Source organism: Flavobacterium sp. WC2409 (genome assembly GCF_041200085.1).
GTDB lineage: Bacteria > Bacteroidota > Bacteroidia > Flavobacteriales > Flavobacteriaceae > Flavobacterium.
The window spans coordinates 2,184,799-2,242,469 of record NZ_CP165625.1 but is presented as its reverse complement, the minus strand read 5'-3'; the positions used below and the strand labels follow the sequence as shown (position 1 = coordinate 2,242,469).

Annotated in this window: 52 protein-coding genes (2 of these 52 only partly in view); 15 read left to right on the top strand and 37 right to left on the bottom strand. The window is 32.3% G+C overall.

Going from position 1 to position 57,671, the window contains the following annotated elements; genetic code table 11:
* Window positions 1-19, bottom strand: partial view of a TonB-dependent receptor gene (locus tag AB3G34_RS09650; RefSeq protein ID WP_367754412.1) — the beginning only. Its footprint begins 1,442 nt before the window's first position; only the first 19 of its 1,461 coding nucleotides appear in the window; its start codon is at window positions 17-19; its stop codon lies beyond the left edge, outside the window.
* A 96-nt stretch (window positions 20-115) separates the two neighbouring features.
* Here AB3G34_RS09650 and AB3G34_RS09645 point away from each other — a divergent pair, with 96 nt between their 5' ends.
* On the top strand, window positions 116-880 hold the full coding sequence (locus tag AB3G34_RS09645; RefSeq protein ID WP_367771255.1) for an MBL fold metallo-hydrolase: 765 nt from the start codon (window positions 116-118) through the stop codon (window positions 878-880).
* 11 nt (window positions 881-891) lie between these two features.
* Window positions 892-1,395 carry a hypothetical protein gene (locus tag AB3G34_RS09640; protein ID WP_367771252.1) on the top strand — a complete coding sequence of 168 codons (504 nt, stop codon included), beginning with the start codon at window positions 892-894 and terminating at the stop codon, window positions 1,393-1,395.
* A 29-nt stretch (window positions 1,396-1,424) separates the two neighbouring features.
* On the opposite strand, the gene AB3G34_RS09635 is transcribed toward AB3G34_RS09640, so the two are convergent.
* From AB3G34_RS09635 to AB3G34_RS09620, 4 genes are read right to left on the bottom strand one after another with little or no spacing between them, the layout of a single operon-like run.
* Window positions 1,425-2,069 (bottom strand): alpha/beta hydrolase, encoded by a 645-nt coding sequence (locus tag AB3G34_RS09635; protein ID WP_367754406.1) that lies wholly within the window; start codon window positions 2,067-2,069, stop codon window positions 1,425-1,427.
* 4 nt (window positions 2,070-2,073) lie between these two features.
* The gene (locus AB3G34_RS09630) at window positions 2,074-2,403 is read right to left on the bottom strand and encodes a hypothetical protein (protein WP_367754404.1); all 330 of its coding nucleotides are present in this window, start codon (window positions 2,401-2,403) and stop codon (window positions 2,074-2,076) included.
* Window positions 2,404-2,407: 4 nt separating this feature from the next.
* Window positions 2,408-3,661 (bottom strand): dihydroorotase family protein, encoded by a 1,254-nt coding sequence (locus AB3G34_RS09625; protein WP_367771246.1) that lies wholly within the window; start codon window positions 3,659-3,661, stop codon window positions 2,408-2,410.
* Between the two features lie 45 nt (window positions 3,662-3,706).
* A complete protein-coding gene (locus AB3G34_RS09620) occupies window positions 3,707-5,635 on the bottom strand; it encodes a BatA domain-containing protein (RefSeq protein ID WP_367771243.1) in 1,929 nt (642 codons plus the stop codon).
* Between the two features lie 170 nt (window positions 5,636-5,805).
* Here AB3G34_RS09620 and AB3G34_RS09615 point away from each other — a divergent pair, with 170 nt between their 5' ends.
* On the top strand, window positions 5,806-6,918 hold the full coding sequence (locus AB3G34_RS09615; protein WP_369752300.1) for a lactonase family protein: 1,113 nt from the start codon (window positions 5,806-5,808) through the stop codon (window positions 6,916-6,918).
* A gap of 59 nt (window positions 6,919-6,977) precedes the next feature.
* Here AB3G34_RS09615 and AB3G34_RS09610 read toward each other — a convergent pair whose 3' ends face one another.
* The 8 genes from AB3G34_RS09610 to AB3G34_RS09575 all read right to left on the bottom strand — a co-directional run bounded on the left by AB3G34_RS09610 (window position 6,978) and on the right by AB3G34_RS09575 (window position 16,835).
* Window positions 6,978-8,330 (bottom strand): DEAD/DEAH box helicase, encoded by a 1,353-nt coding sequence (locus AB3G34_RS09610; RefSeq protein ID WP_369752298.1) that lies wholly within the window; start codon window positions 8,328-8,330, stop codon window positions 6,978-6,980.
* 69 nt (window positions 8,331-8,399) lie between these two features.
* Window positions 8,400-9,665: a YaiO family outer membrane beta-barrel protein gene (locus tag AB3G34_RS09605; protein ID WP_367771235.1), complete on the bottom strand. Its 1,266-nt coding sequence runs from the start codon at window positions 9,663-9,665 to the stop codon at window positions 8,400-8,402.
* Window positions 9,662-12,091: a sulfatase-like hydrolase/transferase gene (locus tag AB3G34_RS09600; protein WP_369752297.1), complete on the bottom strand. Its 2,430-nt coding sequence runs from the start codon at window positions 12,089-12,091 to the stop codon at window positions 9,662-9,664. Before AB3G34_RS09600 ends, AB3G34_RS09605 begins: the two co-directional genes overlap by 4 nt.
* Before the next feature lie 29 nt (window positions 12,092-12,120).
* On the bottom strand, window positions 12,121-13,530 hold the full coding sequence (locus AB3G34_RS09595; RefSeq protein WP_367754390.1) for a glycosyltransferase: 1,410 nt from the start codon (window positions 13,528-13,530) through the stop codon (window positions 12,121-12,123).
* Window positions 13,531-13,551: 21 nt separating this feature from the next.
* Window positions 13,552-14,661 carry a HEAT repeat domain-containing protein gene (locus AB3G34_RS09590; protein ID WP_369752296.1) on the bottom strand — a complete coding sequence of 370 codons (1,110 nt, stop codon included), beginning with the start codon at window positions 14,659-14,661 and terminating at the stop codon, window positions 13,552-13,554.
* Between the two features lie 21 nt (window positions 14,662-14,682).
* Entirely contained in the window at window positions 14,683-15,051 is a 369-nt protein-coding gene (locus tag AB3G34_RS09585; RefSeq protein WP_367771223.1) for a response regulator transcription factor, read from the bottom strand.
* Between the two features lie 297 nt (window positions 15,052-15,348).
* Window positions 15,349-16,113, bottom strand: a complete 765-nt coding sequence (locus AB3G34_RS09580; protein WP_367771220.1) for a TIGR02757 family protein — start codon at window positions 16,111-16,113, stop codon at window positions 15,349-15,351.
* A gap of 59 nt (window positions 16,114-16,172) precedes the next feature.
* Window positions 16,173-16,835 carry an ABC transporter ATP-binding protein gene (locus AB3G34_RS09575; protein ID WP_367754382.1) on the bottom strand — a complete coding sequence of 221 codons (663 nt, stop codon included), beginning with the start codon at window positions 16,833-16,835 and terminating at the stop codon, window positions 16,173-16,175.
* 157 nt (window positions 16,836-16,992) lie between these two features.
* Between AB3G34_RS09575 and msrA the strand changes: the two genes are divergently transcribed.
* Both msrA and AB3G34_RS09565 read left to right on the top strand, forming a co-directional pair.
* The gene (gene msrA, locus AB3G34_RS09570; protein WP_369752295.1) at window positions 16,993-17,538 is read left to right on the top strand and encodes a peptide-methionine (S)-S-oxide reductase MsrA; all 546 of its coding nucleotides are present in this window, start codon (window positions 16,993-16,995) and stop codon (window positions 17,536-17,538) included.
* Window positions 17,539-17,586: 48 nt separating this feature from the next.
* Window positions 17,587-17,874, top strand: coding sequence for a hypothetical protein (locus tag AB3G34_RS09565; RefSeq protein ID WP_369752294.1), 288 nt, complete (start codon window positions 17,587-17,589; stop codon window positions 17,872-17,874).
* Between the two features lies 1 nt (window position 17,875).
* Here the strand turns inward: AB3G34_RS09565 and AB3G34_RS09560 are convergent, their stop codons facing one another.
* The 6 genes from AB3G34_RS09560 to AB3G34_RS09535 form a co-directional block, all read right to left on the bottom strand.
* Complete coding sequence (locus tag AB3G34_RS09560; RefSeq protein ID WP_367754376.1) at window positions 17,876-18,178, bottom strand: DUF6787 family protein; 303 nt, start codon at window positions 18,176-18,178, stop codon at window positions 17,876-17,878.
* Window positions 18,179-18,210: 32 nt separating this feature from the next.
* Window positions 18,211-18,645: a DUF6146 family protein gene (locus AB3G34_RS09555; RefSeq protein WP_369752293.1), complete on the bottom strand. Its 435-nt coding sequence runs from the start codon at window positions 18,643-18,645 to the stop codon at window positions 18,211-18,213.
* Window positions 18,646-18,758: 113 nt separating this feature from the next.
* Entirely contained in the window at window positions 18,759-19,322 is a 564-nt protein-coding gene (locus AB3G34_RS09550) for a hypothetical protein (RefSeq protein WP_369752292.1), read from the bottom strand.
* Between the two features lie 101 nt (window positions 19,323-19,423).
* A complete protein-coding gene (locus tag AB3G34_RS09545) occupies window positions 19,424-20,374 on the bottom strand; it encodes a D-2-hydroxyacid dehydrogenase (RefSeq protein ID WP_367754370.1) in 951 nt (316 codons plus the stop codon).
* A 109-nt stretch (window positions 20,375-20,483) separates the two neighbouring features.
* Window positions 20,484-21,554: a 3-phosphoserine/phosphohydroxythreonine transaminase gene (serC, locus tag AB3G34_RS09540; RefSeq protein WP_367771205.1), complete on the bottom strand. Its 1,071-nt coding sequence runs from the start codon at window positions 21,552-21,554 to the stop codon at window positions 20,484-20,486.
* A gap of 93 nt (window positions 21,555-21,647) precedes the next feature.
* Entirely contained in the window at window positions 21,648-22,706 is a 1,059-nt protein-coding gene (locus tag AB3G34_RS09535) for an acyl-CoA reductase (RefSeq protein WP_369752290.1), read from the bottom strand.
* Window positions 22,707-22,857: 151 nt separating this feature from the next.
* On the opposite strand from AB3G34_RS09535, the gene AB3G34_RS09530 reads away from it, so the two are divergent.
* Window positions 22,858-23,208 carry a 4Fe-4S dicluster domain-containing protein gene (locus AB3G34_RS09530; protein ID WP_269222303.1) on the top strand — a complete coding sequence of 117 codons (351 nt, stop codon included), beginning with the start codon at window positions 22,858-22,860 and terminating at the stop codon, window positions 23,206-23,208.
* 71 nt (window positions 23,209-23,279) lie between these two features.
* On the opposite strand, the gene AB3G34_RS09525 is transcribed toward AB3G34_RS09530, so the two are convergent.
* The 3 genes from AB3G34_RS09525 to AB3G34_RS09515 form a co-directional block, all read right to left on the bottom strand.
* Entirely contained in the window at window positions 23,280-23,813 is a 534-nt protein-coding gene (locus tag AB3G34_RS09525) for a hypothetical protein (RefSeq protein ID WP_369752288.1), read from the bottom strand.
* 116 nt (window positions 23,814-23,929) lie between these two features.
* Window positions 23,930-24,682 carry a class I SAM-dependent methyltransferase gene (locus AB3G34_RS09520; RefSeq protein WP_369752287.1) on the bottom strand — a complete coding sequence of 251 codons (753 nt, stop codon included), beginning with the start codon at window positions 24,680-24,682 and terminating at the stop codon, window positions 23,930-23,932.
* 157 nt (window positions 24,683-24,839) lie between these two features.
* A complete protein-coding gene (locus AB3G34_RS09515; protein ID WP_369752286.1) occupies window positions 24,840-27,488 on the bottom strand; it encodes a TonB-dependent receptor domain-containing protein in 2,649 nt (882 codons plus the stop codon).
* 307 nt (window positions 27,489-27,795) lie between these two features.
* Between AB3G34_RS09515 and ychF the strand changes: the two genes are divergently transcribed.
* From ychF to AB3G34_RS09500, 3 genes are all read left to right on the top strand, one after another.
* Entirely contained in the window at window positions 27,796-28,890 is a 1,095-nt protein-coding gene (gene ychF / locus AB3G34_RS09510; RefSeq protein WP_367754358.1) for a redox-regulated ATPase YchF, read from the top strand.
* 152 nt (window positions 28,891-29,042) lie between these two features.
* The gene (locus tag AB3G34_RS09505) at window positions 29,043-30,077 is read left to right on the top strand and encodes an MBL fold metallo-hydrolase (RefSeq protein ID WP_369752284.1); all 1,035 of its coding nucleotides are present in this window, start codon (window positions 29,043-29,045) and stop codon (window positions 30,075-30,077) included.
* Between the two features lie 101 nt (window positions 30,078-30,178).
* On the top strand, window positions 30,179-30,700 hold the full coding sequence (locus AB3G34_RS09500) for an NADPH-dependent FMN reductase (protein ID WP_367771189.1): 522 nt from the start codon (window positions 30,179-30,181) through the stop codon (window positions 30,698-30,700).
* An 85-nt stretch (window positions 30,701-30,785) separates the two neighbouring features.
* Here the strand turns inward: AB3G34_RS09500 and AB3G34_RS09495 are convergent, their stop codons facing one another.
* The 4 genes from AB3G34_RS09495 to AB3G34_RS09480 form a co-directional block, all read right to left on the bottom strand.
* Window positions 30,786-31,742, bottom strand: coding sequence for a hypothetical protein (locus AB3G34_RS09495; protein ID WP_369752283.1), 957 nt, complete (start codon window positions 31,740-31,742; stop codon window positions 30,786-30,788).
* A 10-nt stretch (window positions 31,743-31,752) separates the two neighbouring features.
* On the bottom strand, window positions 31,753-32,712 hold the full coding sequence (locus AB3G34_RS09490; protein WP_369752282.1) for a hypothetical protein: 960 nt from the start codon (window positions 32,710-32,712) through the stop codon (window positions 31,753-31,755).
* A 66-nt stretch (window positions 32,713-32,778) separates the two neighbouring features.
* Complete coding sequence (locus AB3G34_RS09485) at window positions 32,779-34,179, bottom strand: hypothetical protein (RefSeq protein WP_367771180.1); 1,401 nt, start codon at window positions 34,177-34,179, stop codon at window positions 32,779-32,781.
* A gap of 33 nt (window positions 34,180-34,212) precedes the next feature.
* Window positions 34,213-36,999, bottom strand: coding sequence for a TonB-dependent receptor domain-containing protein (locus AB3G34_RS09480; protein ID WP_369752281.1), 2,787 nt, complete (start codon window positions 36,997-36,999; stop codon window positions 34,213-34,215).
* A gap of 349 nt (window positions 37,000-37,348) precedes the next feature.
* On the opposite strand from AB3G34_RS09480, the gene AB3G34_RS09475 reads away from it, so the two are divergent.
* Together AB3G34_RS09475 and AB3G34_RS09470 are read left to right on the top strand one after the other, a co-directional pair.
* Window positions 37,349-39,211: a DNA topoisomerase IV subunit B gene (locus tag AB3G34_RS09475; protein ID WP_367754344.1), complete on the top strand. Its 1,863-nt coding sequence runs from the start codon at window positions 37,349-37,351 to the stop codon at window positions 39,209-39,211.
* 35 nt (window positions 39,212-39,246) lie between these two features.
* Window positions 39,247-41,961: a DNA gyrase/topoisomerase IV subunit A gene (locus AB3G34_RS09470; RefSeq protein ID WP_369752280.1), complete on the top strand. Its 2,715-nt coding sequence runs from the start codon at window positions 39,247-39,249 to the stop codon at window positions 41,959-41,961.
* Between the two features lie 60 nt (window positions 41,962-42,021).
* Here AB3G34_RS09470 and AB3G34_RS09465 read toward each other — a convergent pair whose 3' ends face one another.
* The 8 genes from AB3G34_RS09465 to murQ all read right to left on the bottom strand — a co-directional run bounded on the left by AB3G34_RS09465 (window position 42,022) and on the right by murQ (window position 48,287).
* Complete coding sequence (locus tag AB3G34_RS09465; protein ID WP_369752279.1) at window positions 42,022-42,684, bottom strand: PolC-type DNA polymerase III; 663 nt, start codon at window positions 42,682-42,684, stop codon at window positions 42,022-42,024.
* A complete protein-coding gene (locus AB3G34_RS09460; RefSeq protein ID WP_369752278.1) occupies window positions 42,684-44,603 on the bottom strand; it encodes a DUF294 nucleotidyltransferase-like domain-containing protein in 1,920 nt (639 codons plus the stop codon). The genes AB3G34_RS09465 and AB3G34_RS09460 overlap by 1 nt, the downstream gene beginning before the upstream one ends.
* A gap of 142 nt (window positions 44,604-44,745) precedes the next feature.
* Window positions 44,746-45,516, bottom strand: a complete 771-nt coding sequence (locus AB3G34_RS09455; protein WP_367754336.1) for a TerC family protein — start codon at window positions 45,514-45,516, stop codon at window positions 44,746-44,748.
* A 49-nt stretch (window positions 45,517-45,565) separates the two neighbouring features.
* Complete coding sequence (locus tag AB3G34_RS09450; RefSeq protein ID WP_369752276.1) at window positions 45,566-45,940, bottom strand: DNA topoisomerase IV; 375 nt, start codon at window positions 45,938-45,940, stop codon at window positions 45,566-45,568.
* Between the two features lie 108 nt (window positions 45,941-46,048).
* Complete coding sequence (locus tag AB3G34_RS09445; protein ID WP_367771163.1) at window positions 46,049-46,627, bottom strand: DUF1572 family protein; 579 nt, start codon at window positions 46,625-46,627, stop codon at window positions 46,049-46,051.
* Window position 46,628: 1 nt separating this feature from the next.
* Window positions 46,629-47,201, bottom strand: a complete 573-nt coding sequence (locus AB3G34_RS09440) for a pentapeptide repeat-containing protein (RefSeq protein WP_367754330.1) — start codon at window positions 47,199-47,201, stop codon at window positions 46,629-46,631.
* Window positions 47,201-47,422: a DUF6095 family protein gene (locus AB3G34_RS09435; protein WP_367754328.1), complete on the bottom strand. Its 222-nt coding sequence runs from the start codon at window positions 47,420-47,422 to the stop codon at window positions 47,201-47,203. The genes AB3G34_RS09440 and AB3G34_RS09435 overlap by 1 nt, the downstream gene beginning before the upstream one ends.
* A gap of 49 nt (window positions 47,423-47,471) precedes the next feature.
* A complete protein-coding gene (gene murQ, locus AB3G34_RS09430) occupies window positions 47,472-48,287 on the bottom strand; it encodes an N-acetylmuramic acid 6-phosphate etherase (RefSeq protein ID WP_367771160.1) in 816 nt (271 codons plus the stop codon).
* A gap of 166 nt (window positions 48,288-48,453) precedes the next feature.
* Here murQ and AB3G34_RS09425 point away from each other — a divergent pair, with 166 nt between their 5' ends.
* Together AB3G34_RS09425 and AB3G34_RS09420 are read left to right on the top strand one after the other, a co-directional pair.
* Window positions 48,454-49,581 carry a helix-turn-helix domain-containing protein gene (locus tag AB3G34_RS09425; protein ID WP_369752274.1) on the top strand — a complete coding sequence of 376 codons (1,128 nt, stop codon included), beginning with the start codon at window positions 48,454-48,456 and terminating at the stop codon, window positions 49,579-49,581.
* 169 nt (window positions 49,582-49,750) lie between these two features.
* Window positions 49,751-52,138: a TonB-dependent receptor domain-containing protein gene (locus AB3G34_RS09420; protein ID WP_369752272.1), complete on the top strand. Its 2,388-nt coding sequence runs from the start codon at window positions 49,751-49,753 to the stop codon at window positions 52,136-52,138.
* Between the two features lie 1,756 nt (window positions 52,139-53,894).
* On the opposite strand, the gene AB3G34_RS09415 is transcribed toward AB3G34_RS09420, so the two are convergent.
* The 3 genes from AB3G34_RS09415 to AB3G34_RS09405 all read right to left on the bottom strand — a co-directional run bounded on the left by AB3G34_RS09415 (window position 53,895) and on the right by AB3G34_RS09405 (window position 56,099).
* Window positions 53,895-54,287 carry a hypothetical protein gene (locus AB3G34_RS09415; RefSeq protein WP_369752271.1) on the bottom strand — a complete coding sequence of 131 codons (393 nt, stop codon included), beginning with the start codon at window positions 54,285-54,287 and terminating at the stop codon, window positions 53,895-53,897.
* Window positions 54,288-54,621: 334 nt separating this feature from the next.
* Complete coding sequence (locus AB3G34_RS09410; RefSeq protein WP_367771154.1) at window positions 54,622-55,293, bottom strand: ZIP family metal transporter; 672 nt, start codon at window positions 55,291-55,293, stop codon at window positions 54,622-54,624.
* A gap of 41 nt (window positions 55,294-55,334) precedes the next feature.
* Window positions 55,335-56,099 (bottom strand): class I SAM-dependent methyltransferase, encoded by a 765-nt coding sequence (locus tag AB3G34_RS09405; protein WP_369752269.1) that lies wholly within the window; start codon window positions 56,097-56,099, stop codon window positions 55,335-55,337.
* 161 nt (window positions 56,100-56,260) lie between these two features.
* Between AB3G34_RS09405 and AB3G34_RS09400 the strand changes: the two genes are divergently transcribed.
* Together AB3G34_RS09400 and AB3G34_RS09395 are read left to right on the top strand one after the other, a co-directional pair.
* On the top strand, window positions 56,261-57,430 hold the full coding sequence (locus AB3G34_RS09400) for a class I SAM-dependent RNA methyltransferase (RefSeq protein WP_367754315.1): 1,170 nt from the start codon (window positions 56,261-56,263) through the stop codon (window positions 57,428-57,430).
* 127 nt (window positions 57,431-57,557) lie between these two features.
* Window positions 57,558-57,671, top strand: the beginning of a protein-coding gene (locus AB3G34_RS09395; RefSeq protein WP_367754313.1) for a hypothetical protein. It continues 123 nt past the right edge of the window; 114 of the gene's 237 nt are visible here — the first part of the coding sequence; the start codon lies at window positions 57,558-57,560; its stop codon lies off the right edge, out of view.

The following is a 57,671-nucleotide window of genomic DNA, read 5'->3' as shown; positions in this document are numbered from 1 at the left end:
GTTTTATTGCAGTATCCATTTTTATTTTAAATATGGCTAATAATGTACAAAGTTAATGAAATAGGTTTCTTATGAAAGATAATTAATCCTATTTTTGTAAAAAAATAAAATAGATTTGAAGGTATATTTTTTAGGCACTGGTACTTCTCAAGGAATTCCTATAATTGGGAGTAGCCATCCAGTATGTAAAAGTACTGATTATAAGGATAAAAGGTTACGTGTTTCTGTTTGGGTTTCGTGGGATTCTTATTCCTACGTTATCGATTGCGGACCCGATTTTAGACAGCAAATGCTTACTTCAAATTGTCAAAAAGTAGATGGAATCCTATTTACTCATGAACATTCGGATCATACTGCTGGTATAGACGATATTCGACCTTTTAATTTTAAACAAGGAGAAATTCCTATTTATGCACATCAAAGGGTAATTGAGAATCTAAAAAGACGATTTGATTATGTTTTTGAAACCATAAATCGGTATCCTGGCGCACCCTCTGTAAAGACAATTGAAATAATCAACGACCAACCATTTCCTATTGGTGATAAAATAGCAATTCCTATAAATGTCATGCACGGGAATCTTCAAGTTTTTGGTTTTAGAATAGACGATTTTGCTTATTTGACAGATGTTAAAACTATTGAAGATGTCGAGACTGAAAAATTAAAAGGCATAAAAGTATTAGTTATAAATGCCTTGCGAGAAGAACATCATTTTTCTCATTTCAACTTACAAGAAGCTTTAGATTTTATTGCTTTGGTTAATCCAGAAAAAGCCTATTTAACGCACATTAGTCATTTACTAGGGTTTCATGAGGATGTGCAAAAAAAATTACCTAAAAACGTCTATCTTGCTTTTGACAATTTAGAAATTACAATTTAATTAAATATAAAATGAAAAAATCATTATTGCTGTATGCCTTTATTCTTATTGCATTATTAAACGTCTATACCTACATGTTTTTAAGTAAAGAAGTAGAATATGAGCAACATAGATACGAAAAAACGACCAAAAAACTAAAAGACAGTTTGAATTCGGTAACGGCAAAATTGACTGATGCGAACTATTTTTCATTGGAAAAAAATGAAAATGCACAAAACTATTTTGATACTTCAGGTTCCGAAAAAACAATCCAGTATGAAAAGTTAATTCCTTATGTGAAAGAGAAATTGATGGATTTAAATTCAAATCCAAAAGGGAATCCTTACGTAGGACAAGATCAAATAGGGGCTAATAAATTTATAATCAACAAAGTGAAAGTGTTAAATCACAGATGGATTATCGCTGATTATAGCGATGGTGAAATTTGGGGAGAAGTTTTACTGAAGTATTTTGTAAATCAAGATGAAACGATTTCATTTGAGGTGATTCAGTCTTTATTATATCAAAAACGCTAAAAAAAAGGTTCCAATTTTGGAACCTTTTTTTATTCTAACAACCAATTTTTAAAATCATAGAAATTCTGAGGTGAAACCCCATGTCCTATTGGATATTCTTTATAAGTTGATTTTATATTTAAATTATCTAGAAATGGTTTAGTTTTTCTAGCCCAATCTACTGGTATTACTTGGTCTACAGTCCCATGAGAAGCAAATATTTTTAAATTGGAGAAATCGTTATTTTTATAATTTTCTTCAAAAATAGGTTCGCTTATATAACCGCTCAATGCAACCACTTTTTGAATCTTTTCTGGATGTGAAAGTGCCACGGCATAACTCAATATCGCCCCTTGACTAAATCCTGTCAAGATAATATTATCCGTATCAATAGGGTAGGTCGCTATTAATTCATCAATAAAAGTAGTAATTAAATCTCGGGATACTTTTGCTTGTTCGTTATCTGAAAATTTATTTTGATTTTCATCAAAATTTATTGCGTACCATGCATAGCTGCCATACTGCAAAGTATGAGGTGCTCGTGCTGAAATCACGTAATAGTCATCAGGAAGTTCAGTTGCAAAGGAGAATAAATCTTCCTCATTGCTTCCGTAACCGTGGAGTAAAAGTAATAAAGGATTTTTGTCTAATTTTATTTTGGGTTCTCTTACGAGGTATTCTAAAGATAATTTCATTTGATTAAGATATGTTTGTAAACCATTTTTGAAAAAGTTTTCCAATTAAAGGAACTGGTTTTGTTTCTCCTTTTATCGCACTGAAAATACCATAAGTCCATAAAATAGAAACAAAAATCCACATTGGAGCTGATATCATTAAACTATCAAAGTTACTTACAATAAGCCCTAATGAAATAAATGTAATTGTTAATCCTAATCCTTGACGAATATGAAAGGAGGCAAAAGTGTTTTTATCTTCAGCATTCATAGACATGGCAATAAAGACTCCAATTCCTAGAATATAACTGGTTATGGCTGTAGTTTTACCTTTTTCAACGGTGTTGTTATTCATGTTTTTATGCTAAAATTAATTGATCTTGATTTACGATACCGTACACGGTTCCTTGCATTTCTACTCCTAGAAAAGCAGAATTTTTGGATTTTGACAAAATAGATGCTTTTGTAAATGTGCTGTTTTCTTCAGGTGAAAACAAGCTTAGGTTGGCTTTGGCTCCTTCGGTAACGATAGAATTTTCGATGCCAAAAGTAGTTTTTCCGGCAGTTAATTTATCTATTATTATTTCTAAAGGCAATACGGTCATTAAAGAACCAAAGGCACTTTCTAGTCCAATAGTTCCGTTTTTGGCGGCATCAAACTCCATTTTTTTATGCTCAATATCGATGGGGTTGTGGTCGGATGTAATCATGTCAATTGTACCATCTAGTATCCCTTCGATTAGTGCTTTTCGATCCTGCTCTGTTCTTAATGGTGGTGTAACTTTATGTCGTGTGTCAAAATCTTCTAGTTTTTCATCTGTTAAAACCAAATGATGCACTGCTGCACTGCAGCTAACGCTTAGTCCTTTTGCTTTTGCATCTTTAATTAGTTCCACAGATTTTGCAGTTGAAATTGTGGGGATATGTAATTTTCCTCCAGTATATTCTAACAAAAATAGATTGCGGGCAATTTGTAATTCTTCCGCTAGATTTGGGATGCCTTTTAAGCCTAATCTTGTGGATACGATACCTTCATTAGCCACTCCATTTCCTTTTATTTTTTCATCTTGTGGAAAAGCAATCACTAATCCATCAAAATCTTGAACGTATTGTAAGGCTATTTTTAGTAGATTGGCATTGTCTTGGCTTTTATTGTAATCCCCAAAAGCGACTGCCCCCACTTTTTTCATATCATACAATTCAGCCATATCTTTTCCTTCGCTTCCTTTTGTTAAAGCACCAATGGGAAACAGTTGAGTTGCACTTCCAAAAGCTTTACTTTGTACAAAGTTTATTTGGGATTGATTGTCTATAATAGGGAAGGAGTTGGGTTGTAACGCAATTGCAGTAAAACCACTTTTTGCCGCTACATGTAATCCATTTGCTATTGTTTCTCTATCTTCAAAACCAGGTTCTCCTAGCGATACGCTACTGTCAAACCAGCCTTGGGAAACATGTAAATTAGCACGTTTTATTTCCTCGATATTTTCTTCATTTGGGATTGAAGTTGCTATTTTTTTTATAAAACCATCTACAATTAAAATATCTGCTTTTTTGTTATGAAAAGGACTTTGTGGGTCGATAATTTTCGCTTCTCGGATGATAAGTTTCATATGTGGATTTTATTTTTTTAATTCTTAATACATGAAATATGCTTTTTATTTCATGAATCGTATGATTGCCATTTCGCCAGCCATAAATAACAGTGCAAAGATAGCAAACCATTTCCAAATTTGATTGTCTGTTCGCTCTGTTTGTAAAGTGTCAAAAACAGTTGCAATTGAATCGAGTGTTTTATAGTCTGTTACTGCATTTTCATTGCTATTTTCTAAGTTGCTTTCGCTTCTATTGTAGTTAAAACTAATGTTTTCTAGCGCTTCTTTTTGGTTGTAAATTTCAAAATTCCCTGCTTGTGTGGGATAATCATTAAAAATTAATTTCACTTTATTATTTAGTATTTGTTGAATGGGAATGAATTGTTCCGTTTTATTTTTCACAGTTAAAACAGCGTCTTTAGATAATAATACATCTACTAAAAAAGGATTTTCATTCCCAATAGTTAATGCAATAATTCCGTTGTTATGATTACTTACTGCCATTTTATAAAAGGTAGGGACAATTAACGGCGATTGTTGGAAATTTGAATTTTCGGTATTTATTGGGGCCGAAAAAATATAAACAGTCGAATTAGTATTGGGTAATGAAGTCAAAAATGAAGTCTGGTCTTCATAATATAGCGCTCCAGAGTTTACTCCTGAAATTTCAAATGAACTATTCGTTTTTGGATATTGAAAATTGGTAATTTTATTTTCAAAAACACCATTGAATAAAGGGTGTTCAAAATTAATTTTGGTGATTCGTTTTTCAAAATTTTCTAAAGAGTTGAATTGTAGTTTTCCAAAAATATTCAGGAAAGGATTGATGTTACTCAAAGATGATTTTCCTGACGGAATCACGATTAAATTAGCTCCTTTTTCTACCACTGATTTTAATGTGGTTTGTAATGCTTGAGGAATTTCATCTAGTTCATTTAAAATGATAACATCTTGTTTCTCTATTTCATTGTAATCCAATGAAGAAATTGTAGTTGCATTGAAATCAAACTCCTCATTTGTGAAAATCCGACTTAGAAAAGTGTTTTTTTGAAGGTCTCCAATACTAAGTGCTTTTACTTTTTTAGTTTTTGAAATACTAAAATATAAAACATTGTCATACCCCAAACCATTATCAGTAATACTTACATAACCGTGAAAAATTTGTTTTGGAATAGTAAAATGAACTATTTTCTGTTTCGTTTCAAAATTGACTAGCGTTTTTGCAACCAATTTGTTTTGGTTGTAAATAGCTATTGGAACTTCTTTTTCGCTTTGTCCGTAGCTCGATAGTTTTACTTCAATTTCATAGAAATTTTCTAATGTTTCACTGATATAAACACTGTCGATTGCTACGTTATTTTTTTGTTCTGCTTTTGGAATTATAAAATACGGATTTTCATTTTCATTAATGCCTTTTAATTGTTTTTTATCAATACCTACGGCATCAGTAATGATGATAATGTCTTTTTTGAAAATGGACTTATGTGATTTTACTTTTGCAATTAAATTGTCTAATTGAAACGGAATAGCGCTATATTCAAGATTTTGTAATGTATTTTGAATTTCTTTAATATCAGTATTCCAATAACTTTCGGAATTGGTGAGCAAAGAAAAACGGGTATTTTCGGGTGTGTTTTCAAGTAATTCCTGTACAGAGCGTTTCAAGAGTTCTCCTTTTTTTCCTTTGGCTTGCATGCTAAAGGAATTATCCAGAATGATATACAATTCATTTGAAGCATTCTTATTGTCTTTGGCTAAAAAAAAGGGCTGAGCAAATGCAATAATAATAGAAGCTAATAGAAGTAAACGACAGCAAAGGAGCAACCATTTTTTTATTTTAGAACTTTTCCTAGTTTGTATAGATAAAGCTTTTAAGAACTGAACATTAGTAAAGTATTCTTTTTTGAACCGTCTTAATTGAAATAAATGAACCAAAATTGGTACAATCAGTAAGAAAAGAAAGTATAAAATTTCGGGATGTTTGTACTGCATTCGGTTTTTAGTTTACTTCATTGGATTCTATTTCTTTTGAAGTGAAATGGATATTAGTAGTCAAAAATACAAATTTGTAGACAGTTTTTATAGATGTTGTTATAATTTTTAAAAGCATTAAACAATTAAGGTTAATTATGTATTTTAGCTTTCTTAAAAAACACACAATTATGAAAAATAAGGTTTTAATTCTTTTTTTATTTTCAATATTAACGGCATTTCAAGCTCAAAGTCAAAAGCTTAATTTACTTATAGGTACGTATACTACCAGTTGTGAAAGCAAGGGGATATATGTTTATAATTTTGATACCACTACAGCTGATTTTAGTTTTAAAAACGTTGCTGAAAACAGTATAAACCCAAGTTATTTGACCGTTTCAAAGGATAATAATTATGTTTATTCAGTAAATGAAAATGGGCCAGAAAGTACGGTTAGTTCTTATAGTTACATTCCATCTAGTGGTAAATTAGATTTAATTAATAGACTAAGTTCAAAAGGAGCTGATCCTTGTTATATTATCAATGACGATAAAAATGTTATTGTTGCTAATTATTCTGGTGGGAACATTTCGGTTTTTCAAAAAAATAGTGATGGAAGTCTTGCCGAAGCTAAACAAGTAATTCAACATTATGGTCAAGGACCAAATGCAAAAAGACAAGAAGGGCCTCATGTTCATATGGTACATTTTTCACCTGATCACAAGTTTGTTTTGTCAAATGATTTAGGTCTTGATAAAGTTTATTCTTATGCATATGATTCCAATTCAAATGGGGGAGCCTTGAAAGTATGCGATAGTGTAGCTGTTAAAGCGGGAAGCGGGCCAAGACATCTAACCTTTAGTAATGACGGTAAATTTGTATATTTAGTACAAGAGTTGGACGGAAGCCTAACAACTTTTAAATATTCAAACGGAAAATTAAAAAAAGTGGCAGAAACTACTATTTTACCTAAAGGTTTTAAAGGAACTTTTGGTTCTGCAGATATTCATATTTCACCTGACGGGAAATTTTTATATGCTTCAAATAGAGGGGAAGCAAATGATATTTCGATATTTGAAATTAGTAAAAACGGGAAATTACAATCAAAAGGACAAACGAGTACTTTGGGTAAAGGGCCAAGAAATTTTGTTATTGATCCTACAGGAAATTATCTTTTGGTAGGCCACCAATACACGAACAATGTTGTTATTTTTAAAAGAGATCAACTAACTGGTGCATTAACAGATACAGGAAAAAGAATTGAATTATGTTCTCCAGTTTGTTTAGTGTTTACTGAAAATTAGAGAGGGTTTTAAATTAAAAAGGCTTAAAAATGAAATTCATTTTTAAGCCTTTTTTTATGCTATTTGTTTTTGTCTTTTCGTTTTTTATCTCTTGTTTTAAGCATATTTCGATTGACAGATCCATGTGTTTTTTTCTTGGTTACCCCCGGTCCACCTAAATTGACTTTCTTGTTCTTTTTACTTTTCTCTTGAAATGCACCATCACCTTCTAGTTTTTTCTTTTTCATCAAAAACTTAATCGGCTGTCTGTCTTTTTCAGGTTCAATTAATTTAGATGAAACTTCAACTGTTTCAGGAAATTCCTCAGCATTTAATTCCATATTCATTAACACCTCAACCTCCACTTTAAATTCTTCTTCACGAGGTGCAACAAAACTAATTGCAATACCTGTTTTATCAGCACGACCTGTTCTACCAATTCTATGCATGTATAATTCTGGCATCTCTGGCATCTCGAAGTTAATTACGTGTGTAATATTCGAAATGTCCAATCCTCTCGCCATAATGTCTGTCGTAATAAGACCACGAAGATTTCCTTCTTGGAAAGAAGCCATGGTACTCAAACGGTAATTTTGAGATTTATTAGAGTGGATTACTCCAAATTGCCCTTCAAAATCTTCTTCGATACGTTCATGGACCATATCGGATATTTTCTTGTTGTTCACGAAAACTAGCACACGACTCATGTCTTCATTTTCTTGTAACAAGTGTTTTAATAGATTTATTTTGGTGTTAAAGTTAGGTGCATTATACGTTATTTGTGTAATGTTTTCTAATGGAGTTCCTGATGCAGAAAGCGTAACTTCTTCAGGATAATCAAAATAATCATTCAAAATAGCATCTACTTCATCCGTCATAGTCGCTGAAAAGAGAATGTTTTGGCGTTTTTTTGGCATCATAGCCAAAATAGCTGTCAATTGAGTACGGAAACCTAAATTCAGCATTTCATCGAACTCATCAATAACCAGCTTTTGCATTTCTTCAAAACGAATTACATTATCTAGCGTTAAATCCATGATTCTTCCTGGAGTTCCTACTAGAATGTCGCAACCTTGATAAATAGCTGTTTTTTGGGTATTGATATTTACACCACCAAAAATACCAATAGTACGAACTGACATGTATTTGGTCAATTTTTCTACTTCTTCTGCCACTTGAACTACAAGTTCACGAGTAGGGACAAGGATTACTATTTTTGGAGTATGTCCTGGAATAAATTTATATAATTTTAATAAGGGTAATAAATAGGCAAAAGTCTTACCAGTTCCTGTTTGGGCAATTCCCATCATATCACGACCTGACATTATCACAGAAAAAGTTTTTTCCTGAATAGGAGTTGGGGATGTAAAACCTAAATCGTCTATTGCTTTTTGGACTGATTTGGGTAGATTTAATTGCTCGAAAGTGGTCATAAAACGTATATTTTGTGCAAAGATACGTTTTTTGAGTGTAAAGATGCTAATTGTGCAAAATCGGCTGTTTTATCTAAACCTTAAATCCCATGAAACTGCTAGTGAATAGATCCAGAAATAATTTCCTTGATCAAAACTAATTTCTTGATGTGCGACACCAAACTGAGTTCCCCAAGCATTTTGTTTGTTTTTAGAAGTAAAATTATAGCTTAAATTTAATTTTTGAGATTTAAGATCTACAATAGCTGTTTCATTTCCACTAAAATTAAATTGATTTATTTCTGGGGAAAATCCCATTCCAAAAGAGAAGCCGAGGTAATTGTCAGCATCAGAACGGTATTTTCGATACGTAAAAGTCCCTGATGTACTGGTTCCATTATCACCCGGAGTAAAATACGGGCGAAAAGACAAATAACTATTCCCAGTATACCAACCTACGGAGCCCGTATAAATGTTAGTGGTAGTTGTATATTTTAAAGAGCGGAATCCAAGAGAAACTTCAAGACTTTTTGGCAATGATTTATACAATTCGGCTCCATATCGTAAATCAGGAAAAAGAAACGTATTTGCAAAACCTATATTTAAATAAGCATATAATCCTTTGGTAATTTTTGGATATAGATCAAATTCAATTTGAGTTCCGTTTTCATTGAATCTTCTATTGAAATTTAGTTTTCCTATAATACTACCGTACTTAGTTTGGCGACTGTAATTTAAAGTATAATACTGCATCGGATCAAAAACTTCCGAATAGATATCGACTTCAGCTTTGATTCCAATTGTATTTTTTCTTAGGGTTGTGCTTAAACTGGCTTTGTACTCTTTTGCTTTTGGATCTTCAGGATTCTTGTTTAATAGTGATTCTAAAGTATTTAATGCTTCTAATGGTTTATTTGTTTTTTCTTCGGCACTCGCTTTTAGGTATAATATTTCGGCATCATCAGGGAAGTTTTTCAATGCTTCGGTTGTCATTTCTAAAGCAGTATAGGGTTTGTCTCCCCATATTTCATTTTTAATTGCAGCAATCCATGTACTTTTATTTTGTGGATCTTTCTCTAAAACATAGGCAAATTCCTTTCTCGCTTTTTTATAATCACCATCCCAAGAATAGGTTGTGGCTAAGAAAGAACGAATATCATGATAATCTGGATATTTAGTTAAAATATGGGACAAAGTATCTTGTGCCTGCTTGCGTTGCTTATTGAAAGCCATATTACGAGCAGTTTCAAAAGAAGTATCTGGATTGCCATTGTATTTCTCTTCTTGCCCATACATTTGAAAAATCATTGTAAAACAAAGTACAAATGTTAGTTTGGCTATTTTTTTTGTAATCATTTTACAAAGGATTTTTTAATTTTAAATAATTCTGTTTCTTTTGGGTGCTTTTTTATAACACTGTCAATAATTTTATTTGCTATTAGCGAGTTATTTGTTCGGAAATAGGCTTGCGCTAATTTCACACCTAGTTCTGGTGTTTCCACTTTGTTTTTTAGTCCTTTTTTTCCAGTAACGATTCCTTTTTCGTTTTGATTTGACCACCAATACATATCCATTAAAGCAAGGTAGCTGTCATTGTAATAGGGAGTTCTTTTTATTACTTCAAGAAATTCGGTTTCTGCTTTTGCATAATTTTTATCCCATGCTAAAGTTCTACCTTTTAATGTTCGTACGTCTGCATAATTTGGAAACTCATTTAATATGTAATTACAAAGTAATCTGGCTTTATCGCGCTCTTTGTTAAATGCAAAGTCGCGTGCAAGGAAGAATATTTCGTCATAGGTCAATCCTTTAGTTAATTTTTTGATTGTAGCAAGATCTGTTTTCGAAAATTCAAAAGCAGGTTTTGTATATATATTAATTGAGTTAGGTATTATTTTGTTTTTTTGAGTTAGATATGCATTAAGTTTTTTTGCGGCATTCAAAGTGTCAGTTATTGCTTTCAGCATTGTGGCGTCGTTTACTTTTGCAATGTCAAAATTTTCATTGATTTTGAATAAGTCACCATTTGAAAGTAAATAGTCTTTATAAATCATTTCATTTATACTTCCTTTATTTTGCATTATAGGAATAGTGTGAATGTTTCTGAATTTTCTTACCGTATCTAAGCCTGTACTCATCCAAGCTGTTTTCTCCATTTTATTCATTTTGTAATTATTCATTAAAAATGAAACTAAACTGGGTGTTATATCCCAGTGTGATGAAACAGATTTAAATGTTTGTGGTTTTTTCAATAACGGACTATAGATATACAATGGCACGTGAAAGCGACATAGTTTGTCTTTTTGAGCTATTGGGATTAATCGGTGATCACCTGTAATTACAAAAATGGTATTCTTAAACTCAGGTCTTTTGGAATAAGATTCAATGAAATTTTTAATAGAATTATCAGTATATAATAAACATGCAAATATATCTTTATAGGTGTTAACCTCCGATTTTGTTAATTCAAGTGTTTTATTTGTATTGATTATATCATCTACTTTTTTTAAATATTCTTTTTTAGCTGGAAAATCAAACGGTTCATGATTGGTTAGTGTCATGATCACATCCAGCCTTGGGAGTTTTTTAGAATCTAATTCAGATAATGTTTTTTTGAATATTTCGCCATCAGGATACCCCCATGAAAAACCACCAGAATTTTCTTTGGTTTTAACATAACCTGGACCAAATTTATTTATATCAATGACATTCTCGATTCCGTTGTATTCTAAAAAATTTATTTTTCTGTCAAAACTGGATTCATCACCACAATAAAATGAGGTAGTGTATTCATTTGCTTTTAAAATACTGACGAGAGAAATATTAGAAGGCAACGGGTTCATTTCTAAAAATCCTTTTTCGCCATACGGCAGAGACCCTAATATTGAAGGTAAGGCGCCAAAAGTTCTTCCTGCATTACTGACGAAATTTTCCCAATAAAGCGATTTTGGAATTAAGGAATCTAAATAAGGAGTAAAACCTCGATAAGCATTTTTACCAATAAATTCATCACCTAGTCCTTCAACTATGATCATTACAATATTTGGTTTTTCCTCGTGAATCTCAAAAAAAGGAGCTAAAACATCTGGAGACGATTCAAACGGTTGAACTAAGGGGTATTCTTTTTTATAAAATAAGTTATCAGCATTAAATGCATTTTTATCTGTTTGAAAACGATAGATATCACTTACAAAAAAAGAAAGTTTATTTTGATAAGTAGAATCAGAAGCTTCAGAAACCCCCAATTTTAAACCTCCTAAGATAAGTATTGAAATTCCTGAAATGATATAAATAATTTTTGGATTACCATAGCTTACCAATAGGTTATTAATACCTAAATAAAGAAGTGGAAAAATAATAAAAGGAATAAAGTATAAATAAGATAATGATTCGGATGCAGTTACAGTAGTGTACATGTCACTATAGGAATATCCTAAAATATCTGCACCTAAATTTACTAGCGTGGTAAGGTTGTATTTAACCAATGCAAATTGACCAATAATCAGTAAAGAAAAAATGATTTTGATTACAATAACACTCCATGGTTTTCTAACATAATAAAAGAGCATATATACTGGAAAAAAGAATACTCCAATCAACAATGCTATTCCAAAATCATTGAGTAATTTATAGAACAACGTTGTTGTTGTGTTTGTAATGTTTATTCCGTTAGTTGCCTTATTATATATTTCAAATGCAGTAATAAACCAAAAAGCGATTACCAATGAAATTGTTAAATAAATATAAGGGAAACAATTATTTAAAAACGACTTAATCTTCATATTTTACTATCTCTATTTATTTAGGTAATTTAATCATTTGTCATTCCTTTTCTAGTCATTTCTCCCCATTTTATTTTTTTGTTAAAATAGTAATCAAAATTACCTTTAATTGCTGCATATAGAATAAAGGGATGATTTGTGAAAGGCTCTAAAAAGGCTGTGCTGATTAATTGTAAACCAATTCCTTTTTTCTTATACTGGTGATAAGTAAGCTCTTCAGAAATGATAGTAATAATCGAAAAGAATACAGTAAATAAATAAGATAGTACAATGAATGCTATTGCATAATCCCATTTTACATTATGATTTAGTAAAAGAAATAAAAAATAGAATAAACCCATAATTTCAATTACTGGAGCTAGTCTTTCATAAATTAACCAATAAGGATAGCTAATGGTTCCTAATGCATTGTATTTACGGTTAAAACCAATTTTACGATGTTTTTTTAATGTTTCAATGGTTCCTCGGGTCCATCTATTTCTTTGTGAAATAAAGATTTTATAATTATCCGGCGCTTCAGTCCAACAAAGTGGATCTGGAATATAGGCTACTTTATATTTTATTTTTTGCTCTTCCATATGTCTTCTCATTCTCACAATGATTTCCATATCTTCTCCAACAGTTTTGGTGTCGTAACCTCCCACCTCAATAGCTATTTTTTTATCAAATAAACCAAAGGCGCCCGAAATAACTAATAAACCATTCAATTTACTCCATGCCATTCTACCTAATAAAAAAGCTCTTAGATATTCTAAAATTTGCCCTCTTACTATTAAATTTTTAGGCAAGTTCACATCTAGTAATTTACCGTCTTTTATGATGCATGAATTTGCAATTCGGATAACTCCTCCCGCAGCAATTACCTTTTCATCCGTAGATTCTAGAAAGGGTTTAATCATTTTTTGTAAGGATTCCTCTAGTAATAAACAATCGACATCAATACATGCTACATATTTATTGGGGCTAATGTTTAATCCAGTATTCAATGCATCTGCTTTTCCGCCATTTTCTTTATCAACTACAATCAATTTTTCAAAAGCAGGGTTAGTGGATTTAAAGACTCCTTTTCTAAGCGGTTTTGTTGGGATTTGGTTATTGATAAGGTAGTCTACTTTAACTAAGTCATACGCTTTAATAAGTTTTTCAAGACTATCATCTTTACTTCCGTCATTTACTATGATTACATCGTAATTTACATAATGGTTTGATAATAAAGAGCGTACGTTTTCTACAATGTTTAAAGTTTCATTATAGGCAGGTGCAATAATTGAAATGGAAGGAGAAATTGAGGATGATAATATTTCTTTATAATTAACAAAGCTATTTTTTTTCATATATTCTATTGTCTCAATTGCTGAAATTGCGGCTAATATGATATAGGATAGAATTGCAGTAAGTGCAAAACCAAAAAATAGGTATTGAATTAAATCTATTATCATTTGGGTAGTTTTTTAGTATAATTAACTGGCTTTAATTAAATTGATACTTTCTGAAAATTCTTTATCTGTAGTAATTATTTTAAATGTATTGGATTCATTATCAACATTAATTACTTTCAATATTTTCATTACAGATACTTTTATATAAAAGTTTTCATGATTAATAAATTGTGAAATGAAAGAAATATCGCTAGTGTCATACATGCTTTCCAACATTTTAAAGAAGGCAATCTGTTCCTCTATATCACGTTGATCAAAATCATTTTTTAATATTGCGACCGCTTCAATAACTCCCATGTTGGAAAGTACATCAATTGCTTCTATTCTAACCTGCATTTCTGAATGATTCAGAAGTTTTATAATTACATCTTTGGCTTCAAACTGATTGTAAATTTTGGCTAGTTTTAAAGCAAAAAGAACAACGGTACTATTACTTGATTCTAACCATTCATTTATATCTGGTATTTTTTGGTCTTCAAAATTTTGAAGAATTTCTAATAATTGAATTTGGTCCCACTCTGATAATGGAGTTTTTAATACATTTAGAAAATCAAGTCCTTCAAAATGGAATAATTTTACTAAATACATTTGGATTTCTTTACGCACTTCTTTTTTTGGATGATTTATTAAAAGAATTACGTCGTCATGCACATCTTTAATTCCAAATTGGGTAAGCTCTTTAATTGCTTTTGCAATTATATTCCATTTTTTATGTTTCAGTTTTGATGAGGAATAATTAATAAGTCCTGTTTGGTAATATAGTTTCTGGATGTCATTAGCTGTTTCACCTGAAATTTCGCTTCTCAATTTCAACAAGGTCGAGATGATTAGTTTTCTTTTTAAACTATCTTCTGAACTTTTTTTCAAATAATTAATAATTTTTTGTTGTTCAGGACTCACTTCCTCTTCTTCATTACCCGAATATAAATATTCTATTAAATCAGCTTCATATTTTTTTTCATATACTTTTTGGATTCTTTCTTTAGTCCTTAGACGACTTCTTAAGTGTTTTAAATAGAATGTTAAACTAATTATTGTAAATGTAAATACAGCACTCAAAGCCCAAGACAATTGAATAATTGTAGGGGCATATTTTAGATAGTCGACAATATATTGAAATATATTTACCATATTTTGTTTACCAATTTTTTTCTATCGTAATAATCTTTTTATTCTTATACTTAATTCATTTGGGCTGAATGGCTTACTCATAAAATCAGTTGCACCTAAATTAAATGCTTTGAGAACCATTTCTTCCTGACCTGCTGATGAAAACACAATGATTGGCGTTATGTATTCTAATTTGTTTCTTACGTGACTTATTACTTCTAATCCGCTTACAAATGGCATCATTATATCAGTAAGAATTAGATCAGGGCTGTGTTCTTCTATTATTTCAATTGCTTGTTTTCCATTAATGGCCATGAAAAGTTTATACCCTTCTTTCTCTAATTTGAATTTGAGTAATAATGAGAGGATTGAGTTATCTTCTGCCAAAAGAATTTTTTTTGATTCACTCATTGTTTGACTTTTTTTAATTTTTTTATAATTGAAATTCAGTTGTGTTATTTTGTTTAATCTAGATTTTCTTCTTTTAAAGTCTTTTCTTATTTAATTAAACCAAATTTAATATAAATCTTCGTTCCGCACATCGATTAAAGGCTAAAAACATCGATTAAAGGCATTAATTTATGAATATGAAAGTGAAAGACTACTTTTTTTAATGTTAAATCTTATTTAAAAATTTAGAAAATAGCTCTTTGAGGGATATATTTAAATTCTTTTTGTTTAGTTATTTTAAATATACTAGTGTATAAATTAAAAACCTTCAAAAACCCCTAGACCAAACAGGGCAAAATCATATTTTACAGGGTCATTAGAATCTAATCTTCGAAGTTGTAGATCTAGTTCGGCAAGTGCCTTTCCATCATTTTGTTTTCTGGATAATAAACCTAGCTTTCGAGCTACATTTCCAGAATGAACATCAAGTGGACAGGATAGGGAAGCGGTTGAAATATTTTTCCATATTCCTAAGTCAACTCCTTTGTTGTCTTGGCGTACCATCCATCTTAAATACATGTTGATGCGTTTTGCAGCTGAATTGTTCATTGGATCCGAAACATGTTTTTGTGTTCGGTATTGATGTGGAATTTCAAAAAATATTTTTTTGAATTCTGAAATGGATAGTTGCATAGTTTCTAAATCTTGGTTATTAGTAAATACGCATTCTAATCCATTATGGTTTTGATAAATGTTTTTTAAACTTTTAATGAAGAATGTAAAATCTTGTCCGTTGAAGGTTCTGTGTACAAATGATTCCAGTTGTTCTAGATTAGTTTCAGTATGGGACATTATAAAATCGTAGGGGGCATTCCCCATTAAATCCATCATCTTGTGGGAGTTTTTGATGATCATTTTACGATTTCCCCAAGCAATTGTGGCACTTAAAAAGCCTGCAATTTCAATATCTTCTTTTTGGGTAAAAAGATGTGGGATCTGAACGGGATCACTATCGATAAAGTCGAGTGTATTGTATTGTATCACTTTCTCATCAAGAAATGATTTGAGTTCAGATGGATTCATTTTTGTTTAAAGTTTAATGTTTAAAATGTTTCGTCATTTTTAATGAACTTTAAACTGTTTTAGTTACTAATCATACCGTCAATCATAATTAATTTTCTGTCGGCCATATTGGCTAAATCTTCATTATGTGTGACTATTACAAATGTTTGTCCAAATTCATCACGCAATTTAAAAAATAACTGATGTAAGTTCTCTGCTGATGCTGTATCAAGATTCCCCGAAGGTTCATCTGCAAAAATGACCGCTGGTTTATTTATTAACGCTCTTGCTACTGCTACTCGTTGTTGTTCTCCACCCGAAAGCTCATTGGGTTTGTGATTCATTCTATGAGAAAGACCTAGATAAGTTAATAATTTTTCGGCCTCAATCTCAGTTTCTTTTTTCGGTTTATTAGCTATAAAGGCAGGAATACATACATTTTCTAAGGCAGTAAATTCAGGCAATAGCTGATGGAATTGAAAAATAAAGCCCAGATTTAGATTCCTAAATTTGGATAAATTTTTATCTTTCATGGTCAAAATATCTTCATTATTGATACGAAGAACAATTTCATTTTCTGTTGAAGGTCTATCTAATGTTCCTAAAATCTGTAAAAGAGTAGTTTTACCTGCTCCTGATGCCCCTACAATAGATACGATTTCTCCCTTTTTTATATGTAAGTCAACTCCTTTTAAAACATGAAGTTCATCGTAATATTTATGTAAATTTTTTGCTTGTATCATTTTAACCAGTTTGTACAAAGAAACAAAGATTTTAATGATTATTGGTATAAATTTAATCCCACAAACTATAAATTTTAGTTAATGAAAAAGAAAGAAGTCTATTAAATAGGTTAAATTTGGATAGTCATAAATAGAATTTAAATTAAGAATTTATAAAATGGAATTACAAAATACAATGGAGAAAGCCACATTTGCTGGAGGTTGCTTTTGGTGTACTGAAGCAGTGTTTTTAGAATTAAAGGGAGTGAAAAGCGTTGGTTCGGGGTATATTGGAGGACATACTTTAAATCCTACTTATGCTGAAATTTGTAATGGAGATACAGGACATGCTGAAGCCATAGAAATTGCTTTTGATCCCAATGAGATTTCTTTTGGCGAATTATTAGAGGTGTTTTTTGCAACTCATGATCCTACAACATTAAACCGTCAAGGGAATGATATTGGGACGCAATATAGAAGTGAAATATTTTATCACAGCGAAATGCAAAAAGAGATTTCGAAAGCCTATATTTCGTTAATGACTGAAGAAAATACTTTTGATGCTCCTATTGTTACGCAAATCTCACCAGTATCTACGTTTTATAAGGCAGAAGAATATCATAATGATTACTACAATCAGAATAAATTGCAGGGGTATTGCTCTTATGTAATCACTCCTAAAATCGAAAAGCTAAAAAATGTCTTTAAAGATAAACTCAAATAAGAAACCTATTATTAATTTTCTTGAAACGAATTATTAAAGTAATGGAATATGGATACACCAGTTTTAGCAGCTAATAATAAAACTAAGAATTTAATACTTGGGATACTCTTTGATGGAATAGGTATGCTGTCGTTTACGGTGCCTATGATTGGGGAGTTTTCTGATGTTATTTGGGCGCCAATTGCAGGTTTTTTAATGACTCATATGTATAAAGGAACTGTGGGAAAGGTAGCGGGTGTGATCGCCTTTTTGGAAGAGATTATTCCCTTTACCGATATTATTCCAAGTTTTACCTTGACCTGGATTTATAATTATTGGATTAAAAAAAGAGAGTGAATTAATCTTTAAATAGAAAACGTAATCCCATTCGTTTTAGCATTTTTTTTTCAAAAGCCCAGAAGAATTTGAACTGTCCAAATATAAATCCATTCAACACTAAAAGGACTTGATAAATTGGGAAAATCAGTAAAAGGCGAATAGGAGTAAACCACATACCTAAATCTTCTTTTATAATTCCCAACCATAAACAAAAAGGTTTAGATAACCAAGCCGAAGCAGATCCCGTAATTGCAAAAACAATAATTATTATGGTAAGTTGAAAATTAGATTCTATTCCCCAACGTTTCTTCAATCCTTTCATTTTTATTTATAATGATTACAAATATACTAAGATTATCTTGAGGGAACATATCCAAAAAGTTTTTGTTTATAGGTATTTTGAAAATAAACTAAATAATTATAAATTAAATAATTGACTTCATACCCATAGTCAATATTGGGATCGTAAGATATACTCATTTCATATAAATTGGGACTATAGCGAAAAGGTTGTAAAACACGGTTATTCCATTCGCTGATCCAGATTCTATTTTTACTTTCTAAATACGATTGGGAATAATAATTTCGAGGAAAGGCTCTTGAAACAAGCCAAGTATTAAAACCGGGGTCAATAATTATTACTTCATATTCTAATTCATCGTTAGCAATTCGGATGGTATCATTTTGAGTAGGAATTGTTTTATTAGACTTTACTAAAGCTGTGTTAGCTGTTTTACAACTAAAAATGGAAAATAAAATAACGCTTACTATGTAAAAAATTTTTTTCATGATTGAAATATTGAAATTAAATTTACAAAAATAATTAGTTGGTTGTGAGTGTTTTAACAAAAAAAAATCATTTACGATAAGCAAATGATTTTTAAAAATAAGTATGTTGTTTATTATTTTCCAAATAAACCACCTAGCATCCCGCCAATTCCACCACCTTTTTTGGTAACAGCATCCATTGCGTCACTAATATCTACTTTGCCATCTCCATTTTGGTCTAAGCCAAATTGTCCTCCATAGGTAGAGATTGCATCCATAATTCCAGAGTTTTTCCCAGCATCTCCTGTGATGGCTCCAATAATATCGGATATTTCAAAGCTGGAATCATTTGGATCTTTTGCTTTACTTACTAAAGCACCCAAAATTTGAGGAATTAATTTAGAAGCTACTCCAGAGGCATCAGAGGCATTTATTCCAAATTTTTCACCTAAGTTACCTGATAATTCTTGTGTTAGTTTTTGTACTACTGGGTTAGTACTATTTGTAGCATTGTTACCTTGAAATAATCCAGCTAATTGGTCAATGCCTCCTTCGGAAACTACTTTTTGTAATCCGCTTAGTACTGAATTACTGGCTTCACCTAGTACTGCTTCGTTTTTTTCATTTGGTACTGCTGCATTATTTATCACAGAATCTACACCAAATTGTTGGGCTAATTGGGTTAATTGTTCAAACATTTTTATACTTTTTAGATTTGCTTTGCAATTTACAAAAAAAGTGGGTTTGTTAAAATAAATTAACAAACCCACTTGTATATATGTAACTAAAATTAAGTTAATTAACCAATCAAACTAATGATTTGTGAAGCTAATTCCGTACCAATTCTATCTTGTGCTTCTCCAGTTGCAGCTCCAATATGTGGAGTCAAAGAAATTTTAGCATTCATTAAAATTGTCATTTCTGGAGTTGGCTCATTTTCAAAAACATCTAATCCAGCAAACAATACTTTTCCGCTGTCTAATGCTTTTACTAATGCAACTTCATCAATAACACCACCACGAGCACAGTTTACAATACCTACACCATCTTTCATGATAGCTAGTTCTTTTTCACCGATGATGTAACCATCTTGAGCTGGAACGTGTAAAGTAATAAAATCAGCTTCTTTGAATAAAGATTCAAGTGATTGAGAAACTATGGTAGTAGTGATTGATTGTCCGTCAAAGAATTCCACTTTTACGTCAACTTGTGGGATAAAACTATCCGCAGCAATCACTTTCATACCTAGTCCAAGAGCCATTTTAGCAGTAGCTTGACCAATACGACCAATACCAACAATTCCTAATGTTTTACCTCTTAATTCAATTCCGTTTGCATATGCTTTTTTCAAACCATCAAAGTTTGAATCTCCTTCAAGAGGCATGTTTCTATTAGAATCATGTAAAAAACGAACACCAGAAAACAAATGAGCAAAAACTAATTCTGCCACAGATTCAGATGAAGATGCCGGAGTATTGATTACATGAATCCCTTTGCTTTTTGCATAGTCAACATCAATATTATCCATACCTACACCACCACGACCAATTATTTTTAGACCTGGACAAGCGTCAATTATATCTTTACGTACTTTAGTAGCGCTACGAACTAAAACTACGCTCACGTTGTTTTCGTTTACAAAATTAGCCACTTGTTCTTGTGCTACTTTTGTAGTTATTACTTCAAATCCACCTTTTTCTAAAGCTAGAATTCCACTTTTAGAAATTCCGTCGTTTGCTAATACTTTCATTATTGTTTTTTTTAAGATTGAAAATTTAAAAATTCAATCTGTTTATTTAATGGTGTAATTGATTATAAAAAGTTTTTGAAATCCTTAAATCAATCCCTAATTATAATTTTTAAATTGCTTTTTCTAAAGCTTGCATGACATCTACCAAAACTTGAACGCTTTCAATAGGCAAAGCATTGTACATAGAAGCTCTATAACCACCTACAGAACGATGTCCAGGTATTCCAGAAATTCCTGCTGCTTTCCACATAGTGTCAAAAGTTGCTGCATGCTCTGGATTGTTTAATAAGAAAGTTGCATTCATATTAGAACGGTCTTCAATTGCAGCAGCACCTTTAAACAATGGATTTCTGTCAATTTCAGTGTAAAGTAAAGCAGCTTTTGCATTGTTTAGTTTTTCAACAGCAGCAATACCACCTAGATTTTTTAACCATTGTAAAGTCAACAGTGATGCATATACAGGAAAAACAGGAGGAGTATTATACATACTTTCTGCTTTAATATGTTTTTCGTAATCCAATATACTTGGGATAGTTCTACCTGATTTACCTAGGATTTCTTCTTTTACAATTACAAGAGTGGTTCCTGCTGGCCCCATATTTTTTTGTGCTCCTGCATAGATGATATCAAATTTAGAAAAATCCAAAACTCTAGAAAAAATATCAGAACTCATATCGCAAACAATTGGCATGTCTAACGATGGAAAATCTTTTATTTGCGTACCAAAAATGGTGTTATTACTTGTACAGTGAAAATAATCTGCATCAGCAGGTACACTGTATCCTTTTGGGATATTATTGTAATTTTCTTCTTTTGAAGAGGCAACAACAACCGTTTCTCCAAAAAATTTCGCTTCTTTTATTGCTCCGCTAGCCCATGTTCCTGAATCAAGATAAGCCGCTTTACCGCCTTCTTTCATTAAGTTATAAGGTACCATTAAAAATTCTAGACTTGCTCCGCCAGCAAGGAAAAGTGCTTGATATCCTTTGCCTTCTAATCCTAATAATTCTAGTGCCAATGCTCTAGCTTCATCCATAATCGCAACAAAATCTTTGCTTCTATGCGAAATTTCTAATATAGATAACCCGGATTCATTAAAATTTAAAATAGCTTGTGCTGATTTATCAAAAACTTCTTGTGGTAAAATACAAGGTCCTGCGCTGTAGTTGTGTTTTTTCATGATGTAGTTTATGTCCGAAAAATTAAAATGCAAATTTCGGCAATAGGACTTTAAAAAGCGTTAAATAATTCGAAAAAATAAAACATTTTTAACCTATATTGTTAACAAAAACGAAATAGTATCTACGTTATCTGCGTAATCCCATAATTGAGGGTTTTGCGTTTCTCCAAAAGCGATACTGTTTTGAACAAGACTATTACTAACAATACATTGTATTTGCTCTTTTTCATTTATTAACCTTTGTTGTAGATCAGCTATGGTTTCATAGCGCTCGTAAAAGACACTTGAAATAGGAGAGGCGTAACTTGAATCCTCTTTTAAGGTCAAAAAACCATTGTCAAGAAGCTTAAAATTACTCATTAAAAATACAGCCTTATTGTAATCATAATTATTGGCATATTTTTCATAGTGAATCACATCCTGATATTCAAAAATAGCTTCAAAAAAAGGATCGAAAATATAGTCTTTTGGGACAAAAAGTTTAGATACATTTCGACATCCTAGTCCAAAATACCTAAATATATCTTCTCCTAAAGCAATTAACTGCTCTTTGGACTCTGAACCATTTAGTACTGCAACAGAATTTCTGTTTTTTCTGATAATGGATGGTTTACCTTTAAAATAATATTCAAAATAACGAGCTGTATTGTTGCTTCCAGTTGCTATTACAGCATCAAAATTTTCTAGTTTTCCTTCAACAAACGTGATTTTTTCAGCTAATTCAGGTTCAATGGCGATAATGTATTTTGCTAAAAAAGGAAGTAAATGTTGGTCGTTTGATGATGTTTTTATTAAAACATTATGGCCAGTCATTAATACAGTCAGAAAATCATGAAACCCTACCAGAGGGATATTTCCCGCTAAAATTAAAGCAACGTTCTTGGCTTTTATATTTTCAATTGCGTAGACAGATGTCCATTTCGTTAAATTATCTTCGGTCAGTGCTTTGGCCCAAGATTGGATAGAAAAGTATACATGTTCAGGTGTATACCATCCATTATGGGACTGGGAAAGTTTTATTAAATTGATGAATTCTTCGAAAAAGAGGTCATTATATAGTACGCTTGTTTTTTTTGAATCATTATCTTGAGAAAATTGGCTTAAAAATTTTCCTAATTCAACAAAAACACTTTTTTTTGTTTCTAATGTCATAATGTTTGCTTATGAATTGTTTTGATTGTAATTTTGCACAAAAATAAGCATAATAAAGTCGAAGTCAAAAGTCATCAAGTCAAAAGATTGAATTGTCTTTTAACTTTGAGACTATAAGGCTTAAGACATATAAACTTTAAGATAAATTACGATGGCTATTATTATAACAGATGAATGTATAAATTGTGGTGCTTGCGAACCAGAGTGCCCTAATACAGCTATATATGAAGGTGCGGATGACTGGAGATATAAAGATGGAACAAAATTGGTAGGGAAGGTGATTTTACCAGATGGAACAGAGGTTGATTCAGATGCTGCTCAAACTCCAATTTCTGATGAAGTTTACTATATTGTACCTGGTAAGTGTACGGAGTGTAAAGGATTTCATGATGAGCCGCAATGTGCTGCTGTTTGTCCTGTAGATTGTTGTATTCCAGATGATAACCATGTGGAAACTGAAGAAACCTTGTTAAATAGACAAGCTTTTCTGCATAATGAATAAGTTTAATTTAATTTAAGCACAAAAAAAACCTGAACTCTCGTTCAGGTTTTTTTTGTGCTATGTCTTATTTTTTATTTTTCAATAACATAAGTAGTAACAGTGATTGTGTCTGTCGCTTCATCATACGATTCTAGAACTAAATTTCCATCACCATCAAAATAACCAAATGAAGTTTTGTTTTTAGATTTATAGATGTAATTGTTATTCGATGTTTTTCTTAAGATAGCTGATTTTTTTCCGTCAGGAGAAAAAACAGTATAACCACTTTTATCATTAGAAACTTGGTATTTTACTCCGTCTAATTCGTAATAAGCAGATCGGTCTACGTCAATTAATTTAGTAACTCCATCAGCCGTGATTTTTGTTGTTGCGGTAACTTCAACAGGAGTTTCTTTTGTGTCTTTGTTTAAAACTTTTGAATCGGCATCCATTAATTCAACTGCTTGAACTTCTTTTATTTCTTCTGTTTTAACCAATTTTTTCTCCCCTTGGGAATCTTTTATTGTTGTAATATTGGTTTTTACTTCTGTTTTTACATTTTTGTTTTGTGCTTGACTATTAAACGAAAGTAAAAAAGCAACCATTCCTAAAGCTATAATTTTCATGATATTTGTTTTTAATGATTTGTATATCACAAAAATACAAATAGATGTTAGCTTAATTATTATATGATTTTAATAAAAGATTATATTATTTACGCTATTGTCAAAACTAAATAAGGTTAAATTTTAAGAATTCTTTTTTTTGCTACAATAACATAGGTATCATAGGCATAGGTTTTTCGATCTATGGTTTTTATGATTTCAAAATTATTTATGTATAATAAAAGCTGAATTTCGTTTAGTGTAAAAATACGTACGGTTGAAAAATCATTCGCTATTAATTCTTTTTCGCCATTGGTAATAGTGAAGTATTTTGCATTCCATTCTAGCATAAAGTTGTCTAAGGAGGTTGTTTCCCAATTGCTTTCCCTTAAATAGTTCACTCCTTCATGTTTAGCTTCATGTTTAATTTTTTGATTTTCATTTACAAAAGGGATAAACCGGTTAGCATCTATAAAATCAAAGATTATAATTCCTTCGTCATTAATATTGTTGATTAAACACGTAAAGGTTTCGTTAATGTCATCATTTGAAGTTAAATAACTTGTAGATCTGCCTGTTATAAGAATAGCATCGACTGGTTTATCCAGGTTGAAATCACGCATGTCTCCGTGAATAAAAAGACAGTTTTTATTCCTTTGCTGCGCAATAGCAATCATATTTTTACTGTAATCTAATCCTTTGTAATCTTGTTTGTTTTCTTGAAAGCGTTTGGCAAGATTGCCAGTACCACTTCCTATCTCTAGTATACTTTTGCAATTATTTTCTTGAATAAGGGAGTTGTAAAACTGATACTCTTCATCATAATCAACAAAAGTTTGATACATAGCGTCGTATATAGTTGCCATTTTTTCATTGTATAGTGATGCCATAAGATGCTCTTTTAATACGGTTTCTGGATAAATGCTTTTTGAGTGTATTGATTAATTTTAAAATGAATACGTACGATATAAATTTATGAAAAAATGAAGTATAAAAAAAGGCTGTCGAAAGACAGCCTTTTAAAATTATAATTATTCGATAACCGAATTAGAATTTATAGTTCATTGATAAATTGAACATAGTTCCTAATTGACTAAAGTGAAAACCATCATAAGTCATTCGAGAATAACGTTGGTTAAAAGTAATCAAGTTTGATTGGTTTTTAACCTGAGCAGCATCAGCTAATAAAGCAGCACCTGCAGCATTTTCAGCTTTAAATTTCCATTCTGGTAATACATTTAACAAGTTATTTGCATTAAAAGAGAATGTTAATTTCTCAGTTGCTGAGAAAGAAACTCCTAAGTCAGTAACAATTTTAGGTGTAAATTCTGTTCTTAAGTTTGAATCTAAACCATCTTGTTTGAAAGTAGTTTTTCCAAAATAAGTATTGTTAAGAGAAAATCCGAATTTTCCAATTTCATAATTTGCTCCCAAAATCCATTTAGTGTCTGGTCTAGAAGTAAACATTAAAGCATCTAATGTAGGGCTGAAATTATTACTTTTTACTGGAGAAATTCTTTCGTTTTGAATGGTAACGTTTCCAGATAAGTTGAAAGCAAGTTTTCCAGTTCCTAATTCAATGTTAGTATAGTTAGCAACAAAATCTAAACCTGAAGTTCTTGAATCAAATGAATTCTCAAACCAAGCCACTGTACCAAATTGAGTTTCTACTTTGTCTCCTAAAACGATTCTGTCAGCAACTTTAATATTGTAATAATCTACAGTAAAGTTGAAGTTTCTAGAAGGTTTTGCACCAATACCAACAGTAATATTAGTTGATTTTTCAGCATCTAATTTAGGAATTCCTAAGATACGAGCTTGTGGAGATGAGTTGTTGATTAATCCACTTACTTGAATTCCTTGACCAGGAACAAAAGAGTATTGCGATTTTTGAGTGTAAATTTGGTGTAATGTAGGTGCTCTGAAACCAGTAGAAACAGACCCTCTTAATGTAATTTTATCATCGGCAAATTTATATCTTGAACTTATTTTCCAAACTGTTGCTCCACCAAAGTCACTATAGTCTTCATAACGAATAGTACCGTTTATTAAGAAATCTTTAGTTACATCGTAAGCAACATCTAAATATGCTCCTAAGTTGTAGCGATTCCATTTTCCAGAGTTTTCTGGTCTGTTACCTGCAAATGAATCAGCTCCAATTCCATCCCAAGATGCTTTGTCTCCTTCGATAACTTCAAAAGTTTCTGTTCTCATTTCCGAACCAAAACCAATACTAATTTTATCAGATAATACTTTAGATATGTCTAAATTCCCTACAATATGGTTGAATGCAGTTCCTCCTGGTTTAAAAGAGATTGGGCTGTTTTCAAGGTAAACATTATTTCCATTTTCGTCTTGTATGTCAGATCTGTTATGAGAATTGTTTACACTGTAAGTTTGTGTGTTACCACCAACTGTAATACTCGCATCTGTGTTCCAGTCATTTTTTGTTGACTTGTATCCAAATGTTCCATTATAGTCATTCAAATCTCCTTCAAATGTTGGAACATAACCTTGGTAAGACGCTGGTGTACCATTTCCAAAGAAGTCTTTTAAGTAAGGATAATCAGATAATGTTCTCCAGTATGGAGTTCTATAATTCGCAAATGAGTTTACCTTTTTGTAAACGTATGCGGCATTGTAGTAAAGTTGAGATGTTTCACTTAACTCTTTTCCACCATTCACTAAGAATTTTGCAGCAGCAGTTTCAGGAGAACCGTTGATGTTTCCTGCATCTGGGTGTTTAGCAAGGAAAGCTTGAACATCTGATAAAGAAGCACCAAAATCTCCAGCTTCACCAGCTGCATCTACTGTACCTGGTCTGTTTGATTGGTTTACTTTAGAGAAATCTACAGTATAGTTTACGAAACCTTTATCCCCAACAGTAGAACCATTGTTTAAACTCACGCCTAACATTTCGCCATCACCTTCAGAAGTCATTCCACTTCTTACTGTAACTGAACCTCCATTAGTACTTTTCTTTAAGATAATATTCATTACCCCAGCAATTGCATCAGAACCGTATTGTGCAGATGCACCATCACGAAGTATTTCTACTCTTTCGATAGCGTCAGTAGGTATAGCAGAAATATCTGCACCTGTTTCACCACGTCCTGGAGAAGTTTGTACGTAAAGCAATGAACTTAAGTTTTTACGTTTTCCATTGATAAGGATTAATGTTCTACTTGGTCCCATATTTCTAATTTCATATGGATCAAGTAATGAAGTCGCATCATTCACTGGTGTTTGTACCGTATTAAAAGATGGAATTTTGTACTGTAATGCTTTGTCAAAAGTTGCTTGACCTGTAGATGTTAAATCTTTAGAAGAAATTACATCGATTGGTAATGCAGATGTAGTGTTACTTCTAGGAGCAGTTCTTGTTCCTGTAACTACAATTTCATCTAAGGCTTGACCACCTTCTTCTGATAAAACTACATTAACAGTTGAGCCAGTTGCTGCTTTTTCTACTTTAGAAAAACCAATGTAACTAAAAACTAAAGTAGCTCCCTCTTTAACTTTTATTTTGTATGCTCCGTCGATATTTGTTGAAACGCCATTGTTTGTTCCTTTTTCGACAATGTTAACTCCCGGCAATCCCGCTCCAGAGTTATCTTTAACTACTCCAGAAATTTCTTTTTGAGCAAAAAGAATACTGACATTTAGTAGTAAAAAAAGTAATGTGATTTTTTTCATAATTTAATTAAGTTTGGTTTTTGGTTTAAAATCTTGTGCAATATAGTATTTTTTTAACATAACATTAATATATCGTCTGTATTTCTAAAAATAAATGGGAGATAATTAAAATTTCACAATCTAATTACGGAATCAATAAATTGTTACAAAAATTATTATTACTTTGATAAAATGTTTAAAAATACCTCTGTTCCTATAAATTTTAGGTTTATTTTCACTAATAGGTTTTTTAAATCTTATATTTGCAAACTTTTAAAGTTAATACTAAAAACGGATAGCGTAAACTCTATTTGTAAACATAAATAAAATGAAAGCAGGAATTGTAGGATTGCCAAATGTTGGAAAATCAACATTATTTAATTGTTTGTCAAATGCAAAAGCGCAAAGTGCTAACTTTCCTTTTTGTACAATTGAACCTAATATAGGTGTCGTAAATGTACCAGATCCTAGAATTGAAAAATTAGAGGAATTAGTAAAACCAGAACGCGTTCAAATGGCTACTGTTGATATTGTTGATATTGCAGGTTTAGTTAAAGGAGCAAGTAAGGGGGAAGGATTGGGAAATCAATTTCTTGGAAATATTAGAGAGTGTAATGCAATCATTCATGTATTACGTTGTTTTGATAATGATAATATAGTACACGTTGACGGAAATGTAAACCCTATACGTGATAAGGAAACGATTGATATCGAGTTGCAATTAAAAGATTTAGAGAATGTTGAAAAACGTTTGGAAAAAGTAAATCGTGCAGCTAAAACTGGAAATAAAGAAGCGCAAACTGAAAAAGCACTTTTAGACAGAATAAGAGAAACGTTATTACAAGCAAAATCAGCTAGAACAATAACTCCTCAAAATAATGATGAAGAAGTTTTGATGGAAGGTTTTCAATTGATTACTGCAAAACCAGTATTATATGTATGTAATGTTGATGAAAATTCAGCAGTGACAGGAAATAAGTATGTAGATTTAGTTCGTGAATTAGTTAAAGATGAAGATGCTGAAGTGATTATCCTTTCCGTAGGTGCTGAGGCAGATATTACAGAATTGGAAAGCTACGAAGAGCGTCAAGTTTTTCTTGAAGATATGGGATTAACTGAGCCAGGAGCATCAGTCCTTATTCGTGCAGCATACAAATTATTAAAACAACAAACTTATTTTACCGCAGGTGTTAAGGAAGTTCGTGCTTGGACAATTGACGTGGGTTCAACTGCACCACAAGCAGCTGGAGTAATTCACACTGATTTTGAAAAAGGATTTATCCGTGCCGAAGTAATTTCATACGAAGACTTTGTTCACTATGGTTCTGAGGCAAAAGCAAAAGAAGCTGGGAAATTTAAAGTTGAAGGAAAAGAATATATTGTGAAAGATGGAGATGTAATGCATTTCCGTTTCAACGTATAATCAGATAGATTAGAAAATAGAAAATAGGTAAAGCCTGCAAAAGTAATTTTGCAGGCTTTTTTGATTGTTAACAAGATTATAAATTAACAATTAAATAATTTATTTTTTACTAAGTTTAAGTCGTAGAATTTTTAGGAAACAATTAAAAGAATATGAGAAAGCAATTTGGAGCAAAACCGTCAAAAAACGAAATAGAAAAATATTCAAAATCAGAGTATTGGAACGGTACCATTTTTGAAAACCTGGAAGAAACCAGTATGGACTTTTTATTGTCTAATATGCCTAAATTTTTGCGTAAGCAGTTTTGTGAAAAAGAGGGTAGAGAAGCAAAGTCCTTGTCCGTTGTGCCGTTTGATAGTGAATTATTTATAAATACACATCAATCTATGCAAAGCATATGGTATGGACATTCAGCAATATATATGCAATTGAAAAACAAGAATATTTTAATCGACCCCATGTTTGGTTCTGATGCGGCTCCGATTGCACCATTCAAAGTAAAGCGTTTTAGTGATTCAACACTCACGATTATTGACAGTTTCCCTGAAATTGATTTGGTGCTAATATCACATGACCATTATGATCATTTAGATTATGAAAGTATTTTAAAACTTAAAGAAAAAACGAAGTTGTTTTATGTTGCTTTAGGGGTGAAAAGGCATTTAGTTTCTTGGGGAATTCCGGCAGATATAATTACTGAATTTAATTGGTGGGAGGAGTCTGTCTTTAATGGTATAAAAATTACGTTCACACCCACACGGCATTTTTCAGGAAGAGGATTGACAGATAGAGCTAAATCGCTTTGGGGCGGTTGGGTTTTTAACACAGAAGAAGAAAATATTTGGTTCAGCGGTGATAGTGGTTATGGTACACATTTTAAAGAAATAGGAGAACGTTTAGGACCTTTCGATTTTGCTTTTATGGAATGTGGTCAATACAATGAAAACTGGCATCAAATTCATATGTATCCTGAGGAGAGTGTTCAGGCTGCAATAGATGCAAAAGTTCGAAATTGTATGCCAGTGCATTGGGCAGGTTTTGCGTTAGCGCAACATGCATGGAAAGAGCCAGTTGAGCGATTTTCAGAAAAAGCAGCTACTGAAAAATTGAATTTCATCACCCCGAAAATGGGAGAGTTATTCAGTGCTAACTTTACCGATAGCTTAAAATGGTGGGAAATGGAATAGTAGTTTTCAAATTCCTAAAGTTTCAGAGGTTAATGGCTCAAAATTTAAATCGAATAAATTCGTCTGCCATTTTTTAAGTATATTTATAAAAAATACGGTTTATGAAAATAATCGCCTTTGGCGCAAGCCCTAGTAAAAACTCAATCAATAAAAAATTAGCTACGTATGCGGCGTCTTTATTTGAAAATGCCGAGGTGGAAATATTGGATTTGAATGATTTTCAGATGCCTTTATTTAGTGTTGATATCGAGGAAGAAATTGGTCAGCATCCTTTGGCACAGGCGTTTTTAGATAAAATAGTGTCGGCCGATATTTTAGTGGTTTCTATGGCAGAAAATAACGGGAACTATTCAGCAGCATTTAAAAATATTTTTGATTGGTGTTCCAGAATTAAGGGTAAAGTTTTTCAAGAAAAGCCTATGCTTCTAATGGCTACTTCTAATGGGAAAAGAGGGGGCGCAACCGTATTAGAAATTGCAAAAAATGCTTTTCCTCGTTACGGAGCTGAAATTAAAGCTACTTTTTCCTTACCTAGTTTCTATGATAATTTTGATATCGCAAACAATAAGATTTCTAATCCCCAATTGGATGAGGAATTGAATGGAATTGTAAATAATTTCTAATTTTTTAGATAAGTTCCATCGATATTTTAAAAGTTCACCCTAATGATTATTGCAAAAAAGTCAACTACCTAGGTCTGATCCTTTTTTAGAAACCCAAAGTAGTCTTATTGGTGCTGTATAATTGTGCTTTACTAAAAGCTGTTGTTTCACATGAAAGGTATATTTTTTTTCCATCTAATGAACCAAAAGCAATTCCTTCGGTTTGCCAGTCATTGGAACTATTTCCTATTATTTTTTCAACAACAGTTCCTGAAAAAAACGAATCGTCATTAAAATTAGTCAAACTGTAAACAAAAGAATTTTTATGACCAGAAGGGGAGTAACCTACTAAAATTACTTCATTAGTTTGAGCATTGTAATCTCCACCAGTGACCAACCCATTTACGTTATAACTTGCTAATGATGATACGGAATACTGACCCGGAGTTTTGGAGAGTTTATAAATGCTGGTTTTATTATCTCCTCTATTTTTAGTAAAAATATATAAATTATCTGCTTTTGAAATAATGGTTTCGCAATCAAAATTATGAGTGCTTGAAGAAATGAAACTCGTTTGTTCATTATAAGAAAAAGCAATAGCTTCGGCTGTTACATTAACCGTTTTGGCTGTTTCGTTTATAAACTGTGCTTTGCTGATTTTTAGAACTTTTAAATCTTTTCGGATTCCATCATTATTTCCAAAATCACCTAAATAGATATAATTATCATCGGCTGTAATATCTTCCCAATCTACGTTTGGAAAATTTGTAACGGTTATAGACTGCAGCAAAGTTCCATCGGCAGGATTTACTTTGTAAAAAACATTAGGGTTTCCGGAATCATTAAAGGTGTAAATAGAACCATTTGTCAAGACAATCCCAGAGGATTCAGGTGCATAGGACCACATCAAGCCTACTTCGGAAACCAAAGGAGTGTTTACTATTGGCTCAACGACAACGGGGTCAATAATAACTTCAGGTTCTGCTGTTTTAGTAGTGTCGGTAGTACAGCTTGTTAGAAATATGCTGTAAAAACAAAATGCAATTAGGGAAGAGTATTTCATTATTTTTAATTTAAAATTTATTAATTTCTGGAATCCAAATTTGGTTGATTTCAAAAAGTGCTGGATTTTTTGGATTTACTGTAACTTCGACAGCGTGCATATCAGCTTCGCCAAATACCTGCAATCGGGTGAAGTTTAGCACTGTTTTTTTTAACTCCACATTTTCATACAATGGTTTATCTACTTTGTATTCATGAGAATCACCATTTACTAAAAGCACTGGCTTTTTGTATGTTTCTACTCGTTTTTGAAGTTCTTTAAGGAAAGTTACAAACCCCTCTTTTCCTTTATCGGGTGTAATCATATCTGCATGTTCAAAGATGACAATCCCTAAAGAATTGTCCTTTTTTGCTTGTTCAAAAACGGTATTCAACCAAAAAATATTAGCATTTGAACGCTCATAAAATTCTTCATTTGAATTTAAATTATCAGTATTGAAATTGTTATTTGAGCCTACAAGATGAATGGTGGCAAATGAAATCCCGTTGTACTTCCACATTTTATTTTCAACATATTTCGCATAAGCAACATTTGACGATTCTGAACTTAACTCCATTGTTGATTTGCCTAAACTATGTAAAGTGTCCCTAAAGAATTGTACTCTAATTGCAGATAAACGTTCATTGGTAGTGTAAGAGCCCGCTTGAGGTTTTCCACAATCTGTCCATTCATTATCGCCAGGAGTATAGATTAATGGTTTTTTGAAGCTATTGAAATAACCTAAAATTTTTTGAAAAGCAGTATCTGAGCATGGTGTTTTGCTCGATTTAAAATCTCCTACAAAAACATTAAAAGCTTGATTGCGTTTGTTAAGTGCTGCAATTACATTTTCAAATTTCAGATTGTCTTTGGGTAAATTGTAGGGCATATCACCTAATACAATGAAAGTAAAAGGCGTTTTCTTGTTTTGAGAAAAACTGAATGAATGTATTAATATAGATACAAATAGAATACAGAAGCGTAATTTCATAATTCAAAAAAAATAAAAAAAGACGGATGGATTTCCCAGCCGCCTTTCTAATTAAAATAAATTTTATTAATTATGTAGATTACCTAAACCATTTTTAGGGAATGCGCCTAAATCAACATTTGGAGGAGTAACGGTGGCTTTTAGATATTGATTTGTTAGAGAAGCTGTTGCATTAACTGCAGTAAATGAAGCGTTCCCTTTACCAATTGCTGGTGAATCAGCAGCTAAGTGAAAATCATAATTTCCTTGAAAGTTATACAAAGTTAAATTTGCTATAACAGGAACAGGTAACGGGAAGTTTACAAATTTAGGATTGTTTTGACCTACTAATTGCGGAGCGTTATATACTGCGCCATTAACATAGCCTACTGGTAAGAAAGAAGAAGGTAAAGGAAGATCAGTAGGTTGGGGAGTTGTTGCATGAGTAGTTGGGTAAAACTCATTTACAATTGCGGCAGTGTCACCATAACTTAAGTTATTACCATAAAAACAATTGGCAAAATCGGCAGCTGGGTTTTCTAAAATACGCAAGCCTGTTCTACAATTCACAAATAGATTGTTGTACACTTTTCCTTTGGCACCTTGCTCAATATTAGCATTAGCACCACGGTCTGGATCTACACTTCTAAAACCACCAGATACATACGTATTGTTATACATATTGATTTCCGTTTGAACGCTTCCGTAAGTACCTTTATTAGATGCTTTTGTACCTCCTTTAGCGGTTCCTATGATTAAGTTATAAGCCATGTCTCCTATGCTTGAATTTTTTACGTTAAAACAGTCCCCATCATTATAAGCAACTTTTTCAACTGTATTTCTCATGATGTGTATTTTTCCTCCATTTGCACGAACAGCATCTGTAGTTGAACCATAAACCCATGAATCTTCTAGAATTAAAATTCCATCAGGATTACCAAATTTGATATTGAATAAATCATCTCCAGATTTGTACCCTTGATCAGCATTTAAGTCATCTGCAGTTCCTCCTGCAAAATCTAAATGAGTCCATTTGATATCCAATAAAGAACAAGTGGCTTCACATTGAATACCTCCCCAAAGCTTTCCATCTGGTTTCAAAGCTGGATCAGTATTAGGATCTTGTAGTGTTGTTAATTTATAATTAGCTGGATTCAAATAAGCATCTTTTCCAGTAATCCAGTTTGGATTTTCTTTTGTTCCCAATGAAATAAAGACACCTTTTACAATTAATTCTGCAGCAGGATTTGTAGCTAATAATTTTACACCACTTTGCATAACCAATGTATCATTAGCATTAATGGTTACTTTTGAATTAAAATAATAGGTTTTGCCTGATTCCATTGTTCCTTTTACACTTCCAGAAAGGGTTTCTCCTGTAATAGTAGTACTAGCTTTAAATTGCGGTGTTGAGACTTGATCATTACTGCAAGAGGATAAAGCTATTAATGCTAAAGCTATAATTCCAAAATTTAATTTATTTTTCATTGTTTAATTTATTTATAGTTGTTTTGTTTATGATTAAAATTTATAACGCATTCCAAAGGTGTAATTGATTCCATACAAGTCTTTTTGTACGGTAACTCTGTCAGGGTCTGTTTGATTAGGTAAGGCAAACTTCCCAGTAGTATAAATGTTGGGTTGCAAAATTTGCACAAGAACGGGCGTGTTTAAAAGATTGGTAATTTTGCTATAGAAAGTAAAATTTTTAAATGCTCTTTTTTCTATAGAAAAATCAAGTTGCGAATTTCCTTTTTGCCAATAATCTAAATCTTTATAAGGGGAAACTAATGTGATTTTTCTTCCTGTATAGATGTAGGCCAATTGTACATCTATTCCTGAATTTTGATTTTTATACAATAACGAAAGATTGGCAATATGAGGGGATTGTCCTTGTAGTGGTCTAGTTTGAGTCGTTTCTTCGCTCACATAAGAACTGTTGTAAAACAATTTAGTAGTAGTGATTTTTGAGTTAGTGTAAGTGTAATTAGCTGTTATTCCAATCTTTCCAAAATATTTAGCCATGTTTACTTCAAACCCAAAATTGGTAGCTGTTCCAAAATTGGTAGGTTTTAAAGTGGCGCTTGATGTCCCTGTGAATAAAATGGCAGATTCTATTGGGTTTTGAATGTTTTTATAAAAAGCTCCAATTAAGAACTGATCTAATCCTTTTGGAAATAATTCATATCTAATATCAAAGTTGGAAGCAGTTGCATGTTTTAAATTTGGATTACCACTCATGTTAAAATCCTCTCCTTCTATTTTAAAAGGAATATATTCGTAGAATCCGGGTCTGTTTATGGCACTAAAATAAGATAACCGAAGATTCTCTTTTTCACTTAATTTATATTTAAAATGGATACTTGGCAGAAAATCAGTATAGGTTTTTGATCCAACCGCTCCCGCAATTATGGTAGCATCCTGTGCTGTTTTCCAAGTTTGTGTCGTATTTTCTATACGTAGACCTCCAAGAATCGAAAGTTTGTCATTAAATTGAATATTATCTTGAAAATAATAGGCCGCAATTTTCTCCGTAGCGTCATAATTTAAAGCATTGTTAGGACTTCCTTGTGCTGCAGTAATACCATTAAAATGAAATTTGTCTGGAGATAAAATACCATCATAAGGAATGGGTTCGCCTGAACTGGAATTATTAGGTATTAAATTCCATTCATTGTAATTGTTTTTTCGCAATTTATTTCTGTAAAGCCCTCCCATCGATAGGACCATCGGTTTATTTAAGATTTCTTTTTTATACTTGAAATTTATGTAACCAGCATAATCTCTATCGGAGTTGTTCATCCAAATTCGATAAAAAGGAATATTTAAAACAGCTGGAGTAACTGTTTGATTTTGATTAGCATCATAACCAACTTGTTCTACAGTTTGGTATTCAGACCAATCTGGGGTTATGCTTTTAGCCAAAGAATAAACAGCTGACCAATCAGCATTTAAATATTCATTGATTTTATGTTCTCCTTGCAAGGTGTTATTGTAAATACTTTGCTTTATATATCTGGAACGGTATAATTTGTATGTATTTCCTGTTCCAACTCCTGATCGACCTATCGATAAACTAGTATCTATAGATTTACGATTTTGAGTTTCTTCGGATTTTAAATACACATTGTAAAGACTAATTTTATTTTTAGAATTTAAAATATAATCTAGCTTAGTGTGAATTCCATATCGAGTTTGGTTGATGTTATACCTTCTGGAATATAGATCTGTAAACGCAGGAACATTCCCTGGTGCAGGTTGATTTTCTGGTTTGAACCATGTACTTTTTGATCCTTTGTATTCATTTTGATAACTAGTCGCTACAACTACTCCCAGTTTTTTATCTTTCAAAAAACGATTGCTTATTGAAAATCCTAAGTTGGTGTTTAAAGGCAAAGTTCTACGTTTGTAATCAAAGTTTTTATAGGTAAAATCATTAGGTGTAGCGATATAATTAGCACCATTAATATCTGCAGGAGACTTACTGTTAATTACTTTTTTATCGAAATTTTCATATCCATTATCACTAATAAACTGACTAAATCCTGTTGCAATATTAGCGGTTATCGCCAATTTGTCTTGCGCATTTTTCATAATTAAATCCATAGCCCCACCTATTGCATCTCCTTCCATTTCGGGTGTTAGTGCTTTAATAACATCTAATCGTTCTAATAAATCAGCTGGAAACATATCCATTGGGACATAACGATATTTGTTATCCGGACTTGGGATCTTTATTCCATTTACAAGAGTGTAATTGTATCGCTGATCCATTCCTCTTATGATGGCATATCTAGCATCGCCTGTGCTGGTGCGCTCTAATGAAACTCCAGACATACGTTGTAATACGCCGGCGGTGGTTAAATCAGGTAGCAACTGTATGCTTTTCGCGCTAATTGCATTTAAAATATTTTGCGATTCTTTTTCTCTATGTAAGGCATATTTTGAAGATTCTTTGTCTTGCTTTACAGAAATTACGACTTCGGAAAGGGTGATGTTTTTTTCTACTAATTCAAAGTTTAATGTAATTGCACCCAATTTTACAGTAATTGTTGTTTCTTGATTTATATATCCTTGATAGCTACATTTCACTATATAACTTCCTTCAGGAACATTTTTTATGATATAAGTACCGTCAAAACCAGAATAACCATAAGTTGTAGCGGTTAGATAAATGGTAGCCCCTATTATAGGTTCATTAGTGTTTTTATCCAATATTCGACCTTTTATTTCAGACCCATAAATTATACTGAAAAAAGGGATAATTAATAGTAATAGAGACAATCGAAAAGTACTTATTTTACACACGGCTTAATTTTTTTACAAACCTAATTATTTAGCTATTTCAAAAATCACAGGTTACTGTTCCTTAATATTTTAATAATTTCAATATTTTAGATTTAACATTAACTATTTGTTTTTCAGTTATTTAATTTTATTTTCCGATATTAAATCATTGTAAAAATCAAATTGATTCTTACAAAATTTAATTAGAATTAACTTTTTGGTTACTTTTTGGTTTTCTTTAAAAGGATCTAGTGCTCCAATAGTGACACTACATAATAATTGTCAATATCATTCTTAATAACTTTGGCTGTTACCTCTTTTAAAATATATCGAGATATCCTATATTAGCACAAAATCGATAAATTTTAAAATGTCAGATCAAAATCAATATACCGAAGACAATATTCGTTCCCTCGATTGGAAAGAACACATCCGTATGCGTCCCGGTATGTACATTGGGAAATTAGGTGATGGATCTTCTGCGGACGATGGTATTTATATTCTTCTGAAAGAAGTTTTGGATAACTGTATCGATGAATTTGTAATGGGTGCTGGTAAAACGATTGAAGTAACCATTAAAGACAAGACCGTTACGGTTCGTGACTATGGACGAGGAATCCCACTTGGGAAAGTCATTGACGTAGTTTCTAAAATGAATACAGGTGGGAAGTACGATTCTTTGGCCTTTAAAAAATCGGTAGGGTTAAATGGAGTGGGTACTAAGGCAGTAAATGCTTTGTCTAATTATTTTCGCGTTGAATCCGTTCGAGATGAAAAACAAAAAGCAGCCGAATTTTCAGCGGGAAATTTGGTGCTGGAAGAAGATATTATTGATACTACAAAACGAAAAGGAACAAAGGTTACTTTTATTCCAGATGAAGCTATTTTTAAAAATTATAAATTCAGAAATGAATATGTAATTAAAATGCTAAAGAATTATTGTTACCTGAATGCGGGTTTAACAATAATCTATAATGGAGAAAAATACTTTTCTGATAATGGATTGAAAGATTTATTAGATGAAAATATTGCCGAAGAAGATATGGTTTACCCAATCATTCATTTGAAAGGGGATGATATCGAATTAGCAATTACACACAGTAAATCCCAGTACAGTGAGGAATACCATTCCTTTGTAAATGGACAAAATACAACGCAAGGAGGAACACATTTAGTGGCATTTAGAGAAGCAATTGTAAAAACAATTCGGGAATTCTACAACAAAGGATTCGATCCTTCGGATGTTAGGAAATCGATTGTGAGTGCGATAAGTATTAAGGTAATGGAACCTGTTTTTGAATCACAAACAAAAACCAAATTAGGTTCGACCGATATGGGTTCAGATCCTGGCATGCCTTCGGTTCGTACTTTTGTAAATGATTTTATCAAAAATAAATTAGATAATTATTTACACAAAAATCCAGAAACGGCCGACTTGCTTTTACGTAAAATTCTACAAGCGGAGAGAGAACGTAAAGAACTTTCAGGAATTAGAAAATTAGCCAAAGACAGAGCAAAGAAGTCCAATTTGCATAATAAAAAACTGCGTGATTGCCGCGTGCATTTACCAGATATAAAAAACCCACGTTATTTAGAAAGTACACTGTTTATTACCGAGGGAGATTCCGCTTCTGGATCGATTACCAAATCGCGTGATGTAAATACGCAAGCGGTATTTAGTTTGCGTGGTAAGCCATTGAACTCGTACGGAATGAGCAAAAAAATTGTTTATGAAAATGAAGAATTCAATTTGCTTCAAGCGGCCTTAGATATTGAAGATGATATGGAAAACTTGCGTTACAACAACATTGTAATTGCAACCGATGCCGATGTCGACGGAATGCACATTCGATTGTTATTAATAACATTCTTTTTACAGTTTTTTCCTGAATTGATAAAAGAAGGGCATTTGTATATTTTACAAACACCCCTTTTTAGAGTTCGAAACAAGAAAGAAACCATTTACTGTTATTCTGATGACGAGAGAAAAGCAGCCATTGAAAAATTAAAACCAAAACCAGAAATCACCCGATTTAAGGGGTTGGGAGAGATTTCTCCAGATGAGTTTCAGTTTTTTATAGGGGAAGATATTCGATTGGACCCTGTGATGATGGACAAAAATACTTCAGTTGAGCAATTGCTGTCTTTCTATATGGGTAAAAACACTCCGGACCGACAAGAGTTTATCATAAAAAACTTGAAAGTGGAATTGGATGCAATTGAAACAGTTTAAAATACAATTAATTACTATTCAATAGGATATATTTAATGAAAGACGAGGAAGAAGAAAATACAAATCCAGAGAATGAAGATATAAATTCAGAAGACAATTCAATTGATGAAAATCAAGAAGAAGAATCGGATGAAATAATCAAAGTCGATGCCAAGCATTTTGAAGGACAACATTTTTACGATAACGAAGAAGAAGGTGGGGATACCATTACCAAAGTTACAGGAATGTACAAAGATTGGTTCTTGGATTATGCTTCTTATGTAATTCTAGAACGTGCCGTTCCTGCTATTGAAGATGGTTTTAAACCAGTACAACGCCGTATTATGCACTCTCTAAAAGAGTTGGATGACGGTCGTTATAATAAAGTAGCCAATGTTGTAGGTCACACCATGCAATATCACCCTCACGGAGATGCGAGTATTGGTGATGCTATGGTACAAATTGGACAAAAGGAACTGCTGATTGACTGCCAGGGAAACTGGGGGAATATCCTTACTGGTGATAGTGCTGCTGCTTCTCGTTACATTGAAGCCCGATTGTCAAAGTTTGCTTTGGAGGTTTTATACAGCCCAAAAATTACCGATTGGGGAATGTCTTATGATGGAAGAAGAGCAGAACCAAACAATCTTCCAGTAAAATTCCCATTACTATTGGCTTCTGGTGCGGAGGGGATTGCTGTAGGTCTTTCGACCAAAGTTTTGCCACATAATTTTAATGAATTAATTGATGCTTCGGTAAAAATATTAAAAGGTAAACCGTTTACGATTTATCCTGATTTTATGACTCAAGGTATTGCCGATGTTTCCAATTATAATGATGGATTGCGCGGAGGTCGTGTGCGTGTGCGTGCCAAAATTGGGCAACTAGATAAAAACACATTGGTGATTACCCAAATTCCGTTTTCTACAAATACGACTACCTTAATAGATAGTATTTTGAAAGCGAATGATAAAGGGAAAATCAAAATCAAAAAAATTGAGGATAATACCGCTGCCAATGTTGAAATCCTAATTCATTTGTATCCTGGTGTTTCTCCTGATAAAACGATTGATGCGTTATTTGCCTTTACGGCTTGTGAAACTTCGGTAGCACCTTTAGGTTGTGTAATTGAAGATAACAAACCGTTGTTTATTGGTGTTTCCCATATGTTGAAAATTTCAACAAACAGAACGGTTCAATTATTAAAAAGCGAACTGGAAATTCAATTAAGCGAGCTAGAAGAACAATGGCATTTCTTGTCTTTGGAACGTATTTTTATCGAAAACAAAATCTATCGTGATATTGAGGAAAAAACAACTAGAGAAGATGTTATTCAGGCCGTTGATGATGGATTGAAACCGCATATAAAACATTTAAAACGAGCTATTACCGAAGAAGATATTCTGCGTTTGTTGGATATTCGAATCATGCGTATTTCTAAATTTGATAGCAATAAAGCACAAGATAAAATTGAAGCCTTAGAAGGAAATATTGAGCAAGTAAAGCATGATTTAGAACATTTAATTGATTTTGCTATTGCTTATTTTGTCAAGCTGAAAGAGAAATACGGAAAAGGGAGAGAACGCCAAACTGAACTTCGAGTTTTTGATGATATTGAAGCGACCAAAGTAGTATTGAGAAACACTAAATTATATGTCAATAAAGAAGAAGGATTTGTAGGAACCAGCTTGAAAAAAGACGAGTATGTTACGGATTGTTCAGATATTGATGATGTCATTGTTTTTTTACGTGACGGAAACATGATGGTGACCAAAGTAGATGCTAAAACTTTTGTGGGTAAAGACATTATTCACATTGCTATTTTTGACAAAAGTGACAAGCGTACTATTTACAATGTGATTTATCGTGATGGAAAATCGGGGCCTTCTTATATTAAACGATTTAATGTTTCGGGAGTTACTAGAGATAAATTATATGATTTAACCAATGGTACCAAAGGGTCACAGATTCTTTATTTCACCTGTAATCCAAATGGAGAAGCTGAAGTAGTGACTATAATTTTACGTCAGGTGGGAAGTATTAAAAAACTGAAATTTGATATTGATTTTTCTAAAATTGGTATAAAAGGACGTGCTTCTAAAGGAAATGTGGTTTCTAAATATCCGATTAAGAAAATTGAAATTAAAGAAAAAGGAATCTCAACGTTATTACCAAGAAAAATTTGGTTTGATGATACAGTACAACGTTTGAATGTTGATGGTAGAGGAGAATTATTGGGTGAGTTCAGACCAAATGATAAAATCTTGATTATACAGCAATCTGGAAAATTAAAAGTAGTCATTCCGGAATTAACCACTCATTTCGACACGGATATGGTTGTGCTGGAAAAATGGATTCCTAAGAAACCAATATCTGCAATTTATTTTGATGGTGAAAAAGAGCGTTATTACTTAAAACGTTTCTTGGTGGAAACCGAAAATAAAGAGGAAAACTTCATTACAGAACACCCAAATTCCCAATTGGAAATTGTATCAACAGATTACCGTCCCGTTGCCGAATTAATTTTTCCAAAGATTAAAGGAGTTCAAAAAGAAAGTGTAACTATTGATATCGAAGATTTTATTGCTGTCAAAGGATTTAAAGCACTTGGAAATCAATTAACAACAGATAAACTAAAACAGGTAAACTTATTAGAATCATTACCTTACGAACCTCCTGTAGAAATTAAAGAGGAACCGATTAAAAGCGATGATCACAATGATGATACTGATGTACATCTTGATGATGATGGCCAAATTATTTTATTTTAACTATAAAAAAAGCTTCCACAACTGTGGAAGCTTTTTAATTTTAAACGGTTTTGAATGTGCTTATTTAAATAATTGTTTTAGAGTTGTAATTTTTTTTGCTTCTAAATTTTTTCTAATTTTCAAAAAAGCAATAGCTGTAATATAGGCGTCACCTAATGCAGTGTGTCTGTCTTTTATAGAAATATCAAATTTATCCGCAAGTTCATCCAGACTATAGGTATCCTTAATCTCAAATAAGTGAGAAACAATTAGCGTTTTTTTATAAAGTACCGCTGTGTCTAAAGACTTATTAGTTAGTAATGGTAATCCATTCCTTTCTAGTGCTTTATTAATCATAGTAACATCAAAAACGGTATGATGTGCAATGATAATGGAGTCTCCTAAAAATGTCAGAAACTGTTGCAACACTTCTAATTCATTAGGTTTGTCTAATGCAAATTCTTTTAAAATGCCATGAATTTTAGCTGTTGATTTATCGTAATGCTCCTGTTGTATGTAAACCTCAAAACTGTCATGAATTGCAATTGTATTATTTTGTAAAACAACTGCTCCAATGCAAAGAATGCGATCTTTTACATAATCGAATCCTGTGGTCTCCGTATCCAATACTACAAAACGGGTGGAGTCAATGTCTTTTGATAGCAACTCCTCTTCATATGGGTTTTCTGATTTACCCAAAAAATTCAATAAAACGGTTTGGCCTTTTTTTAAAAATTTCTTCATTATAATATATTTGAAGCATTGAACCGAATAGTAATAAGTTCTTGAAGTTCCTTAATGGTTTTAAAGGTTCGTTTTAATTTTATTTTTTCTAATTTGGTTAGTGCTTCTAAGGCAATAAACTGCCCCGAATCGTGATGTAAAAGTCCTTGTTTGGTTCTGAATTTTAATAATGCTTTATAGGAATAGGAGCAAGCCAAATACAATTCCTTGTTTTGGGGTTCTAAGTCGGCTAATTTTTCAAACCGCTCCGGACTATTACTTATGGATTTCACAGAATGAGATAGAATTAATACTCTAGCGGCATCGGCTAGTGGCATTAAAGCACGTCTTTTTATATCAAAAAAGTCTTTGTGCTCTCCATCTTGTTCTACAAGAAGTTGTCTGAAGAATCCAGTGGGGGAAGGACTTTGCAATGCACCACTTACTAAGTGAATATAAAAAACTGGATTGGCTTTTATATTTTCAAAAATAAAATCGGACAAGTTATTTACAAGTTCCTTATCTCCATAAGACAAGCTATAGTCAAAAAAGATAAAAGACAATAAAACCTCATTTTTTCCAGGATTAGTAATCCAATGGTACACTAGATCTTTGTATTCACTCATACTCAAACACCATTTAGGATTTGAAGCCATCATTTCAGCAGGACAATAATCATAACCAATGTCAAAAAGGCCTTTGTTGACATGTGTTGCCAATTCTAAAAAGTAACTCTTGGTTGCTGCACTTAATTCTTCTGGGACATCTTCATACATTAATGCATTGTCTTGATCGGTATGTAGCAATTGCTCACTTCTTCCTTGACTTCCCATGGCCAACCATGCAAATTTTACAGGAGGAGGGGTTTTCATTTTTTTTAACGCAATGGCAATAACTTGCTTTATACAAACATCATTTAATTCGGTAATTATTTTAGAAGTCAAAGTCATTGGGATATTTTGATCTAAATATCCTTGTAATAGTTGCATTATATTAGCTCGTATTGGCTTGATTTGTTTGAATTTTTTAGCTCTTTTTACTGCTTTTATTAACACTGCAGGATTATTACCTATTTCCACCATAACATCATGTTTGGATAGGATTCCCACTGCTTTAGTATTAGCAGTACCGTCTTTGGTAATACATAAATGGCTAATATTACTTTTCATCATAGCCATTTGCGCTTGTGTAACGGTCATTTTTTTAGGATAGGTAATAACAGGAGTTGTCATTATTACACTGGCAGTTGTGGTGATGGGAAATGCTCCAGTAACAATTTTATTTCTTAAATCTTTATCAGTTATAATGCCTATAGGGAGTGAATTTTCGACAATAAGAATAGCACCTACGTTTTTTTTAGTCATGGTTTCAGCAATATCTTTTGCTGTAGTTGACGCAGAACAACTAACTAGTTTTTTTGAATACTTTACGGGCTGAATGTCTAATATGCTTTTATTGGCATCCAAAGTTTCAGTTGCTGAAGCCTCACCAAATAATTTCCCTCTATGACTTTTGGAATAAGGGTTGCGTGTGTTTGAAGCAAAACTTTCAATTAAAAAGTTCCCTACTGCTTTGTTTTCAAGCGCATAGGGCTTAAAAACGGCAATCGGTATAGCATACAGAATACTTTCTTCATGAGTTCGGGCTTCCATTTTATAGTTCTCATTAGCTATAAGTGGTCTTAACCCAAAAATATCACCTTCATCACACATGTCCAAAACAGCGTTACTGAAACTATTTCGTAAGGTTACAGCTCCTTTGTGAACGATGTAAAAACTGTTGTGCGTTTCTTCATTTTCAGTAAATACAACACTGTCTTTTTCCTTATATATAATTGATATTTGCTCAGAAAGGGCTTCGATTTCTCTTTGATGTAAAAAACTAAATGGTGGAAAGTTTTTTAAAAAGTCGGCAACCCTATGGGAAATAGTATTTTTCATTACGATAATTTGCAACTAAGTTAATTTATAAAATTAGAGATAAAAAGAAAAAAACAAAATTTGATATTTATATATCATATTCTTAGAAATGAGCATAAAAAAAAGCTTCCGCCGAAACGAAAGCTTTTTTAGTTACTAATTTTTATTTCTTTTTAGTTACTTTCATGTTGATGACTTCTACAAAAAGGGAGAAGGAAATGGCAAAATACAAATAGCCTTTTGGGACCGGTGTCACATGGCTACCAAAAATAAGTGCATCCGATAAATGAGCACTTTCAGTGAGTAGCATCATGCCAATTAAGATCAAAAAGGAAAGTCCTAAAATCTGGATGGAAGGATGGTTGTTCACAAATGTCCCAACAGGAACGGCAAACTGCATCATAATTAATACCGAAATTACAACAGCGGTAATCATGATATATATAGCACCATGAACACCATTAGTCATCCCTACAGCAGTTAGAATACTATCAAAAGAGAAAACCAAATCAATCATAATAATTTGTAGTAATACATTCTGAAATGATTTTGTAGCCGCTTTACCCAGTTCTTTTTCCTCATGTCCTTTTTCATCTACTTTTTCACGAATTTCATTAGTGCTTTTATAGATAAGAAATAATCCACCAAAAAGTAATATGAGACTTTGTCCCGTTACTCCAGCAGAGAACCAACTTAGGTCAATCGTAAACCAAGGTTCTTTCATTTGAATCAATAAATTAATACCAAACAACAGACCGATTCTCATGAACATAGCCAAGAACATTCCTATTTTGGTGGCTTTTTTACGGCTTTCAACGGGCAGTTTACCCGTAGCAATTGAAATGAAAATAATATTATCGATTCCAAGTACAATCTCTAAAAAAGTCAATGTTAACAGGGCAATCCAAGCATCAGGATTTAAAAATACTTCCATTTTATTGAGTTAAGAATTATAAAAAAGTCTTTAAGTTTAGTCTTTAAGTTTAGTCTTTAAGTTTAGTAACAGTCCCTTTTTGTTTTTGTGCAGTCCCTACAATACCAAATTCGAATATATAGGTGTTTCCTGATGTTGACAAAATTTTCATGTCGATTGATTTTTCTTCCGCCATATTTTTTGGATGCAATTTCTTCAAAATATACTCACAATCGTTTACCCATCGAATCGATGCGGTATCAATCTTACCTTCAAAATTTTCAATTTCAATGCTGTCATTTCGCTCAAAAAGGGTTACTTTTTTTACCCCATCGACTTCATATTCAAAACGAAATTTCCCTGTTTTAAAGTCTTTGCAGTTGTGTTCAACATTATAACAGGACACAATAGAGAGCAGTATAGGAAGTAATAGTATTTTTTTCATATTTTTTTTGAAGCTTATTCCTGCTATTCGTTTCAATCTTTTTATCCTGAAAAAAATCAGGATAAAAAGGATTTCCACTGCTATCAGGGCTAGTTGATTAGCGGTTCCTTATTTGTTTAGTCTTTTTAATTCGGCATCAGTGAAATGTTTGATGCTCTTTTCCTGAGCAAATTTCTCCGAATTATACTCTTTTGAATTGTTTTTCGGGATGGATAAACTATCCCAATTTGTATTTTTTAATTGCTTAGCATAAAAAACGATTTGACCTACATGATACGGATAATGAGCCAATTGTCTGTTGATGGCATCCATTGCTGTTTGTCCTTCATTTCGAATGTATATAATTTGTAAAAGCTGTTCCGGAAGCAGAGAATCAATTGCTTTAAAAAAACAATCCCAGCCAGTATTCCATATTGCTAATACTTCTTCTTTGGTTTGTGGTTCATTTTCAAATTCCAAATCCCTATTTCTCCATTCTTTTTCCCCATCGGTCGTTAGGAAATTGGTCCAGCGCGAAAGCATATTTCCCGAAAGGTGTTTTACAATTGTCGAAATGCTATTAGAATCATCGTTTGATGTAATAAATAGCTGTTCCGGTTCTAATTGATTGATTGCTTTCTCACCGATTGTTTTGTAATAGTGCATTTGCTTTTTTACACTTTCAAGATACAGTTGATTCGTTTCCATTTTATTGAATTTTAATATCGTATTTATCCAAAAGTCCAATAATTCCTTGTGTAGAAAACTTGGCTTTTTTCATGGGATTGAATTCGGGATCAATTTTAAAATTAGAGGCTTTCGAAAAATCAGCTCCCGCTAGTTGCGTATTATTAAAAATAGCGCCTTCTAGATTACTATCATCAAAAATGGCTTGCGTCAGATTAGTACCAACAAAAGTTACCTCTTGTAACGAACAAGAATTGAATTTTGTTTTTGGCATTTTCTTATTGGCAAAGGAAGAATAATCGAGAACACATTCTTGGAAATTAACATTAAACAAGAAATCGTCGCATTCCTCAAATTGAATTCCGAGTAGTTTGCAGTTTCTAAATTGAATGCTTTTCATGCTTGTTCCTGATAATTTTGTCATCGATAGATTGCAATCGATGAATTCACAATCTAGAAAACTATTATAGGAGAAATTACTATTTGAGAAATCACAATTTTTAAAAGTACAATCTTCAAATTCTCGATTACTTACTTTTTTGTCAATAAAGACTACTTTTTCAAAGGTTTTTTGAATGTGTATTAATTCTTCCATTAGTCGTTAAATATGCCTTTCATAATTGTTTTTAAACCTAGAAACATCAAATACATTGCTCCAATGCATGCCATTATTCCAATTGCCAAAACCAAATAGTGCCAAACGTTTTGTTTGTTCATAAATGCATTATAAATCAAAGACGGACCGATAAACAACAACGGCAAAGCCCATGCTAAATATTTGATTCCTTTGGATAACATCTCTTTATTTGTTGCCATTATTTTTTTGTTTCAGGTTTAAAGTTTCAAGTTCTTTGTATGCTGTGTACTACTTATTATTGTAAAAGTCTACCGCTTTCCGCACGCTGCCATATGTTTTTAATAACTCAGCACCTTGCTCGTAGGTTACTGGGATTTCACCCATAATCATTTTTACACCTCGATCAACCAGTTTACTATTGCTCAATTGCATGTCGACCATTTTGTTTCCTTTTACTTTTCCTAGTTGGATCATCGTAGCTGTAGAAATCATGTTTAATACTAATTTCTGAGCTGTTCCTGCTTTCATTCTTGAGCTTCCAGTAACAAACTCTGGACCTACTACTACATCAATAGGGAACTGTGCCGTAAGAGAAAGTGGACTTCCTGCATTACATGAAATACTACCTGTAATAATTTTGTTTTCGTTGCAGGCTTGCAAACCACCTATAACATAAGGTGTTGTTCCTGATGCTGCAATTCCTATTACAACATCATTGGTATTTATATTTTGTTCTTGTAAATCTTTCCAAGCTTGAGTGTTATTATCTTCGGCATTTTCTACCGCTCTGCGTATCGCCATATCACCACCTGCAATAATTCCTACCACGAGATCAAAGGGTACACCAAAAGTAGGCGGACATTCTGAAGCATCTACCACGCCCAATCGTCCCGAAGTTCCTGCTCCAATGTAGAAAAGTCGGCCTCCCAACTTCATTTTAGCAACAATTTGAGTGACTAAAGTTTCTATTTGTGGCAATGCTTTTTCAACAGCATGAGGAACAGTTTTGTCTTCTTGATTGATATTTGTCAATAATTCGTGAACGGACATTTTTTCAAGATGCTCGTATTTTGAGGATTGCTCGGTAGTTTTTGTGAAAGTCATTTTTTAGTATAGTTGAACTCCCCAAAAATAATCTTTTTTATCGCAATCTCGAAATTTATAGCGTAAAGTCACAAACATTTAATTTCTCATTTTGTTCACATTATCGCTCTGACGAATTCTTGTTAAAAGAACTAAAATATTATATTTGTTACATATTAAAAGATAAATGGATAGAATAAGCTTATTGCAAGGGATTGCTCGCATCGGGGTTTTTGTGTCTTTATTGATGGCATTTTTTTTACTGACCGTTAAAACCGAAAATAAATTAGCTAACCGTTTATTTGCGTGGTTCTTTATTGTCTCTGCTATTGACCTTTGTGGTTTTTTTGTTTTAGATTATATTCAAGATTATGTCAATTTAGTGATTTTTAGATGGACAATCTGTTTGTTGGCAATGCCTTTGTTTTATCTTTATGTGTTAGCAGTTTGTTATTCTGATTTTAAATTAAAATGGAAGCATTTAGTGCATTTATTTCCTATTGTGCTAGTTAATTTAGTTTTTCTTCCAAGACTTTATCTTGCTAGTGATACTGAAAAGGAAATTTTTGAATTTCTAGAGCAAATGCCAGAAATATACTTTATACAGGTTTTAATTGAATTGCAATACGTGTTTTATATCGTGAGCTCATTTTTAATTTTGAAGAAATATAGAGAGATTTATCTGGAAAACTATACCAATCCAAGTACTTCTACGTACAAGTATCTTTTTCAGATGACAACCGTTTTTCTTATCGCACACTGCTTGGTGGCATTAAAAAATGTATTGCGTTACAGCGATTTCAGACAACTGTTTCTTTGGTTAAATGTTGTAGTAGGGAGTGTCGCTTTATTTATTACTTGTTGGTTAGTAATGAAAGCTCTAAATCATCCTGAACTTTTTAGAGGAATCAATTCTAAATTGCAACTGACAAAAGATTTTCTTCCTGAAGAAAATGAGGTTACAAAAGAAATAATAAGCAATAAAGACGAATTTGTATCTTCTCAAATTTTAGCATTAAAAAATTATATGATAGAGAAGGAGCCTTATCTAGATCCGTCGCTTACAATTCAAGAACTCTCTAATCAAATTAATATTCCAGTTCGGGATTTATCAGTGTTGATTAACCATCGTATGAACCAGCACTTTTTTGATTTTGTGAATGAATATCGCATTCAAAAAGCGATGCATATTTTAAAAGATCAATCCAAAAGTCAGCTTACCGTTTTAGAAATTTTGTACGAAGTAGGTTTTAATTCAAAATCATCCTTCAATACGTCTTTTAAAAAATATACTAATCTAACGCCTACCTCTTAACGAAACGCTTCACTATAAAGGTTTTGTAAAAAGTCGAACTTCATACTTGAAAAAGTCGAACCAATTTTTTAAATAGAAATTGGTTCGACTTTTTTTTGTCGGTCGAATTCTGAAAATTTCTAAGGCAACTTTGCTTCAAATTAATCGAACAAGTTTAAAATTAGAAATTATGAAAAAAGTGAACCTCCTTATTTTTTTATTATTGCCTTTGTTTTGTTTAGCGCAAGCACCTTTAAAATTGAAAGGAAAAATAGTTAGTGAAACAACTCCCTTACAATGGGCTGATGTTTCCATATCAAATTCACAGGGGAAAATTATTGACGGTACTACAACTAAACAAGATGGTACTTTTGAAATTAATATTAAAAAAGGTTTTTATAAAATAGGTGTAAGTCTTTTAGGATTTACAGACTACGAAAAAGAAATTGCAATAGAAAATGATTTCGATTTAGGTACAATTCTTTTAAAAGAGAATGCAACAAATTTGAATGAAATTGTCATTCAAGCTAAAAGGAATACCATCGAACAGAAAACAGATCGTGTGGTTTATAATCTAGAAAATAATGTTACAACGGTTGGTGGTGATGCATTAAGTGCCATAAATACAGCGCCAGGAGTTGTGGTGCAAAGTAATGTGATCACTATTCTAGGAAAAGGAGCTTCTCGAGTGATGATTGACGGAAGAATGATTGAGTTGACTGCTGAGGAGTTGAACAACTTTTTAAAATCAATTTCGGCAAGTGATATTAAAAACATTGAAATTATCAGTAATCCGCCAGCAAAATACGAAGCGGAAGGAACTGGTGGATTAATTAATATTATCATGAAAAAGGGAGCACGTGATTCCTGGAAAAACACGACTACAGCTTCTTACGATCAAAATAAATATGGCATTTATTCTTTAAGAAATAATTTCTTTTTCAGTAAAAATAAGTTCCGTTTTTCTGCAAGTATAAATGGAAAAACGGGATATAAAAATGCCGATGAAGTTTCTGAGGTGTATTTCGTAGAAGGGCTTTCGATTTTGAAAGCGAGAACAAAAGTAAAAGACGAAAATGCATCAGGAAAATTAGCTTTAGATTATGATTTTTCAGAAAAAACAACGGTTGGTTTTCAATATTTAAACTCCAAAAACAATCCTGATTTTCAATCAGATATTAGAATTGACAGATACAATAAACAAAAGCAATTACAGAATTACATACTCAATACTAGCTTCGCTGACAAAGAATCTAGCAATCAAACGTATAATGTGCATTTGATTACAAAACTGGATTCCCTTAACCGAAAATTATCATTTGATGTAGATTATTTCGATTATAATTCCAAATTTGATCGAAAGTTTGTTGCTAATAACTACGAGGCAGATATGACATTTATAGCTATAAATCAGTCAGGCCGAAATATTTCGAATCAAGATATTAATAACTTTAGTTTCAAGGCAGATATGGAACATCCGCTTCAAGCGTTGCAATTATCGTATGGTGCAAAGATGAGTTTTACAAATAGCAAGAGCGATGTTTTCTATTTTAATACCATTACTGGAAGTCCAGAATTAGATCCTCAGCAATCAAACCGATTTAAGTACACCGAAAATAATCAGGCAGTTTACATTAATGGAGCTAAAAAAATTAATGAAAAATGGAATTTTCAATTGGGATTGCGATTAGAGAATACTAAAACCAATGGTTTTTCTGAAAATTTGAATCAAGAAACAGTGAATAATTATTTAAAATTATTTCCAACATTTTATGCTTCTTATAACGAAAACGAGAACAATAATTTCAGTTTGAATTACGGAAAAAGAATCAATAGACCTCGTTTTGACTTATTGAATCCGTTTCGTATTTACATCAGCAGTAATAGCTATTCAGAAGGAAACCCGTTTTTGAAGCCTTCTTTCAGTGATAATTTTGAATTTTCTCATTCGTATAAAGAAATTTTAAGAACAAGTGTTTTCCTAAATGTTATTACAGATGGCTATGGTGTGCTATTTACATCAAATCCAAAAACCAATACACTAATTGTGACAAGAGAGAATTATTTTAAAGGGGTAAATTACGGTATTGGAGAGACTTATTCTGCTAATTTTATGGATTGGTGGCAAAGTGAAAATTCATTGTATCTTTTAGGATCAAAAACAAATTTTACAAATGCGATAAATGCGACGCCAACAAATGGTCTGGAAATTGATCTTTCTACAAACAATACTTTTTCATTAAGTAAAACGGCAAAATTGCAAATTGATTTTAGTTATACTCCTCCTTATAAGCAAGGACTATATACAGTAGGTTATATGTCAAGTCTAAATATTGGTTTTAAGCAAGATTTGTTTAATAAAAGTGTTCAAGTGGCGTTTCTGGCTAATGATGTTTTTAATACTTCTTATTTAAAAGATTTTGTTTCGGTTGTAAATGGAGTGAGACAAGTATATAACAATAATGAAAGCAATCGATTTGTACGTTTATCTGTGGTTTATAATTTTGGGAACAAAAAAATAAATGTAAAAGATAGAGATTTTGGGAATCAAGAAGAGAAAAATAGAACAGGGAGATAATACCAATTATCTGAGAAGATAGTCTTTAAAACAAAGTAGAAAATCATTCCTAGTAAATGATTTTTTACTTTGTTTTAACTATAAGTAGATTAAATGTCTAACCCAATTTTAAATTTAAATTCATTTTTTAGATTTTCATTGACGAAACTCTTTCTGGACACGGCTTAAAGATTCTTACTAGAAGGGTTCATGATTATCTATTCTTTACTATTAGCTAAGTCATTGCGAGGAACGAAGCAGTCTCATCTAGTGTTTTGGCAATAATGAACAGTTTCTATCCGACTGGGAAAGTCAGTCGTTTAGGTTAGAACGCGGATAAAACGGATTGCAAAAGCAAAACGTTGATGAAAACGGATTTTATGCGTATTTTTTTTCTAGCAATAACTAATCCATTGCGAAGAAAGTACCAATCTCATCTAGTGTTTCCGTTGTCATATTTTTTAGTTTTATTGTCGATGTGTTTTAGAGTGATAGCTTCGTTCCTCGCTATGACTTTGATTGTGGATAGTACTATTTGCTTTATTTGTGTAGCGAATTGAAGTACAAAAAATTTAAGTATTACAGAATTTATAATTTGATGCACTTTGTCATTGCGTGGAAAGTACCAATCTCATCTAGTATTTCGGCAATGAAGAACAGTTTCTATCAGACTCAGAAAGTCAATCGTTTAGTTTAGAACGCGGATAAAACGGATTGCTAAAGCAAAACGTTGATGAAAACGGATTTTATGCGTATTTTTTTTCTAGCAATAACTAATTCATTGCGAAGAAAGTACCAATCTCATCTAGTGTTTCCGTTGTCATATTTTTTAGTTTTATTGTCGATGTGTTTTAGTGTGATAGCTTCATTCCTCGCTATGACTTTGGATAGTACTATTTGCTTTATTTGTGTATCGAATTGAAGTACAGAAGGTTTAAGTATTACAGAATTTATAATTTGATGTACTTTGTCATTGCGAGGAAAGTACCAATCTCATCTAGTATTTCGGCAATGAAGAACAGTTTCTATTAGATTGGGAAAGTCAATCGTTTAGTTTAGAACGCGGATAAAACGGATTGCTAAAGCAAAACGTTGATGAAAACGGATTTTATGCGTATTTTTTTTCTAGCAATAACTAATTCATTGCGAAGAAAGTACCAATCTCATCTAGTGTTTCCGTTGTCATATTTTTTAGTTTTATTGTCGATGTGTTTTAGTGTGATAGCTTCGTTCCTCGCTATGACTTTGGATAGTACTATTTGCTTTATTTGTGTAGCGAATTGAAGTACAAAAAATTTAAGTATTACAGAATTTATAATTTGATGCAATTTGTCATTGCACGGAGCGAAGCAATCTCAACTAGTATTTCGACAATGAAGATTACAAGATGAGGGAAGTTGGAAATCAATCTGTTAATAAACTGCATTAAAACCGCTTTATTTTGTTCAAACAAGAAAGTAAGTACTCGATGCAATCGCACACCAGAGTGGCCTCACTATGACTTTGATTGTGGATAGTACTATTTGCTTTATTTGTGTAGCGAATTGAAGTACAGAAAGTTTAAGTATTACAGAATTTATAATTTGATGCACTTTGTCATTGCGAGGAACGAAGCAATCTCATCTAGTATTTCGACAATAAATATTACAAGTTGAGGGAAACAGTAAATCTTTAATTAATAAACCGCATTAAAAACGCTTTATTTTGTTCATACAAGAAAGTAGGTACTCGATGCAATCGACCACCAGATTGGTGATTATATGTTTATTTCTTTTAATTATATTAAACCAATAATAGCAAGTATTGTTGCCGTAATGAAAATAAAAACTTTCCATGTGTTTTCAGGTTGTTTGCTCCAATCAACTAAAACCATCCATTTTATTTTAAATTTTTCATTTTGGCTAAGTTTTGTATAAAACTTAAAGCCATCTTTTATTTGGATAGTTGCGTTATGTACTTCCGAAATTAGATTGTATTTGTGTAAGTATTCAACCTCGTAATTATTTGGTTTAATAGGAAATGCTTCTTTACTAAATTCTTGTATTATAAAGTTGGTGTTTGAATGTTCAATAAGTTTAACTGCTTTATTATTCATTAAAATTAATGTACCACAAGGAAAAGAATTTCCACTTTTGTCTAATTTCAAATCTACTTCAAGTCTTAATTCCATTTTTCGTTCTTTCTGTTTCGGTTCTCTAAACTTTATGAAAACTTGTATATAAGTCTAAAAAATTCAGAAGTAACGCCCCAATATTACGTAGATTGATCTGACTCCAGTCAGACTTTATTCATTCTCAAATATAAACAACTTTTGTCTGTTTATCAGGGAATTGTAATTTTTTTCTGATACTGGTTTTGAGGTAAACCATTCATTTGTAATGTGTACTTGTGTTGCGTGAGGGATAATAGCGGAAATCCTTTTTATTTTTTCTTTAAAAATAAAAAGATTGAAGTGAATAGCCCGACCCGAAGTTTTTACGAAGGGGCACGCCCAAATGGTACTATTATAAAAAGTAAGCCAGTAAGATTCCTAGGATAATCATGGAAACTTTGGCAATGTTGAATTTATGTCCTTCGCTACTTTCAAAAATAATGGTAGATGAAATATGGAATAATATCCCAATGACTACGGCTGTGATTTGAGTAGTATATTGGTTTAAAAAAGGTAAATAATCGGATGCGAGTGTTCCTAGTGGCGTCATGACGGCAAAGGTGATCATGAAGGCAAAAATGGCTTTTGGATTCAAATGCGAATTGATGAAAAAGGTAGTCAAGATGATGGCAATAGGCAGGTGATGAATGGCGATACCAATGGCTAGATTATCATGATGATGGCCTACAGGGAATCCTTCTAAGAAGGCATGAATACAAAGACTGATGAACAATAACCACGGAATATGGTTCATGTTTTCGTGTCCATGAACGTGTCCATGTTCTGCCCCTTTAGAGAAAAATTCTAGTATGATTTGGAACAAAATCCCTAACATGATAAAGATACCTATGTTGCTGTCTTTGCTTTCGTAAACATCAGGAAGCAAGTGCATCACGGTTAAAGACAATAAAAAAGACCCACTAAAAGCCAATAATAGCTTGAGGTTGGTTTTGTTTTTTGGTTTTAAAATTGATGCAATGATATAGCCTAACAGTACAGAAAGTAAGGGTAAAAGGTAATTCATGTTTTTTGTTGAATCGTTTATTTGTTGAATGGATTATCCAACTACTTAAATATCATAATTAAGCGTTCGCTATCATTTTTGTAGAATTTTTTCAACTTGTAATCGCCAAAAATATCCAAAAGATAAATTCCTGCTTCTTCCATTAATGCTTCAAAATCTTGAAGAGTTAAGGCTTTTACTTTTTCGGTATAATGAAATTTTTGTCCTTTGTCTTCAAAGTCGATTTCTTTATAGATATGTCCGTCTTTTAAATAGCGTTTCAGATGAAAATCGATGCCTTCAACCGTTTTTGTTTCTTCAGGAACTAATGTATCGAGCACTTGTTTGACATTCATGAAGTCAATTACGGCAAAACCATAGTCAGACAAGCTTTCTTTGATGGCTTTTAAAGTGGTTAAATTGTCATCGTCGTTTTCGAAATAACCAAAACTAGTGAACAAATTAAATATCGCATCAAATTTTTCTTCAAAAGGTTCACGCATGTCGTGTACTTTGAAGTGTAAAGAGTCGTTGGCATTTTTGTTGGCTTCAGCGATACTATTCTCCGACAAATCAGCGCCTAAGACATTAAATCCCAGTTGGTTCAAATAAATAGAATGACGGCCTTTACCGCAAGCCAAGTCAAGCACTTTCGCTTTCTCAGGAAGGTTGAGGTAATGGGTAATATTATCCATAAATAGCTGCGCTTCTCTATAGTTTCTCTCTTTATAAAGGATGTGATAATAGGGAGTATCGAACCAAGAACTGAACCATGTTGGTGCTGGTTCTTCTTGATTTATAGGGTTTGATTTTTGTTCTTCAGACATTTATTCTTTTTCAATTTATTCTATCCGGCAAATTTAGTGTATTTTTGCTGAAAAATAACGATTCTGAGGAGATAGACGGAGATTCACGTAGAGAATTCTCTGATTTTCATCAGGGGTTAAACATAAAGCAGAAATAGGTCTGTTTTAATTGATACAAAAAAATGGAAAATAATTTTAAGATGGTTGCCAAAACCTTTTTTGGTTTTGAGGAAATATTAGCAAAGGAATTACAAATGTTAGGCGCGCAAGACGTGGAGCAGGGTGTAAGAATGGTGAGTTTTAAAGGAGATAAGGGATTTATGTACAAAGCGAATTTATCGTTGCGTACCGCATTAAAAATCCTAAAACCCATTTATTTTTTTAAGGCAAATAACGAACAAGCTTTATACAAAGGGATTACTGGTGTGAACTGGTCAAGATATATTAATGCCAATCAAACTTTTGTGATTGATGCTACGGTGCATTCAGATAACTTTAATCACTCCGAATTTGTTTCTCAAAAGTGTAAAGATGCTATTGTAGATCAATTTAGAGAGCGCACAGGACAACGTCCAAGCATTGATAAAATCCATCCCGATTTAAGAATCAACATTCATATTGATAGAGACCAAGTTTCGGTTGCTCTTGATACCTCAGGGAATTCATTACACCAACGTGGATACAGAACAGCAACTAATATTGCGCCAATCAACGAAGTTTTGGCAGCAGGAGTTTTGTTACTTTCTGGTTGGGACGGACAAACGGATTTTTTAGATCCAATGTGTGGTTCAGGAACTTTCTTAGCGGAAGCGGCTATGATTGCTTGTAACATTCCAGCGAACATTAACCGAAAAGAATTTGCTTTTGAAAAATGGCACGATTGGGATAATGAATTGTTTGATAATATTACGGACAGCTTGTTAAAAAGAGTACGTGAGTTTCATCACACGATAAAAGGATACGATAAAGCACCATCGGCAGTTCAAAAAGCCAAAGACAATATCAAGAATGCCAATTTGGATGAATACATCACGATTGAAGAGAAAAACTTCTTTGATACGGAGAAAACTACCGAAGGAAAATTACATATGGTATTTAATCCGCCTTATGATGAACGATTGGATATTCATATGGAAGAATTCTATAAGAATATTGGAGATACTCTAAAGAAAAATTATCCTGGAACTAATGCTTGGTTCATTACTGGAAACCTGGAAGCTTTGAAATTTGTAGGGTTAAAACCTTCAAGAAAAATCAAACTTTTCAACGCAAGTATCGAAGCACGTTTAGTAAAATACGAAATGTACGAGGGTAGTAAGAGAACAAAATTTCAGGTAACTGAAGGGGAATAGTGAAATAAGAATATAAAATATAGAAAAAAGAGGAAAGAAAAAAGAAAATAGAAGGGTACAAATTTATCATTGATAAACATTATCCAACTTTAAACTTTTTTAAACCTTAAACTTTAAACAAAATAGCATGACAAAATTACAAGTAAGAGCATTTTTATATCAAATGGGTTGTTTCGCCATTTTATTTATATCCGTACGTTATTTGGCAGAACGTTATACAGGTTTAACTGGATTTTGGATT

Excerpts from the sequence above, each read along its gene's own strand:
- AB3G34_RS09630 (WP_367754404.1), bottom strand. The coding sequence starts at position 2,403 with ATGAATAACAACACCGTTGAAAAAGGTAAAACTACAGCCATAACCAGT.
- AB3G34_RS09415 (WP_369752271.1), bottom strand. The coding sequence starts at position 54,287 with ATGGAATTAAGACTTGAAGTAGATTTGAAATTAGACAAAAGTGGAAAT.
- AB3G34_RS09400 (WP_367754315.1), top strand. The coding sequence starts at position 56,261 with ATGGAAAATAATTTTAAGATGGTTGCCAAAACCTTTTTTGGTTTTGAG.
- ychF (WP_367754358.1), top strand. The coding sequence starts at position 27,796 with ATGAAAGCAGGAATTGTAGGATTGCCAAATGTTGGAAAATCAACATTA.
- AB3G34_RS09515 (WP_369752286.1), bottom strand. The coding sequence starts at position 27,488 with ATGAAAAAAATCACATTACTTTTTTTACTACTAAATGTCAGTATTCTT.
- AB3G34_RS09585 (WP_367771223.1), bottom strand. The coding sequence starts at position 15,051 with ATGAGTGAATCAAAAAAAATTCTTTTGGCAGAAGATAACTCAATCCTC.
- AB3G34_RS09520 (WP_369752287.1), bottom strand. The coding sequence starts at position 24,682 with ATGGCATCACTATACAATGAAAAAATGGCAACTATATACGACGCTATG.
- AB3G34_RS09565 (WP_369752294.1), top strand. The coding sequence starts at position 17,587 with ATGGATACACCAGTTTTAGCAGCTAATAATAAAACTAAGAATTTAATA.
- AB3G34_RS09405 (WP_369752269.1), bottom strand. The coding sequence starts at position 56,099 with ATGTCTGAAGAACAAAAATCAAACCCTATAAATCAAGAAGAACCAGCA.
- AB3G34_RS09470 (WP_369752280.1), top strand. The coding sequence starts at position 39,247 with ATGAAAGACGAGGAAGAAGAAAATACAAATCCAGAGAATGAAGATATA.
- AB3G34_RS09505 (WP_369752284.1), top strand. The coding sequence starts at position 29,043 with ATGAGAAAGCAATTTGGAGCAAAACCGTCAAAAAACGAAATAGAAAAA.
- AB3G34_RS09460 (WP_369752278.1), bottom strand. The coding sequence starts at position 44,603 with ATGAAAAATACTATTTCCCATAGGGTTGCCGACTTTTTAAAAAACTTT.
- AB3G34_RS09605 (WP_367771235.1), bottom strand. The coding sequence starts at position 9,665 with ATGATTACAAAAAAAATAGCCAAACTAACATTTGTACTTTGTTTTACA.
- murQ (WP_367771160.1), bottom strand. The coding sequence starts at position 48,287 with ATGACTTTCACAAAAACTACCGAGCAATCCTCAAAATACGAGCATCTT.
- AB3G34_RS09610 (WP_369752298.1), bottom strand. The coding sequence starts at position 8,330 with ATGACCACTTTCGAGCAATTAAATCTACCCAAATCAGTCCAAAAAGCA.
- AB3G34_RS09590 (WP_369752296.1), bottom strand. The coding sequence starts at position 14,661 with ATGGTAAATATATTTCAATATATTGTCGACTATCTAAAATATGCCCCT.
- AB3G34_RS09435 (WP_367754328.1), bottom strand. The coding sequence starts at position 47,422 with ATGGCAACAAATAAAGAGATGTTATCCAAAGGAATCAAATATTTAGCA.
- AB3G34_RS09490 (WP_369752282.1), bottom strand. The coding sequence starts at position 32,712 with ATGAAATTACGCTTCTGTATTCTATTTGTATCTATATTAATACATTCA.
- AB3G34_RS09475 (WP_367754344.1), top strand. The coding sequence starts at position 37,349 with ATGTCAGATCAAAATCAATATACCGAAGACAATATTCGTTCCCTCGAT.
- AB3G34_RS09485 (WP_367771180.1), bottom strand. The coding sequence starts at position 34,179 with ATGAAAAATAAATTAAATTTTGGAATTATAGCTTTAGCATTAATAGCT.
- AB3G34_RS09580 (WP_367771220.1), bottom strand. The coding sequence starts at position 16,113 with ATGAATCCATCTGAACTCAAATCATTTCTTGATGAGAAAGTGATACAA.
- AB3G34_RS09600 (WP_369752297.1), bottom strand. The coding sequence starts at position 12,091 with ATGAAGATTAAGTCGTTTTTAAATAATTGTTTCCCTTATATTTATTTA.
- AB3G34_RS09545 (WP_367754370.1), bottom strand. The coding sequence starts at position 20,374 with ATGAAAGTATTAGCAAACGACGGAATTTCTAAAAGTGGAATTCTAGCT.
- AB3G34_RS09550 (WP_369752292.1), bottom strand. The coding sequence starts at position 19,322 with ATGTTTGAACAATTAACCCAATTAGCCCAACAATTTGGTGTAGATTCT.
- AB3G34_RS09465 (WP_369752279.1), bottom strand. The coding sequence starts at position 42,684 with ATGAAGAAATTTTTAAAAAAAGGCCAAACCGTTTTATTGAATTTTTTG.
- AB3G34_RS09575 (WP_367754382.1), bottom strand. The coding sequence starts at position 16,835 with ATGATACAAGCAAAAAATTTACATAAATATTACGATGAACTTCATGTT.
- AB3G34_RS09455 (WP_367754336.1), bottom strand. The coding sequence starts at position 45,516 with ATGGAAGTATTTTTAAATCCTGATGCTTGGATTGCCCTGTTAACATTG.
- AB3G34_RS09420 (WP_369752272.1), top strand. The coding sequence starts at position 49,751 with ATGAAAAAAGTGAACCTCCTTATTTTTTTATTATTGCCTTTGTTTTGT.
- AB3G34_RS09640 (WP_367771252.1), top strand. The coding sequence starts at position 892 with ATGAAAAAATCATTATTGCTGTATGCCTTTATTCTTATTGCATTATTA.
- AB3G34_RS09625 (WP_367771246.1), bottom strand. The coding sequence starts at position 3,661 with ATGAAACTTATCATCCGAGAAGCGAAAATTATCGACCCACAAAGTCCT.
- AB3G34_RS09635 (WP_367754406.1), bottom strand. The coding sequence starts at position 2,069 with ATGAAATTATCTTTAGAATACCTCGTAAGAGAACCCAAAATAAAATTA.
- AB3G34_RS09425 (WP_369752274.1), top strand. The coding sequence starts at position 48,454 with ATGGATAGAATAAGCTTATTGCAAGGGATTGCTCGCATCGGGGTTTTT.
- AB3G34_RS09620 (WP_367771243.1), bottom strand. The coding sequence starts at position 5,635 with ATGCAGTACAAACATCCCGAAATTTTATACTTTCTTTTCTTACTGATT.
- AB3G34_RS09555 (WP_369752293.1), bottom strand. The coding sequence starts at position 18,645 with ATGAAAAAAATTTTTTACATAGTAAGCGTTATTTTATTTTCCATTTTT.
- AB3G34_RS09410 (WP_367771154.1), bottom strand. The coding sequence starts at position 55,293 with ATGAATTACCTTTTACCCTTACTTTCTGTACTGTTAGGCTATATCATT.
- serC (WP_367771205.1), bottom strand. The coding sequence starts at position 21,554 with ATGAAAAAACACAACTACAGCGCAGGACCTTGTATTTTACCACAAGAA.
- AB3G34_RS09445 (WP_367771163.1), bottom strand. The coding sequence starts at position 46,627 with ATGGAAACGAATCAACTGTATCTTGAAAGTGTAAAAAAGCAAATGCAC.
- AB3G34_RS09495 (WP_369752283.1), bottom strand. The coding sequence starts at position 31,742 with ATGAAATACTCTTCCCTAATTGCATTTTGTTTTTACAGCATATTTCTA.
- AB3G34_RS09595 (WP_367754390.1), bottom strand. The coding sequence starts at position 13,530 with ATGATAATAGATTTAATTCAATACCTATTTTTTGGTTTTGCACTTACT.
- AB3G34_RS09615 (WP_369752300.1), top strand. The coding sequence starts at position 5,806 with ATGAAAAATAAGGTTTTAATTCTTTTTTTATTTTCAATATTAACGGCA.
- AB3G34_RS09530 (WP_269222303.1), top strand. The coding sequence starts at position 22,858 with ATGGCTATTATTATAACAGATGAATGTATAAATTGTGGTGCTTGCGAA.
- AB3G34_RS09500 (WP_367771189.1), top strand. The coding sequence starts at position 30,179 with ATGAAAATAATCGCCTTTGGCGCAAGCCCTAGTAAAAACTCAATCAAT.
- AB3G34_RS09450 (WP_369752276.1), bottom strand. The coding sequence starts at position 45,940 with ATGAAAAAAATACTATTACTTCCTATACTGCTCTCTATTGTGTCCTGT.
- AB3G34_RS09535 (WP_369752290.1), bottom strand. The coding sequence starts at position 22,706 with ATGACATTAGAAACAAAAAAAAGTGTTTTTGTTGAATTAGGAAAATTT.
- AB3G34_RS09560 (WP_367754376.1), bottom strand. The coding sequence starts at position 18,178 with ATGAAAGGATTGAAGAAACGTTGGGGAATAGAATCTAATTTTCAACTT.
- AB3G34_RS09525 (WP_369752288.1), bottom strand. The coding sequence starts at position 23,813 with ATGAAAATTATAGCTTTAGGAATGGTTGCTTTTTTACTTTCGTTTAAT.
- msrA (WP_369752295.1), top strand. The coding sequence starts at position 16,993 with ATGGAATTACAAAATACAATGGAGAAAGCCACATTTGCTGGAGGTTGC.
- AB3G34_RS09440 (WP_367754330.1), bottom strand. The coding sequence starts at position 47,201 with ATGGAAGAATTAATACACATTCAAAAAACCTTTGAAAAAGTAGTCTTT.